Origin of the sequence: Pseudomonas sp. ANT_H4 (genome assembly GCF_008369295.1) — a bacterium.
In the GTDB taxonomy this organism is placed as follows: domain Bacteria; phylum Pseudomonadota; class Gammaproteobacteria; order Pseudomonadales; family Pseudomonadaceae; genus Aquipseudomonas.
Genome location: NZ_VOBG01000001.1, coordinates 228,382 through 285,425 on the forward strand (window position 1 = coordinate 228,382; position 57,044 = coordinate 285,425).

The 57,044-nt window shown below is 59.5% G+C and carries 52 protein-coding genes and 1 pseudogene (2 of these 53 only partly in view); 15 read left to right on the plus strand and 38 right to left on the minus strand.

Going from position 1 to position 57,044, the window contains the following annotated elements; genetic code table 11:
* Positions 1–454 carry the 3' portion of a DUF3482 domain-containing protein gene (locus FQ182_RS01095; protein ID WP_149412240.1) on the plus strand. It extends 920 nt beyond the left edge of the window, so 454 of the gene's 1,374 nt are visible here — the last part of the coding sequence; its start codon lies beyond the left edge, outside the window; its stop codon occupies positions 452–454.
* Here FQ182_RS01095 and FQ182_RS01100 read toward each other — a convergent pair.
* The 7 genes from FQ182_RS01100 to FQ182_RS01130 form a co-directional block, all read right to left on the minus strand.
* Complete coding sequence (locus FQ182_RS01100) at positions 451–1,005, minus strand: phosphonate degradation HD-domain oxygenase (RefSeq protein WP_149412241.1); 555 nt, start codon at positions 1,003–1,005, stop codon at positions 451–453. The two genes, FQ182_RS01095 and FQ182_RS01100, sit on opposite strands and share 4 nt — an antisense overlap.
* Positions 1,002–2,138 (minus strand): TIGR03364 family FAD-dependent oxidoreductase, encoded by a 1,137-nt coding sequence (locus FQ182_RS01105; protein ID WP_149412242.1) that lies wholly within the window; start codon positions 2,136–2,138, stop codon positions 1,002–1,004. Before FQ182_RS01105 ends, FQ182_RS01100 begins: the two co-directional genes overlap by 4 nt.
* Positions 2,139–2,257: 119 nt before the next feature.
* Positions 2,258–3,283, minus strand: a complete 1,026-nt coding sequence (locus FQ182_RS01110; protein ID WP_149412243.1) for a putative 2-aminoethylphosphonate ABC transporter substrate-binding protein — start codon at positions 3,281–3,283, stop codon at positions 2,258–2,260.
* A 49-nt stretch (positions 3,284–3,332) separates the two neighbouring features.
* Complete coding sequence (locus FQ182_RS01115; protein ID WP_149412244.1) at positions 3,333–5,057, minus strand: putative 2-aminoethylphosphonate ABC transporter permease subunit; 1,725 nt, start codon at positions 5,055–5,057, stop codon at positions 3,333–3,335.
* Between the two features lies 1 nt (position 5,058).
* Positions 5,059–6,123 carry a putative 2-aminoethylphosphonate ABC transporter ATP-binding protein gene (locus FQ182_RS01120; protein ID WP_149412245.1) on the minus strand — a complete coding sequence of 355 codons (1,065 nt, stop codon included), beginning with the start codon at positions 6,121–6,123 and terminating at the stop codon, positions 5,059–5,061.
* A 151-nt stretch (positions 6,124–6,274) separates the two neighbouring features.
* Positions 6,275–7,141 (minus strand): LysR family transcriptional regulator, encoded by an 867-nt coding sequence (locus tag FQ182_RS01125; protein WP_149412246.1) that lies wholly within the window; start codon positions 7,139–7,141, stop codon positions 6,275–6,277.
* 16 nt (positions 7,142–7,157) lie between these two features.
* Positions 7,158–9,407 (minus strand): heavy metal translocating P-type ATPase, encoded by a 2,250-nt coding sequence (locus FQ182_RS01130; protein WP_149412247.1) that lies wholly within the window; start codon positions 9,405–9,407, stop codon positions 7,158–7,160.
* 84 nt (positions 9,408–9,491) lie between these two features.
* On the opposite strand from FQ182_RS01130, the gene cadR reads away from it, so the two are divergent.
* Positions 9,492–9,941 (plus strand): Cd(II)/Pb(II)-responsive transcriptional regulator, encoded by a 450-nt coding sequence (gene cadR, locus FQ182_RS01135; protein ID WP_149412248.1) that lies wholly within the window; start codon positions 9,492–9,494, stop codon positions 9,939–9,941.
* Positions 9,942–10,106: 165 nt separating this feature from the next.
* Here the strand turns inward: cadR and FQ182_RS01140 are convergent, their stop codons facing one another.
* From FQ182_RS01140 to FQ182_RS01150, 3 genes are all read right to left on the minus strand, one after another.
* Positions 10,107–11,078 (minus strand): thymidylate synthase, encoded by a 972-nt coding sequence (locus tag FQ182_RS01140; protein WP_149412249.1) that lies wholly within the window; start codon positions 11,076–11,078, stop codon positions 10,107–10,109.
* 51 nt (positions 11,079–11,129) lie between these two features.
* The gene (gene lgt / locus FQ182_RS01145; RefSeq protein WP_149412250.1) at positions 11,130–11,942 is read right to left on the minus strand and encodes a prolipoprotein diacylglyceryl transferase; all 813 of its coding nucleotides are present in this window, start codon (positions 11,940–11,942) and stop codon (positions 11,130–11,132) included.
* 84 nt (positions 11,943–12,026) lie between these two features.
* A complete protein-coding gene (locus FQ182_RS01150) occupies positions 12,027–12,809 on the minus strand; it encodes a sulfite exporter TauE/SafE family protein (protein ID WP_149412251.1) in 783 nt (260 codons plus the stop codon).
* Positions 12,810–12,918: 109 nt separating this feature from the next.
* On the opposite strand from FQ182_RS01150, the gene FQ182_RS01155 reads away from it, so the two are divergent.
* Positions 12,919–13,665, plus strand: coding sequence for an NRDE family protein (locus FQ182_RS01155; protein ID WP_149412252.1), 747 nt, complete (start codon positions 12,919–12,921; stop codon positions 13,663–13,665).
* Between the two features lie 53 nt (positions 13,666–13,718).
* On the opposite strand, the gene ptsP is transcribed toward FQ182_RS01155, so the two are convergent.
* On the minus strand, positions 13,719–15,998 hold the full coding sequence (gene ptsP, locus FQ182_RS01160) for a phosphoenolpyruvate--protein phosphotransferase (protein WP_149412253.1): 2,280 nt from the start codon (positions 15,996–15,998) through the stop codon (positions 13,719–13,721).
* 22 nt (positions 15,999–16,020) lie between these two features.
* Positions 16,021–16,500 carry an RNA pyrophosphohydrolase gene (locus FQ182_RS01165; protein WP_133100907.1) on the minus strand — a complete coding sequence of 160 codons (480 nt, stop codon included), beginning with the start codon at positions 16,498–16,500 and terminating at the stop codon, positions 16,021–16,023.
* 143 nt (positions 16,501–16,643) lie between these two features.
* Here FQ182_RS01165 and FQ182_RS01170 point away from each other — a divergent pair, with 143 nt between their 5' ends.
* Positions 16,644–17,300, plus strand: a complete 657-nt coding sequence (locus FQ182_RS01170) for an HAD family phosphatase (RefSeq protein WP_149412254.1) — start codon at positions 16,644–16,646, stop codon at positions 17,298–17,300.
* 122 nt (positions 17,301–17,422) lie between these two features.
* Here FQ182_RS01170 and FQ182_RS01175 read toward each other — a convergent pair whose 3' ends face one another.
* The gene (locus FQ182_RS01175; protein ID WP_149412255.1) at positions 17,423–17,836 is read right to left on the minus strand and encodes a DUF2269 family protein; all 414 of its coding nucleotides are present in this window, start codon (positions 17,834–17,836) and stop codon (positions 17,423–17,425) included.
* Between the two features lie 40 nt (positions 17,837–17,876).
* On the minus strand, positions 17,877–19,391 hold the full coding sequence (gene ilvA / locus FQ182_RS01180) for a threonine ammonia-lyase, biosynthetic (RefSeq protein WP_149412256.1): 1,515 nt from the start codon (positions 19,389–19,391) through the stop codon (positions 17,877–17,879).
* A 136-nt stretch (positions 19,392–19,527) separates the two neighbouring features.
* Here ilvA and rpiA point away from each other — a divergent pair, with 136 nt between their 5' ends.
* Together rpiA and FQ182_RS01190 are read left to right on the plus strand one after the other, a co-directional pair.
* The gene (gene rpiA, locus FQ182_RS01185) at positions 19,528–20,199 is read left to right on the plus strand and encodes a ribose-5-phosphate isomerase RpiA (RefSeq protein ID WP_133100903.1); all 672 of its coding nucleotides are present in this window, start codon (positions 19,528–19,530) and stop codon (positions 20,197–20,199) included.
* 267 nt (positions 20,200–20,466) lie between these two features.
* On the plus strand, positions 20,467–22,413 hold the full coding sequence (locus FQ182_RS01190) for an autotransporter domain-containing protein (protein ID WP_149412257.1): 1,947 nt from the start codon (positions 20,467–20,469) through the stop codon (positions 22,411–22,413).
* Positions 22,414–22,453: 40 nt separating this feature from the next.
* Here FQ182_RS01190 and FQ182_RS01195 read toward each other — a convergent pair whose 3' ends face one another.
* From FQ182_RS01195 to FQ182_RS01210, 4 genes are all read right to left on the minus strand, one after another.
* Positions 22,454–23,368 carry an SdiA-regulated domain-containing protein gene (locus FQ182_RS01195; RefSeq protein ID WP_149412258.1) on the minus strand — a complete coding sequence of 305 codons (915 nt, stop codon included), beginning with the start codon at positions 23,366–23,368 and terminating at the stop codon, positions 22,454–22,456.
* Positions 23,369–23,489: 121 nt separating this feature from the next.
* On the minus strand, positions 23,490–24,416 hold the full coding sequence (locus FQ182_RS01200; RefSeq protein ID WP_149412259.1) for an SdiA-regulated domain-containing protein: 927 nt from the start codon (positions 24,414–24,416) through the stop codon (positions 23,490–23,492).
* Positions 24,417–24,588: 172 nt separating this feature from the next.
* Positions 24,589–25,254, minus strand: coding sequence for a fumarylacetoacetate hydrolase family protein (locus FQ182_RS01205; protein ID WP_149412260.1), 666 nt, complete (start codon positions 25,252–25,254; stop codon positions 24,589–24,591).
* A 24-nt stretch (positions 25,255–25,278) separates the two neighbouring features.
* The gene (locus FQ182_RS01210; RefSeq protein ID WP_149412261.1) at positions 25,279–26,673 is read right to left on the minus strand and encodes an FAD-binding oxidoreductase; all 1,395 of its coding nucleotides are present in this window, start codon (positions 26,671–26,673) and stop codon (positions 25,279–25,281) included.
* A gap of 204 nt (positions 26,674–26,877) precedes the next feature.
* On the opposite strand from FQ182_RS01210, the gene serA reads away from it, so the two are divergent.
* The gene (gene serA / locus FQ182_RS01220; protein ID WP_133100897.1) at positions 26,878–28,107 is read left to right on the plus strand and encodes a phosphoglycerate dehydrogenase; all 1,230 of its coding nucleotides are present in this window, start codon (positions 26,878–26,880) and stop codon (positions 28,105–28,107) included.
* A 61-nt stretch (positions 28,108–28,168) separates the two neighbouring features.
* Here serA and FQ182_RS01225 read toward each other — a convergent pair whose 3' ends face one another.
* Positions 28,169–28,609: a DUF4399 domain-containing protein gene (locus FQ182_RS01225; protein WP_133100896.1), complete on the minus strand. Its 441-nt coding sequence runs from the start codon at positions 28,607–28,609 to the stop codon at positions 28,169–28,171.
* A gap of 139 nt (positions 28,610–28,748) precedes the next feature.
* On the opposite strand from FQ182_RS01225, the gene FQ182_RS01230 reads away from it, so the two are divergent.
* The gene (locus FQ182_RS01230; protein WP_149412262.1) at positions 28,749–29,528 is read left to right on the plus strand and encodes a transporter substrate-binding domain-containing protein; all 780 of its coding nucleotides are present in this window, start codon (positions 28,749–28,751) and stop codon (positions 29,526–29,528) included.
* Between the two features lie 37 nt (positions 29,529–29,565).
* Here the strand turns inward: FQ182_RS01230 and FQ182_RS01235 are convergent, their stop codons facing one another.
* Together FQ182_RS01235 and FQ182_RS01240 are read right to left on the minus strand one after the other, a co-directional pair.
* Positions 29,566–30,060 carry a DUF523 domain-containing protein gene (locus FQ182_RS01235; RefSeq protein ID WP_149412263.1) on the minus strand — a complete coding sequence of 165 codons (495 nt, stop codon included), beginning with the start codon at positions 30,058–30,060 and terminating at the stop codon, positions 29,566–29,568.
* A 2-nt stretch (positions 30,061–30,062) separates the two neighbouring features.
* Positions 30,063–30,695, minus strand: coding sequence for a 2OG-Fe(II) oxygenase (locus FQ182_RS01240; protein ID WP_149412352.1), 633 nt, complete (start codon positions 30,693–30,695; stop codon positions 30,063–30,065).
* A gap of 131 nt (positions 30,696–30,826) precedes the next feature.
* On the opposite strand from FQ182_RS01240, the gene FQ182_RS01245 reads away from it, so the two are divergent.
* Positions 30,827–31,579, plus strand: coding sequence for a DUF2059 domain-containing protein (locus FQ182_RS01245; RefSeq protein WP_149412264.1), 753 nt, complete (start codon positions 30,827–30,829; stop codon positions 31,577–31,579).
* A gap of 43 nt (positions 31,580–31,622) precedes the next feature.
* Here the strand turns inward: FQ182_RS01245 and FQ182_RS01250 are convergent, their stop codons facing one another.
* Positions 31,623–32,564: an alpha/beta hydrolase gene (locus tag FQ182_RS01250; protein ID WP_149412265.1), complete on the minus strand. Its 942-nt coding sequence runs from the start codon at positions 32,562–32,564 to the stop codon at positions 31,623–31,625.
* 110 nt (positions 32,565–32,674) lie between these two features.
* On the opposite strand from FQ182_RS01250, the gene FQ182_RS01255 reads away from it, so the two are divergent.
* Together FQ182_RS01255 and FQ182_RS01260 are read left to right on the plus strand one after the other, a co-directional pair.
* Positions 32,675–33,250: a DUF6436 domain-containing protein gene (locus FQ182_RS01255; RefSeq protein ID WP_149412266.1), complete on the plus strand. Its 576-nt coding sequence runs from the start codon at positions 32,675–32,677 to the stop codon at positions 33,248–33,250.
* Positions 33,251–33,281: 31 nt separating this feature from the next.
* Entirely contained in the window at positions 33,282–35,666 is a 2,385-nt protein-coding gene (locus FQ182_RS01260) for a penicillin acylase family protein (protein ID WP_149412267.1), read from the plus strand.
* A 460-nt stretch (positions 35,667–36,126) separates the two neighbouring features.
* On the opposite strand, the gene FQ182_RS01265 is transcribed toward FQ182_RS01260, so the two are convergent.
* From FQ182_RS01265 to FQ182_RS01300, 8 genes are all read right to left on the minus strand, one after another.
* Entirely contained in the window at positions 36,127–37,011 is an 885-nt protein-coding gene (locus FQ182_RS01265; protein WP_149412268.1) for an ABC transporter permease subunit, read from the minus strand.
* Positions 37,008–37,928: an ABC transporter permease subunit gene (locus tag FQ182_RS01270; RefSeq protein ID WP_149412269.1), complete on the minus strand. Its 921-nt coding sequence runs from the start codon at positions 37,926–37,928 to the stop codon at positions 37,008–37,010. The genes FQ182_RS01265 and FQ182_RS01270 overlap by 4 nt, the downstream gene beginning before the upstream one ends.
* Positions 37,925–39,067, minus strand: coding sequence for an ABC transporter ATP-binding protein (locus tag FQ182_RS01275; protein ID WP_149412270.1), 1,143 nt, complete (start codon positions 39,065–39,067; stop codon positions 37,925–37,927). Before FQ182_RS01275 ends, FQ182_RS01270 begins: the two co-directional genes overlap by 4 nt.
* Positions 39,068–39,140: 73 nt before the next feature.
* Positions 39,141–40,235: a polyamine ABC transporter substrate-binding protein gene (locus FQ182_RS01280; RefSeq protein ID WP_149412271.1), complete on the minus strand. Its 1,095-nt coding sequence runs from the start codon at positions 40,233–40,235 to the stop codon at positions 39,141–39,143.
* Between the two features lie 184 nt (positions 40,236–40,419).
* Positions 40,420–41,532: a polyamine ABC transporter substrate-binding protein gene (locus tag FQ182_RS01285; protein ID WP_178114367.1), complete on the minus strand. Its 1,113-nt coding sequence runs from the start codon at positions 41,530–41,532 to the stop codon at positions 40,420–40,422.
* A 187-nt stretch (positions 41,533–41,719) separates the two neighbouring features.
* On the minus strand, positions 41,720–43,084 hold the full coding sequence (locus FQ182_RS01290; protein ID WP_149412272.1) for an aspartate aminotransferase family protein: 1,365 nt from the start codon (positions 43,082–43,084) through the stop codon (positions 41,720–41,722).
* Between the two features lie 57 nt (positions 43,085–43,141).
* Positions 43,142–44,500, minus strand: a complete 1,359-nt coding sequence (locus tag FQ182_RS01295; protein ID WP_133100882.1) for a glutamine synthetase family protein — start codon at positions 44,498–44,500, stop codon at positions 43,142–43,144.
* A 39-nt stretch (positions 44,501–44,539) separates the two neighbouring features.
* Positions 44,540–45,319 (minus strand): gamma-glutamyl-gamma-aminobutyrate hydrolase family protein, encoded by a 780-nt coding sequence (locus FQ182_RS01300; RefSeq protein WP_149412273.1) that lies wholly within the window; start codon positions 45,317–45,319, stop codon positions 44,540–44,542.
* A 278-nt stretch (positions 45,320–45,597) separates the two neighbouring features.
* Between FQ182_RS01300 and FQ182_RS01305 the strand changes: the two genes are divergently transcribed.
* The 3 genes from FQ182_RS01305 to FQ182_RS01315 all read left to right on the plus strand — a co-directional run bounded on the left by FQ182_RS01305 (position 45,598) and on the right by FQ182_RS01315 (position 48,615).
* Complete coding sequence (locus FQ182_RS01305; protein ID WP_133100880.1) at positions 45,598–46,974, plus strand: glutamine synthetase family protein; 1,377 nt, start codon at positions 45,598–45,600, stop codon at positions 46,972–46,974.
* A 241-nt stretch (positions 46,975–47,215) separates the two neighbouring features.
* The gene (locus FQ182_RS01310) at positions 47,216–47,848 is read left to right on the plus strand and encodes a TetR/AcrR family transcriptional regulator (RefSeq protein WP_149412274.1); all 633 of its coding nucleotides are present in this window, start codon (positions 47,216–47,218) and stop codon (positions 47,846–47,848) included.
* A 17-nt stretch (positions 47,849–47,865) separates the two neighbouring features.
* Positions 47,866–48,615 carry a hypothetical protein gene (locus FQ182_RS01315; protein ID WP_149412275.1) on the plus strand — a complete coding sequence of 250 codons (750 nt, stop codon included), beginning with the start codon at positions 47,866–47,868 and terminating at the stop codon, positions 48,613–48,615.
* A gap of 47 nt (positions 48,616–48,662) precedes the next feature.
* Here FQ182_RS01315 and FQ182_RS01320 read toward each other — a convergent pair whose 3' ends face one another.
* The 8 genes and pseudogenes from FQ182_RS01320 to FQ182_RS01360 all read right to left on the minus strand — a co-directional run.
* Complete coding sequence (locus tag FQ182_RS01320; protein WP_003213899.1) at positions 48,663–48,878, minus strand: molybdopterin-binding protein; 216 nt, start codon at positions 48,876–48,878, stop codon at positions 48,663–48,665.
* A 27-nt stretch (positions 48,879–48,905) separates the two neighbouring features.
* Positions 48,906–49,712 carry an aliphatic sulfonates ABC transporter ATP-binding protein gene (gene ssuB, locus FQ182_RS01325; RefSeq protein WP_149412276.1) on the minus strand — a complete coding sequence of 269 codons (807 nt, stop codon included), beginning with the start codon at positions 49,710–49,712 and terminating at the stop codon, positions 48,906–48,908.
* The gene (ssuC, locus tag FQ182_RS01330) at positions 49,709–50,497 is read right to left on the minus strand and encodes an aliphatic sulfonate ABC transporter permease SsuC (RefSeq protein ID WP_149412277.1); all 789 of its coding nucleotides are present in this window, start codon (positions 50,495–50,497) and stop codon (positions 49,709–49,711) included. The genes ssuB and ssuC overlap by 4 nt, the downstream gene beginning before the upstream one ends.
* 9 nt (positions 50,498–50,506) lie before the next feature.
* The gene (ssuD, locus tag FQ182_RS01335; protein WP_149412278.1) at positions 50,507–51,655 is read right to left on the minus strand and encodes an FMNH2-dependent alkanesulfonate monooxygenase; all 1,149 of its coding nucleotides are present in this window, start codon (positions 51,653–51,655) and stop codon (positions 50,507–50,509) included.
* A 25-nt stretch (positions 51,656–51,680) separates the two neighbouring features.
* On the minus strand, positions 51,681–52,649 hold the full coding sequence (locus tag FQ182_RS01340) for a sulfonate ABC transporter substrate-binding protein (RefSeq protein WP_149412279.1): 969 nt from the start codon (positions 52,647–52,649) through the stop codon (positions 51,681–51,683).
* A 94-nt stretch (positions 52,650–52,743) separates the two neighbouring features.
* On the minus strand, positions 52,744–53,337 hold the full coding sequence (ssuE, locus tag FQ182_RS01345; protein ID WP_149412280.1) for an NADPH-dependent FMN reductase: 594 nt from the start codon (positions 53,335–53,337) through the stop codon (positions 52,744–52,746).
* Between the two features lie 313 nt (positions 53,338–53,650).
* Positions 53,651–54,289, minus strand: a complete 639-nt coding sequence (locus tag FQ182_RS01355) for a peroxiredoxin (protein WP_149412281.1) — start codon at positions 54,287–54,289, stop codon at positions 53,651–53,653.
* A gap of 277 nt (positions 54,290–54,566) precedes the next feature.
* Positions 54,567–55,823, minus strand: a pseudogene (locus FQ182_RS01360) (OprD family porin); the annotation flags it as partial.
* 261 nt (positions 55,824–56,084) lie between these two features.
* Between FQ182_RS01360 and tauA the strand changes: the two are divergent.
* Positions 56,085–57,044, plus strand: partial view of a taurine ABC transporter substrate-binding protein gene (tauA, locus tag FQ182_RS01365; protein WP_149412282.1) — the 5' portion only. It continues 27 nt past the right edge of the window; only the first 960 of its 987 coding nucleotides appear in the window; it begins with the start codon at positions 56,085–56,087; the stop codon falls past the right edge of the window.

A 57,044-nucleotide genomic window follows, 5' to 3' on the forward strand; every position in this document is an offset into this window, starting at 1 on the left:
ACTGGGTGTGCGGGTTGGCGGCGGTATCGCGGCCGGCGCGGCGGCGGGTGCGGGTGTGGATTTATTGGTCGGCGGCCTGACCCTTGGCGCTGCCGCCCTGGCCGGGGCCATCGCCGGTGGCGCGCTGCAAACCGCCCGCAGTTATGGCAGCCGCCTGCTGGGCAAGATCAAGGGCCAGCGTGAACTGACCGTCGATGACAGCGTGTTACGCCTGTTGGCCCTGCGCCAGCGGCAACTGCTCAAGGCCTTGAACCTGCGAGGCCATGCGGCCATGCACAGCATCAAGGTCGATACCCCCCAGGACAAGACCTGGCGCGAAGGCAAGTTACCTGAATCGCTGAACAAGGCCCGGGCCCATCCACAATGGTCGTCCCTCAACCCTCACGCAAAACTGAGCCAGGCCGAGCGCCAGGAACAGATCGAAGCACTGGCCCTGCGTCTGGACGAAACCTAAGCAGCCAACAAACGCTGGGCCTTGGCCTTCAAGAGGCCCAGGTCCAGCACCGGCACATGCATTTCCTTGGCCTGCTCATCCCAGTGGCGCATACGCAGACTCACGGCGCATAACGGGTCCTGCTCAAACGCCCGCGCTTCATCTGCCGTCATGACGCCACCCTGATAACCCAGTGTGCGGCGGCTGGCTTCACTCAGGCGCGCGTAGTAATCCGGCTGGCTGAACGTCAGGTAGCGCTTGGCCTGGACGTGGTACTCCACCAGTTTCGCCATCCGCTCGCTGAAACCGGCCCGCCGCAAATAATCAGCCCCCAGCCGCTCATGACTGACCACGCCATAACCGCCCATGTTCTCGCCGCCATGGCCGCAAAGATGGCCGATGTCATGGAAAAACGCCGCCAACACCACCTCATCATCAAAACCTTCGGCCATGGCCAATTGCGCGGCCTGGGACATGTGCTCGATCTGCGACACCGGTTCGCCGATGTAATCGGCTGCGCCATGTTGCTCGTAAAGACCGAAGACTTCGGCGATGGCGTGTTCAAGCGTCATGCAGCGTCTCCCCACAGATCGGTGATATTGCCCTCGGCCATCGCCGGCCCCACGCTCATGCCCACGCCGGTGTGCATCAACGCCGCACTCACGCCCGGCGCCACCCGCAAGAACGAAAACGGCCCTGGCCCGCGGGAACCATAAACGCCCTGCCAGCGTTCCAGCACCTGAATCTCACAGCCTAGCGTGTGCTCGGCCAGTTCGATCATCCAGTTATCCACCTGTTCGGCGTTGAATGGTGATGGATCACTACCGTAATGGTGAGAATCGCCGATGATCAGTTCACCATAAGGCGTCGGGCTGATCAGCAGATGGATGCCGTTTTCGTGCAGGTGTGGCGTGTCACGAAGGATTTGTGCCTGCACCGCCGCCGCTTCCGGCAGGTCAGCGAAGGCACCGTAATGCACGCAGCTCAGGCCGGTCAGCAGTGCGTGCTGCAGATTCAAATCTACCTGAGGCTTGACGCGCAGCATTTGCAGGCGGCAGGTTTGCAGATTGAGTTCGGCCATTTGCTCGGCCAGCAGGGTTTGGTAGTCATGACCGGAGCAGACGATGATCTGCTCACCGCGAAAAGTCCCGGCGGTGGTATGCACCTGACCAGGCTCGACGTCGCGTACCAGCGTGGAAAAGTGAAACTCCACCTTGAGTTCGCGACTCAGGTAGTTGATCAACGCCGGGATAGCTTCGCGCGAATACAGCTGCTGATCGTCCTGGCCAAGGAGCGCAGCGCGGTGATGGCGGAACTGGCCGCCATACAGATCACTCATCGCAGCGCCCTGTAGCAGCTCGACGCGGTAGCCATGCTCCCGGGCGCGGCCGGCGCAAAAAGCTTCCAGCAAATCTTCTTCCGCTTCGGTGCGGGCAAACAAGTAGGAGCCGTTGCGCTTGAGCTGGATGCCGGCCAACTGCGCCCATTGACCCCAGATGTCACGGCTTTCCAGAGCCAGGTCGAGCATCGGCCCTGGCGGCTGGCCGGTGACCAGGGCCTGGCCGAAGTTGCGTACCGAGGCGCCCAAGGGCGTGGCGCTGCGCTCGAACACCTTGACCTTGAGGCCGCGTTTGGCTGCGGCGTAAGCGTGGGAAAGGCCGAGGATGCCGGCGCCGATGATCAGTAGATCGCTGTGGTGTGTCATGAAGTGCTGTCCTGAATGTGAGACCGTCATCGCGGGCAAGCCCGGCTCCCACATTGGAATGCATTCCCCTGTGGGAGCCGGGCTTGCCCGCGATGGGGCCATCAGCTCAAACCGAAAAATTACTGCCCCGCCACCTTCTCCGACTTGCCGTCATAGCGCTTGCGCCACTCGGTCAGGATGTTGTCGCGGTTTTTCGAAGCCCAGGCGAAGTCGTTCTTGATCAGCCGCTGCTCATAGTCAGCCGGCAATTCGGTCTGCGGCTTGGCAATACCCGGCTGGGCGAGCACGGCGAAGTTCTCTTTATACAGGTCCATCGCGGCAGTGCTGGCAGAGAAGTCGGCGAGCTTCTTCGCCGCGTCCTCATGAGCGGTGCCCTTGATTACGGCGGTGGCTTCGATGTCCCAACCCAGGCCCTCTTTGGGCAGCACGATGTCCAGCGGCGCGCCTTGGCGTTTCAACTGAACGGCTGGGTATTCGAAGGAAATCCCGATCGGGAACTCACCGGAAGCCGCCAGCTTGCACGGTTTGGAACCGGAGTGAACATACTGGCCGATGTTCTGGTGCAGGTCGTCCATGTACTGCCAACCCTGCTTCTCGCCGAAAGTCTGCAGCCAGGCGCTGACATCCAGGAAGCCCGTGCCGGACGACGCCGGGTTGGGCATGACAATCTTGCCCTTGTACTCGGGCTTGGTCAGGTCTTGCCAACTGATCGGCTTGGTCAGGCCCTGCTTTTCAGCTTCGACAGTGTTGAAACAGATAGTCGCGGCCCACACGTCCATGCCGACCCAGGCCGGAGGGTTGGCGGCGTCACGGTAGTTCGCGCCGATCTTGCCCAGGTCTTTCGGGGCGTAGCTTTGCAGCATGCCTTGTTGGTCAAGAATGGCCAGGCTGGACGCCGCCAAGCCCCAGACTGCGTCAGCCTGCGGGCGGGCTTTTTCAGCCAGCAGCTTGGCGGTGATGATCCCGGTGGAGTCGCGCACCCATTTTATTTCAATGTCTGGGTTGGCGGCTTCGAAGGCTTTTTTGTAGGTCTTCAGCTGCTCGGCTTCGAGGGCCGTGTAGACGGTCAACTCGGTTTTCGCAGCGAAGGCATTCAGACTGAACGCAGCGAGCACAGCAGCGGCTAACGCCAGGGGCTTGAACATGGTGCAGTTCCTTTTTAATGGGGACGTTTTTTAATGGGGACGGATTTATTTATTGACCAGGCGCGGTTTGGCGCCAGGCCTGGGAGCGGCGCAACAAACCGCGTGAGGCCCACGCCAGCAGCAGCGATACGCCCGCCGAGGTGAACAGAATGAGCGTGGACATGGCCGCCGCACCGCCAACATTGCCGGCGTCGTCCATGTTCAGAACCGCCACCGCCGCGAGGATGGTGTTGGGGCTGTAGAGGAAGATCGCCGCCGAGACAGTGGTCATCGCCGAGACGAACAGGTAGCGCACGATGTCCAGTAACGCCGGCAGGCAAATCGGCACGGTGACCCGTAGGTAGTGGCGGTAAAGCGGCGCCTTGAGGGACAACGCGGCGGCTTCAAATTCCGCGTCTAGTTGGCGCAGGGCCGTGGTGGCGGTCATTTGTGCGGTGGTCAAGTAGTGAGCAATGGTGCACACCACCAGCAGGGTCATGGTCCCGTAGAACACATGCAGCGGGTTGCCGGGGAGGTTGAAAAAGAACACGTAGCCCAGGCCCAGCACCAGGCCCGGTACCGCCATCGGTACGAAACTGAGCATGCGCAATGCCAGGTTCAGGCCGCGTTGGCCGTGGGTCTTTTCCATCAGGTAGGCGCCGGTGAAGATCAGCACGCTGCCGATCAATGCCGTGCACAGGGCCATGGTCAAACTGTTGCGATAGGCCAGCCAGCCGCCGCCCGCCGTGTCGTTGAACTGGTAATGGTTCAGCGACAGCGACAGGTTATAGGGCCAGAACTTCACCAGCGATGAATAGACCGCCATGCCGAACACCAGCAGCAACACCGTACAGATCAGCAGGACGATGGCCAGGTAACAGCCGTCCCGCAGCCGCGATGGCGCAGGTTGAAAGACCTGGGCGCGACCGCTCATGGAGTCACCATGACGACGGCGCAGCCAGGCATCAACGCCAAAGCTGAACAACGCTGGCAGCAGCAGCACCATGCCGATCAAGGCGCCACGGCCAAATTGTTGTTGGCCGACTACCGCTTTGTAAGCTTCCAACGCCAGCACTTGGTAGTCGCCGCCCACCACCACAGGCACGCCGAAGTCGGTGATGGTCAGGGTGAACACCAGGCAGAACGCGGCGAATACCGCCTGGCGCGTTGCCGGCCAAGTGATGCTACGAAAAGCTCGGGCGGGGCTTGCGCCCATGCTCGACGCGGCGTCGAACAGCCGCGCATCCGCCAGGGACAGCGCCGACAACAGGATCATCAGCGCATGGGGAAAGGTGTAGATGACCTCACCAATGACAATACCCCAGAAGCCGTAGATGTTGTCCGACAGCAACCCGCGCAACATTCCTTGGTTGCCGAATAGATAGACCAGTGCGATACCCGGCAGCATCGAAGGCGCCATCAGCGGCAGCAATGACATGCCTCGCCAGATGACCTTGCCGGGGATCAGTGTGCGTTGCAGCGCGTAGGCAAACAGGTAGGCCAGCGGTACGACGATGGCCGAGACACTGAGGGAAACCTTCAGGCTATTGCCCAGCAGCCAGTGGAAATTGTCACTGGTGAGCAACTCGCGCGCAGCCACCAGGCCACCGCCCTGCCCATCTTCAGCGCTGAAACCACGCCAAAAGATCGCCAGCAGCGGTAGCAACACCGCCACGCCCAGCAGGAGCAACAGCAGCAGCTTGCCGCCCAGTACGAAAATGCGGTCGCCGAGTTCGGCACGGGAAGCCTGACGAGCCACGTTGTCGGGTACCGGCAAGGTCATGTCGGCAGCCATCTCAGGCAAACACCTGCAGGCTGCGCGGCGGCAGCGCAACCCAGATGTCCTGGGAGCCAAGGCGCGGCATGGCTTCCGGGGCCAGTTCGGCCAACAGTGAATGGCCGGGCAATTGGTCCAGCTCAAAGCTCATGCGGCAACGGTTCCCGAGGAAGGTGATCTCACGGACCTTGGCCGGGAACAGGTTTTCCTCATGCACTGGCGGGTTGACGCTGATGGCTTCGGGGCGGCAGAACAAACGACCCGATGCCGCTTTGCCGGAGTTCTCGGCCAACCGCACATTCATCCCGCCGACCTGGGCATGGCTGGCGCTGTTGCGGCTGAACGGCAGCCAGTTGCCTTGGCCGACAAATTCGGCGACGAAAGGCGTGGCCGGGCGATCGTAAATTTCCTGGGGAGTGGCGTATTGCTCAACCTTGCCGTTATTCATCACGGCGATGCGGTCGGCCATCAGCATGGCCTCGTCCTGATTGTGGGTGACCATCAGGGTGGTGATGCCCAGGCGCTGTTGCAATTGGCGCAGTTCGGTACACAGATGCTCGCGCACGCGGGCGTCGAGGGCGGACATCGGCTCATCAAGCAACAACAGCGAAGGTGCGGGCGCCAGGGCACGGGCCAGGGCCACGCGTTGTTGTTGGCCGCCGGAGAGTTGGCCGGGGTATTTCTTTTCGCTGCCCAGCAGGCCCACCAGTTCCAGCATCTGCCCGACGCGCTTGCGCACTTCATCGCGGCCGCTGCCGGCCAGGCCGTAGCCGATGTTCGCTGCGACGGTGAGGTTGGGAAACAGCGCGTAGGACTGGAACAGAATGCCGTAGTCCCGCGCCTGAGGGGCCAGTAGGGAAACGTCGCGCTCACCCAGGTACAACTCGCCACTGTCCTGGCGCTCCAGCCCTGCGATACAACGCAACAAGGTGGTCTTGCCGCAGCCGGACGGGCCGAGCAGGCACACCAGTTCACCGGCGGCGACATCCAGGGACACGTTGTCCAGAGCGGTAAAGGCGCCGAAACGCTTCTGGATACCGCGCACCTTCATCGGCGCGCCGGGGTTGGTCATGGCTGTGTTCATGGAGGCACCTCATCAAACTGATGAAGGCCATCCTAGGGAGCAAATGCGTAGCTCGTGTGGCAGGAAGGCAAAAGTGAGCGATAGTGGTATTGGTAGATTTGGGCAGGGCTGAACAATTATGTGTGGCGAGCGGGCTTGCCACAGAAAGTAGTCAGCCCGCTGGCGACATTTCCTGCGCCAACCCCAGAAAGGCCGCCGGCAACCGCGCGCCCTTTCGCTCCTTGAGGCAGTACAGGTATTCGGCAATCTGCGGCGCATTCTCGATGGTCAGTACCCGCAACTGCGGATCATGGGGCACTTCCTGGCGAGCAATGATGCTGATGCCAATATTGCGCAGCACCGCCTCGCGAATCGATTCCCGGCTGCCAATCTCCAGCAGCGGGCCGTAACTCACCCCCGCGCCCTGCAACATTTCTTCGGTCAGCCGCCGAGTGGTGGAACCTGCTTCGCGCATCAACAAAGTGTGCCCGGCCAGGGCGCTCAACGGCACAGGGTCCAGCACCGCCAGAGGATGATTGCGATGCACCGCCAGCACCAGCGGATCAGTGCCCAACACCCGACGAATCAGGCGCGGGTCCTCCAGCAATTGCGATGACGCGGCGATATCCACCCGGTAGTCTTCCAGCGCTTCCAGCACCTGCTGGGAGTTGCCGATCTCCACCGAGACTTCCACCCGGGGCAGCCTTTCGCGAAAGGTTTTTACCAAATCGAGGATGTAGTACGGAGCGGTCGCGGCAATTCTCAGCGTGCCCTGGACCTGGCCGCTGTTGCGCAGGAAAAACTCGATATCGCTTTCCTGCTGCAACAACGCCTTGACCATCGGTAGCAGCCGCGCACCTTCGTCACTGACCGTCAGGCGGCGCCCGCCCCGGTAGAACAGCTCAACCGAATACTGGCTTTCCAGATGGCGAACCTGGGTGGTCACCGTGGGCTGGCTCAGGCCTAGCTTTTTCGCCGCCTGGGTAATGCTACCCAGACGGGCGACCATATAAAACGCCTTCAGCTCAGCACTCAGCACACCACCCTCACATCGACTATTTGCGCAACAAGCGCAGACCATTGAACACCACCAGCAGGCTCACGCCCATGTCGGCGAACACCGCCATCCACATGGTGGCCATCCCGAAGAAGGTCACCGCGAGGAAGATCGCCTTGACCACCAGCGCCAGGGCGATGTTCTGCTTGAGGATACTCGACGTTTGCCGCGACAGCCGTATGAATGCCGGAATCTTGCGCAGGTCATCGTCCATCAGCGCCACGTCGGCGGTCTCGATGGCGGTGTCTGTACCGGCGGCGGCCATGGCAAAACCGATCTCGGCACGGGCCAGCGCCGGGGCGTCGTTTATACCGTCGCCAACCATGCCGACCCGATAGCCCTTGCCGTAGAGGGCTTCAATCGCTTGCAGTTTTTCGGTGGGCAACAGGTCGCCCCGGGCCTGATCGATGCCGACCTGGGCGGCAATCGCCTGGGCGGTGTGGGTATTATCGCCGGTGAGCATCAGGGTTTTGATACCCAGGTCATGCAATTGCTGGATCGCTTCGCGGCTGCTGTCCTTGACGGTATCAGCCACGGCGAACAGTGCCAGCGGGCCGGATTTGTCCAGCAGCAGGACCACGGACTTGCCTTGCTTTTCCAGGGCGAAGAGTTTTTCTTCCAGGGCCGGTGAACATAGGCCCAGTTCTTCCACAAGGCGGTGGTTGCCCAGGTGATAGACCTCGCCGTTGATCTCACCGCGTACACCACGACCGGTCAGGGCTTCGAAGTTATCCACAGCATGCACGGGCAGATTTTTATCCACCGCCGCGTTGGCGATGGCCAGGGACACCGGGTGATCGGAACGACCGGCAAGGCTCGCCGCCAGTGCCGGCGCGCGGCCTTCAAAATTGGGGAGCAGCGCCAGGTAATCGGTTTGCACCGGCTTGCCGTGGGTGATGGTGCCGGTCTTGTCCAGGGCCAGGTAGTCGAGTTTGTAACCGCCCTCCAGGTACACGCCGCCCTTGATCAGGATGCCTTTGCGGGCGGCTGCAGCCAGGCCGCTGACGATGGTCACCGGGGTGGAAATCACCAGCGCACACGGGCAAGCCACTACCAGCAACACCAGCGCGCGGTAGATCCAGTCGAACCAGATGCCGCCCATGAACAGCGGTGGAATCACGGCCACGCCCAAGGCAAAGAGGAACACTACCGGGGTGTAGATTTTGGAAAAGCTGTCGACAAAGCGCTGGGTCGGCGCCCGCGCGCCCTGGGCCTGTTCCACGGCGTGGATGATCCGCGCCAGGGTGGAATTGTTGGCGGCCGCGGTGACTTTGTATTCCAGGGAACCGGCCTGGTTGATGGTGCCGGCGAAAACCTTGTCGCCGACGGTTTTCTCGATGGGCAGGCTTTCACCGGTGATGGGCGCCTGGTCGATGGTCGACTGGCCGGACACCACCTCGCCGTCCAGGCCAATGCGCTCGCCGGGACGAACCCGCACGATAGCGTCCAGTTCAATGGTTTTAACGTCTTTTTCAATCCAGCTTCCGTCAGCTTGACGAACCGTGGCCTGCTCCGGAGTCATCTGCATCAAGCCGCTGATGGCGTTACGCGCGCGGTCCAGGGACTTGGCCTCGATCAACTCGGCCACAGTGAACAAGAACATCACCATGGCCGCTTCCGGCCACTGGCCGATGAGGACCGCGCCAGTCACGGCGATGCTCATCAGGGCGTTGATGTTCAGGTTGAGGTTTTTCAGGGCTATCCAGCCCTTTTTATAGGTGGTGAGGCCGCCGCTGAGGATCGACACCAGCGCCACCAAGGCAATCACCCAAGTTGGCGCGGCATTGGTGAAGTGCAGCACTTCGGCGCCCAAGGCACCGAGGCCGGACAGCGCCAATGGCCACCAGTGTTTCTTGGCCGGAGGCGCGGCGGCGGCGATGCCTTCTTCGATCGGATCGGCCTGCATCCCCAGAGATTTGATGGCCTCGATGATCGGTGCCGTTGTCGGCAAGTCATGGGTCACACCGAGGACGCGGTTGATCAGGTTGAATTCCAGTTGTTGCACGCCAGCGAGCTTGCCCAGTTTGTTCTGGATCAGCGTCTGCTCGGTGGGGCAGTCCATGGCTTCGATGCGGAAGGTGCTCAGCCTGGAGCCTGCGGTGGGCGCTTCGCTCAATTGCACCAGGGACGGTGCCGCGGCGCCGGAGCAGCAAGAGCTGCCATGATTGTGCTTTTGCACAGGCTGAAGCTTTTCGCCGTGATCATGATCATGGTCGTGCTTGTGCGGGGCGTGGATAGAGTCGTTCATTAGTCGGGTCCGGAAAGGTGCCTGTTGCCAAGTAAAGACCCTGTAGCCACTATAGGGTCAAGCACCCTTTTGGAGATTGCTGCGATGAAGATCGGTGAGTTGGCAAAACTGACGGATTGTCAGGTGGAAACCATCCGTTATTACGAGAAGGAAGGCCTGCTGCCGCCGCCCGCGCGCAGCGAGGGCAATTACCGCTTGTACACCCAGGCCCACACCGAGCGGCTGACCTTTATCCGCAACTGCCGCAGCCTGGACATGACCCTTGAGGAAATTCGCAGCCTGTTGGGTTTGCGAGATAGCCCGCAGGACCAGTGCGAAAACGTTAATGCGCTGATCGACGAGCACATCCACCACGTCAAGGCGCGGATCGATGGGTTGTTGGCGTTACAGGAACAGTTACTCGACCTGCGCCAGCGTTGTGGCGAAGGGCCGGATATTGATCAATGTGGGATTTTGAAGCGACTGGAGGTCAGCGGAGGTGTGGCGGCGAGTGAGTCGGAGCATTCCCATGTGGGCAGGAGCCACGGGCATTGATGATCGTAATGGCCTGTGTGGCGAGCGGGCTTGCCCGCGTTGGGCGGCGCAGCAGCCCCAATAGGATCACCGCGCTCCGTCAGATAGATCGCGGTAGCCGATTTTAGGGCCGCTTCGCAGCCCAACGCGGGCAAGCCCGCTCGCCACCATAAGCCGGCCCGAGTGTCAGACCGCCATCGGCGCTGTCATCGGCGCATGGTGCTCGTAACCTTCCAGCGAGAAATCGCTCGGTTCGATCTGCTCCAGCCACTCCGGCTGGTACACACCCGTCTTGGCAAACTCCGGCACACGGTCACTGATCACCAGCTTGGGCGCCGCGAACGGCTCGCGCTTGAGCTGTTCGTTGAGCATGTCCAGATGGTTTTCGTAGACGTGGGCGTCACCGATGAAATAGGTGAACCAGCGCGGCGTGTAACCCGTCAGACGGCCGATCAGGCTCAGCAGCGCGGCGCCCTCGGTGAGGTTGAACGGCGTGCCCAGGCCCAAATCGTTGGAGCGAATATAGAGCGTCAAGGATATTTCCCTGGTCTCAACGTTGGGATGGAACTGGTACAGCAGGTGGCACGGCGGCAAGGCCATTTCATCGAGCTGGGCGCAGTTCCAACCATGGAACAGGATACGCCGGCTGCCCGGGTCCTTGATGATGGTGTCGACGCACTGGCGAATCTGGTCAATGGCCTTGTACAGCACCACATAGGCCTGACCGTCTTCCTCGCCTTCGGCGATTTGGCGGTAACCCTGGCTTAGGGTCTGCTCGATGGCAGCCTGGTTGCTGACCGGAATCTGCTTGTACGCCGGCCATTTGCGCCATTGCACGCCGTAGATCTCGCCGAGGTCGTCATTGCCCTGGCGGAACGGGTTGGCCAGCCATTGGGCGTTTTCGTTGGCGTTCTGGTCCCAGACCTTGCAACCCAGGGCGCGGAATTCGGCAGCGTTGTTCACCCCACGCAGGAAGCCGACCATCTCGCCAATCGCCGATTTGAAGGCCATTTTTCGGGTGGTGATCGCCGGAAAACCTTCCTGCAGGTCAAAGCGCAGCATCGCACCGGGAAAGCTGATGGTGTTCACGCCGGTACGGTTGGCCTGCTTGGTGCCGTTCTTGATGACGTGGGACACCAGATCGAGATATTGCTTCATGTCATTACCTGCATCGTTGAAGCCGAAGCCCTCAGGCCTCGGCGTTCGAATTTAAAGCGCGGTGTTCTTGATCGGTTGCGGGCGATTGTAAGCCCACCACAGCAGACCCAGGCCGGCGAGGATCATCGGGATGCTGAGAACCTGACCCATGGTCACCCAGCCAAACGCCAGGTAGCCCAGTTGCGCATCTGGCACCCGCACAAACTCGACGATAAAGCGGAAAATCCCGTAGAACAGCGCGAACATCCCCGATACCGCCATGGTAGGCCGCGGTTTACGAGAGTAAATATAGAGAATCAGGAACAGCGCCACACCTTCCAGGGCGAACTGATACAACTGCGACGGATGGCGCGGCAGTTGCGAAGGGTCGCTGAACGCCGGGAACACCATGGCCCACGGCACATCGGTCGGCTTGCCCCATAATTCGGCGTTGATGAAGTTGCCGATACGCCCGGCGCCCAGGCCAATCGGCACCATCGGTGCAACAAAATCCATCAGTTGGAAGAACGACTTGCCGTTGCGTCGGCCGAACCACCAGGCCGCGAGCATCACACCGATAAAACCACCGTGGAACGCCATGCCGCCTTTCCACACTTCGAAAATCAGCGTCGGGTTGGCGATGTAGGCACTCAGGTCGTAGAACAACACATACCCCAGGCGCCCGCCGACGATCACGCCCATCGACATCCAGAACACCATGTCGGAGAGCTTCTCCTTGGTCCAGGTCGGATCGAAACGGTTCAGACGCCGGGAAGCCAGCAGCCATGCACCGCCGATGCCAATCAGGTACATCAACCCGTACCAGTGGATTTTCAGCGGACCAATGGCCAGGGCCACCGGGTCGATATGCGGGTAAGGCAGCATTGCGACTCCTCGTTAAATCATTCGTTATTGCGCACGGACCATGCCGGGACGCGATTAAGCCTGCGTTACATAAAATAAGCTTCGTTACAGCAGAAAACTCAAACCGACACAAAACAACAGGCCGGCAAACAGCCGCTTGAGCAAGCGCGGCGACAATCGGTGAGCCAGGCGCGCGCCGAAACGGGCGGCTAGCATACTGGTCAGGGCGATACCCAGCAGCGCTGGCAAATACACGAACCCGAGACTATGAGCGGGCAACAGCGGATCGTGCCAGCCCAAAATCATGAAACTTAATGCACTGGCCAGGGCAATCGGCAAGCCGCAGGCCGATGAGGTAGCCACAGCCTGGCGCATCGGCACGCTGCGCCAGGTCAGGAACGGCACGGTCAGCGAGCCACCGCCAATGCCGAAAATCGCTGAAGCCCAGCCGATCACCGTGCCCGCCAGGGTCAGCCCGACCTTGCCCGGAACCGTTCGACTGGCCTTGGGTTTGACCTCCAGGGCCAATTGCACGGCGACGATCAGCGCGAATACGCCGATGATCTTCTGCAAGTGAGGCCCTGAGATGGCTTCAGCCGTCAACGCGCCAAAACCTGCGCCGATCAAAATACCGACGGTCATCCACACAAAAATCGGCCAACGCACCGCGCCAACCCGATGGTGCTCACGCACAGCATTGACTGAAGTGAAAATAATGCTCGCCAGCGACGTGCCTACCGCCAGGTGAGTCAATACCTGCGGATCAAAACCCTGCAAAGTGAAACTGAACACCAGCACCGGAACAATAATGATCCCGCCGCCCACGCCAAACAGCCCAGCGAGCACGCCTGCACAGGCGCCCAGCAGCAAATACAGTAGAAATTCCATGGGCACCCTCAAAATCAGACCGGCATGTTAACGGATGCGGGGCGCAAGGCGGAACTGGATGCGATGGATAGCTATGGGTACAGTGGGAAAAACACAAAGGGATCGCCTTATGTGCCTGATTGTTTTTGCCTGGCGGCCGGGCCATGTCCAGCCGCTGATCGTCGCGGCCAACCGTGATGAGTTCTATGCCCGACCCAGCCTGCCGCTGGCCCAGTGGCTCGATGCACCGCAGGTTTACGCCGGGCGTGATCAGGAAGCAGGGGGCACATGGCTGGGGGTTGGCGCGGATGGACGCTTTGCCGCGCTGACCAATATTCGCGACCCGCACCAGCCGCCGGCGCGTAAGTCCCGTGGAGAACTGGTAGCGCGATTTCTCAGCGGTTCGCTATCGCTGGACGCCTATTTGGCCGACGTTAACGGTAGATCGATTGAATATGCCGGGTTTAACCTGCTGATTGGGACGCGGGATGAGTTGTGGCATTACAACGCCAATGATTCTGCGCCCACTCAGTTGGCGGCCGGGATATATGGGTTATCCAATGCCGGGCTGGATACGCCGTGGCCCAAATTGCTCAAGGCCAAGGCGGCGCTGACTGAAGTGCTGGACGACCCGCGACCTGAAGCCTTGCTGGGCATTTTGAGCGACCCGCAGACCGCGCCTTTCGCCGACTTGCCGGATACCGGCGTAGGTTTGGCGACTGAGAGTTTGTTATCTAGCGTGTTTATTGCCAGCCCCAGTTATGGGACGCGGGCGAGTACGGCGCTGATCGTGAATGCCGATGGGTCGCGGCACATCGTCGAGCGCAGCTTCGGGCCCTATGGTGGGCAACTGGGAGAAGTCGAGCTGAAGCTTTAGACAGGCATTTGTGGCAAGCGGGCTTGCCACAAAAAAACCACTCGCTGCCAGGTTTAGAGGGTCTTCGCCGAAGCCGGATTGATCATCCGCGCCAACCCAAGGTTCTTCAGCGCCAGTTGCAGCGAGCTGTGGATAACTTGCGGGTTGTCGATGGTCATCAGCTCAGCCAGCAGCTCCTTGGCCTTGCTCAGGTTGATCTGGCGCAGCATCCATTTCACTTTCGGCAGGTTGGTGGCGTTCATCGACAGGCTGTCAAAGCCCATCGCCATCAACAACACTGCCGCCGCCGGATCGCCGGCCATTTCGCCGCAGATACTCACCGGCTTGCCTTCGGCATGGGCGTCGCGCACCACGTTCTGCAAGGCTTGCAGCACTGCCGGGTGCAGATAGTCGTAAAGATCGGCCACCCGTGGGTTGTTGCGGTCCACCGCCAGCAAGTACTGGGTCAGGTCGTTGGAGCCCACCGAAAGGAAGTCCACCTGCCGCGCTAGCTCCTTGGCCTGGTACACCGCTGCCGGAATTTCGATCATCACGCCAATGGGCGGCATCGGCACGTCGGTGCCTTCATCGCGTACTTCGCCCCAGGCCCGGTGGATCAGGTGCAGCGCTTCTTCCAACTCGTGGGTGCCAGAGATCATGGGCAGCAGAATGCGCAGGTTGTTCAGGCCTTCGCTGGCCTTGAGCATGGCGCGGGTCTGGACGAGGAAGATTTCAGGATGGTCGAGGGTGACGCGAATGCCACGCCAGCCGAGGAAGGGGTTGTCTTCTTTGATCGGGAAATACGACAGTGACTTGTCGCCGCCAATGTCCAGGCTGCGCATGGTCACTGGCAACGGATGGAAGGCGGAAAGTTGCTCGCGATAAATCGCCAGCTGCTCCTTTTCGCTGGGGAACCGCTGATTGATCATGAACGGCACTTCAGTGCGGTACAAGCCTACCCCTTCGGCGCCACGCTGCTGCGCTCGGGCTACGTCCGCCAGCAAGCCGGTGTTAACCAGCAGCGGCATGCGGTGGCCGTCGAGGGTTATGCACGGCAGTTCCCGCAGGGCATCGAGCCCCTGGGACAGCTGGCGCTCTTCTTCCACCACTTCGGCGTATTGCTTGCGCAGCACTTCGCTGGGGTTGGTGTAGACCTCGCCGTGGTAGCCGTCGACGATCATCTGAATGCCGTCGACCTTGGAATACGGCAGGTCCACCAGGCCCATCACCGTGGGGATGCCCATGGCCCGTGCCAGGATCGCCACGTGGGAGTTGCCCGAACCCAATACCGAAACCAGGCCCACCAGCTTGCCCTCCGGCACTTCGCCGAGCATGGTGGCGGTCAGTTCCTCACTGATGAGAATGGTGTTGTCGGGGTAGACCAGCGTCGTGGAACGTTCTTCCTGCAGGTAAGCCAACAGACGGCGACCGAGGTCCTTCACGTCCGAGGCTCGCTCGCGCAGATAGGCGTCGTCCATCAATTCGAAACGGTTGACGTGATCGGTGACCACCTGGCGCAGTGCGCCCTGAGCCCACTGGCCAGTCTTGATCACGTCCTTGACTTCGCTGCCCAGGGACGCGTCGTCGAGCATCATCAGGTAAACGTCGAACAGTGCCCGCTCTTCGGGCCGCAGTTGGGTAGCCAGCTTGGTCGACAGGGTGCGCATGTCATTGCGCACGCCTTCGAGGGCGGTCTTGAACAGGCCGATCTCAGCCTCGATATCGGTAACCGTCTTGTCCGGTACCACGTCGAGGTCGGCCGGTGGCAACATGACCACGGCGGTGCCGACAGCAGCGCCTGGCGAACCGGGCACGCCGACGAACTTTGCTTCCTGGATGCCTTTGCCCTGACGGCCCAGGCCGCGGATCGAGCCGGTGGCCTCGGCGTGGGCAATAACCCCGGCCAATTGCGCGCTCATGGTCACGAGGAAGGCTTCTTCACCTTCGTCGAACTGGCGACGCTCTTTCTGCTGAATGACCAACACGCCAACAACGCGGCGGTGGTGAATGATCGGTGCACCGAGGAACGAGGCGTAACGCTCTTCGCCAGTTTCGGCAAAGTAGCGATAGCGCGGGTGATCGGCGGCATGTTCGAGGTTCAGGGGTTCTTCACGCGTCCCCACCAGGCCCACCAGGCCTTCATTGGGCGCCATGCTAACCTTGCCGATGGAGCGCTTGTTCAAGCCCTCGGTGGCCATCAGGACAAAACGGTTGGTCTCGGGGTCCAGCAGGTAAACCGAGCAGACCTGGCTGCCCATGGCTTCCTTGACGCGCAACACAATAATCCCCAACGCCGCCTTGAGATCCTTGGCGGAGTTAACTTCCTGGACGATCTTGCGCAGCGTATTGAGCATGGCTCGGGGTCGAACTCCGTCGTCAGTCGCGCGCTAAAAGGCGCGGGGCAAGCTCTTTGAGAGCGCGACGATAAACCTCGCGCTTGAATGTCACCACCTGGCCCAACGGATACCAATAACTGACCCAGCGCCAGCCATCGAACTCCGGTTTACCGGTCAAATCCATCCGCACCCGCTGCTCGTTGGAGACCAGGCGCAGGAGAAACCATTTCTGTTTCTGGCCGATGCACAGCGGTTGGCTGTGAGTCCTGACCAGACGTTGCGGCAAACGATAGCGCAACCAGCCCCGGGTACAGGCGAGTATTTGCACATCTTCTCGCTCAAGGCCTACTTCTTCGTTCAACTCACGGTACAAGGCGTCTTCAGGGGTTTCGTCGGGGTTGATTCCGCCTTGAGGAAACTGCCAGGCATCTTGGTTGATACGGCGAGCCCATAGCACCTGTCCGGAATCATTCGTAAGAATAATCCCGACATTAGGACGGAAACCATCGGGGTCGATCACGGCAACAACCTCGCAAACGCATGTCGCCGCATTGTTCCACAAAGGTTGATCCAGCGGCAACGAGGCTGCTTACCTTATGTGCACTCTTGTGAAAAGACCGTATTCTGGACGCCTTTTTACAGACTTTTCAGCGAGTAACCGCAATGCGCCTGGCTTTATTCGACTTGGACAACACGCTTTTGGGCGGCGACAGTGACCACGCCTGGGGTGATTACCTATGTGAACGGGGCATCCTCGATGCCGTCGCCTATAAGGCCCGTAACGACGATTTCTACCAGGATTACCTGGCCGGCAAGCTCGACAACGCCGCCTACCTCAACTTCTGCCTGGAAATTCTCGGCCGCACCGAGATGGCCCAACTGGACGAATGGCACCGTGATTATATGCGCGACTGCATCGAGCCGATCATGTTGCCCCTTGCCGTTGAATTACTGGCCAAACACCATGCTGCTGGCGATAAGTTGGTAATCATTACCGCCACCAACCGTTTTGTCACCGCGCCGATTGCCGCACGCTTGGGCGTTGAAACGCTGATCGCGACGGAATGCGAGATGGTGGATGGCCGTTATACCGGGCGCAGTACCGATATCCCATGCTTTCGCGAGGGCAAGGTGACGCGCTTGAATCGGTGGCTGGAAGAGACCGGGTACAGTCTGGAAAACAGCTATTTCTACAGTGATTCGATGAATGACTTGCCGTTGCTGGAGCAGGTGACACACCCGGTGGCGGTGGACCCGGACCCAAACTTGCGGGCCGAAGCCGAGAAACGCGGCTGGCCCGTGATTAGCCTGCGTAGCTGATGACCCACTGTAGGAGCGAGCTTGCTCGCGAAGAACGTCAACGATGACGCTGGCATTCTGAGTGAACGCGGCGCCCTCGGGCTTTTCGCGAGCAAGCTCGCTCCTACGGGGGTTGATAAGCCTTAAACCGGCTTGGCACCCATCAACCCAGCAATGGCAACAAAGCCCACCAGACTGACAACTGCCAGCGCCAAGGTGAAACTCAGGCTGCCTGCCCCGCCCAGTCGCAGTCGATTAAGCCGCGCCACCAACCAGAACCAGCTCAACGCCGCCACGGTGTAGATCACGCTGGAACCCAGTATCCAGGTCTGCCCCAGCGGCCAGCCGATCAGATGCGCCAGCCACCAACCGGTGAACGGCATGCTAACCAGGCAAATCCCCATCAACAACCAGACGAACACCCACGGCCGTTGCACGGTATAGGCAGGCCCTGCGCTGCGTTTGCGCCAGGCCAGCACGGCCAGCCCGATACCACTGAGTAGCAGCAATACGGTGGCTGCTATGTGGATAACTTTGAGGGTAGTCAGCGTTTCCATGTTCTCAATTCCTTAAAGGCCGCCCAATCAGCGTAGTCGTTCAACCGAGGAACAGTTGGTAGGCCGGGTTATCACTTTCATCCCAATACGGGTATCCGATGGCTTCCAGCGCCGCCGGCACCAGGTGACGCTCGCTCGCCGGCACTTGTAAGCCGGCGACCACACGTCCATCGGCCGCGCCGTGGTTGCGATAGTGGAACATCGAGATGTTCCAGCGCCCGCCCAACTTGTTAAGAAAGTTGAACAACGCCCCAGGACGCTCCGGGAACTCGAAGCGAAACACCACTTCATCGCTGACCTTCGCCGCATGGCCGCCGACCATATGGCGGATATGCAGCTTGGCCAGTTCGTTTTCCGTCAGGTCCAGCACCGGGAAACCCTGGCTGGTCAGGCTGGAGATCAGGGCGCTGCGCGGGTCGTTTTCCGGGTGGGTCTGCACGCCGACGAAAATGTGCGCTTCGCTGCCGGAATGGTAGCGGTAGTTGAATTCGGTGATCTGGCGCTTGCCCACGGCTTCACAGAAGGCTTTGAAGCTGCCCGGTTTCTCGGGGATGGTCACGGCAATAATGGCTTCGCGACCTTCACCCAACTCGGCACGCTCGGCCACATGGCGCAAGCGATCGAAGTTGACGTTGGCCCCGGAATCAATGGCGACAAAGGTCTGACCAGTGACGCCACGGGTCTCGACATACTTCTTGATCCCCGCCACGCCCAGGGCGCCGGCAGGCTCGGTGATGGAGCGGGTGTCGTCGTAGATGTCCTTGATCGCCGCGCAGATTTCATCGGTGCTGACGGTGATCACTTCATCCACATAGTCTTTGCAGATATCGAAGGTGTGCTGGCCGATCTGCGCCACTGCAACGCCGTCGGCGAAGATGCCCACGGTCGGCAGCACCACACGTTCACCCGCCGCCATGGCGGCTTGCAGGCAGTTGGAGTCGTCAGGCTCGACGCCGATGATCTTGATTTCCGGGCGCAGGTATTTCACGTAGGCCGCGATGCCAGCGATCAGGCCACCACCGCCCACCGGTACAAAAATCGCGTCCAACGGACCTGGATGCTGGCGCAAAATCTCCATCGCCACGGTGCCCTGCCCGGCAATGGTGTGCGGATCATCGTAAGGGTGAATGTAGACGAAGCCTTTTTCGTCGACCAGTTTCAGCGAGTACGCCAACGCTTCCGGAAAGGAATCACCGTGCAGCACTACTTTGCCGCCACGGGAGCGCACGCCTTCAACCTTGATCTCCGGGGTGGTCTTGGGCATCACGATAGTGGCCTTGACCCCCAGCACCTTGGCCGCCAGGGCCAGGCCCTGGGCATGGTTGCCGGCAGATGCGGTGACAACGCCGCGGGCGCGCTCTTCAGCCGTCAGTTGCGTGAGCTTGTTGTAAGCGCCGCGAATCTTGAAGGAAAACACCGGCTGCAAGTCTTCACGCTTGAGCCAGACCTTGTTACCCAGTCGCTCGGAGAGCTGGCGGGCGGTCTGCAACGGGGTTTCTACGGCAACGTCATAAACGCGCGAGGTGAGGATCTTCTTGACGTACTGTTCGAGCATCGGAAAGCATCACTGAGCGGTTTGGGCAGGGCCAAGGAGTCTAACCCAGCGTTTGGCCGGGCGACCACACGAATACAAAGGTTTTGTTGGGTTATACTCGCGCCCCTCTTTACTCCCCGCCCGTTCCGGAGCCCGCATGACCCAGGATCAACTCAAACAGGCAGTGGCCCAGGCCGCCGTCGATTTAATCCTTCCCAAGCTCGACGATAAAAGCATCGTCGGTGTCGGCACCGGCTCCACTGCCAACTGCTTTATCGATGCGCTGGCCCTGCACAAGGGCGCGTTCGACGGCGCCGTCGCCAGTTCCGAAGCCACCGCCGCACGCCTCAAGGGCCACGGAATTCCGGTGTACGAACTCAACACCGTCAGCGACCTGGAGTTCTACGTGGACGGCGCCGATGAAAGCGACGAACACCTGAACCTGATCAAAGGCGGCGGCGCAGCCCTGACCCGCGAGAAGATCGTCGCAGCCGTGGCCAAGACCTTCATCTGCATCGCCGACGCCAGCAAGCTGGTACCGGTCCTCGGCGCGTTCCCGCTGCCAGTGGAAGTGATCCCCATGGCCCGCAGCCACGTGGCCCGCGAGCTGGTGAAGCTGGGCGGCGACCCGGTGTACCGTGAAGGTGTGCTGACGGATAACGGCAACATCATCATCGACGTGTTCAATATGCAGATCACCAACCCGGTGGAGCTGGAGCGTCAGATCAATGCCATCGTTGGCGTGGTCACCAATGGCTTGTTTGCAGCGCGTCCTGCGGATGTGTTGCTGCTGGGCACTTCTGAAGGCGTGAAAACCCTTAAGGCTTGACCCTCCCCACTGATGGTTCCCACGCGTGGGAACCATCAGCGCTTGTAACAAAAACGCTACTTTCCGCAGCATTTCCGCCCAGCCCCTTCCAAAACTGCGCACCCCATCACGGCATCCCACGCCGTATCAGGTATCAAATCCGTTACAAATTACACCGAGGCGACCCACGCTTTTAACAATGCGCCAATTCGCGACCCTCCATGGAATGAGGCGCACATTGTGCAAAGGGTCTCGGCTCACGAATCCCAATCACCTCAAGGAAGACCTGTGATCAAGCCTCTAGCCCTCGCTATCAGCGTTGCCAGTGCCCTGCTGTCGACCCACTCCCTGGCCTACGATTACGGCCAACACGCCAACACCACCCTGGAAAAGCTGATCAACGACTACCCCGGTCGTTATCGCGGCACGGCCAATTTCGCCGGGGCGGCCGACTGGATGCAGAGCCAGATGGGCAGCGCCTACAACATCAGCCGTCAGGATTTTTCCTGGAGCGGTGGCAGCCGCGCCTCGCAAAACGTGGTCGCTTATGCCGCCGGCACAAAACCGCAGTACGTGGTGATCGGCGCGCACTTCGACACCTATTTCGGCCGCCCAACCTTGCAAGGCCTGGACGATAACGGCTCCGGCGCCAGCGTGCTGACGGAAGTGGCGAAGAACCTTGGCGGCCTGCAACTGGAAAACGGCCTGAAAATCGTCGGCTTTGGCGCCGAGGAAGAGGGTTTGCGCGGCTCAAAGGCGTTCGTCGACTCGCTGAGCGCCAGCCAACGGGCCAACATGTTGGCGATGATCAACCTCGACAGCCTGATAACCGGCGACATGATGTATGCCCACGCAGGCCAGAACAGCACCGCCAACCCGGCCCTGGCTTCACTGCGCGAACACACCTTACAGATCGCCAAGGAGTTGAACATCAACCTGTTCACCAACCCCGGCCTCGACCCGCAATACCCCGCTGGCACCGGCTGTTGCAGCGACGGGGAAGCCTTTGAGGGGCTGAATATCCCGATCCTTTATATCGAAGCCACCAACTGGGAGCTGGGGGACCTGGACGGCTACACCCAGACCGACAACCCGGCGATTCCCGGTGGCTCGACCTGGCACGACCCCAACGAAGACAACAAGGCCGTGCTGACCAACGCCTTCGGCCAGGAGCGCATCGACCAGCGTTTGCGGGACTATTCACGCCTGCTCAGCCGCCTGGTACTGGAGTTGACCAACGCCGACTTGATGGCATCCACCGCTTCGGGCGGCGCGGTTGCGCGCAATATGCAGGACAATCTGCAACGCCAGCACCAGTCCATGGTGCGTCTGCATGATCGCCGCTGGCTGACACTGCAATCGGCCAGCCGCGAGGTGGGCAGCTTCGATGGCGAGATTGGCGTCGACGGCGAGTACAACCCGGACAGCGGTTTCGACACTGCGCCCAACCCCGAAGCCCGGCGCTTGGGGCTGCACGCCTTGGGCGACTACCAGTTGAGTTCAACTCTGAATATCGGCGCCAGCCTCAGCTATCTCAACGGGCGCGACAAGCTGGAACATCGCGGAAAACTGGAAAGCGACACGTGGCAAGCAGCGGTCTACGCCCTGCTGAACGATGGCGGCCCGACCTGGCTGGCGGGCGACCTGAGCATCGGCCACAGCAGCTTCGATTCCCAGCGCAACCTGGTGATCCAGGCCAATGGTGGGCCAGTACTGCTCAATCAGCACCTGACCGGCGAAACCGATGCCTTGTCCCTGGGCGCGCGGGTGCTCGGCGGCTACGACTTCGACTTCGGCGCCATCAAGAGCGGGCCGTTTGCCGGGCTGGACTACAGCCACTACCGCATAGATAAATTCCACGAGAAGCAGAACCTGCGAACTGCCCTTGAGTATCAGGAACAGTCCTTCGAATCCCTGGAAGCCAGCCTTGGCTGGCGCGTGCGTGGCGCCGTCGCCCTGCCCTATGGCTTGAGCCTGATGCCTTATGGCGATATCGCCTGGGTCAAGGAGCTGGCGGATGGTCGACTGGACGATCTTGACTTGATCGCCCGCGCCGATGGCCAGGCACGTACAGCCAAACTCGGTTCAGTGGACAAGACCTTTGGCCGGGCGCAAGTCGGCAGCCAACTGGCAATCACTCCGCAGCTTGGGGTGTACGCCGAAGTAAATGGCCGCCTGGGCCACTCCGAGGGCAGCCAGACCGGCTACTCATTGGGCGTGCAATGGATGTTTTGATTGAGGTGGCCCCTGCAGGAGCGAGGTGGGTTCGTTGGGTTCAGGGTGCCGGCTTCTTGAACACATAGAACAGGTTCGGCTCACTGACCATATAGAGCGTGCCGTGGTCGTCCATGGCAATCCCTTCGGCTTGGGGTACGCGTTTTTTCAAACCATGGCGTCCCTTGAGCAGCGACAAACTGCTCAAGGGACGACCGTCGATATCCAGCTCCAGCACCAGAAACGACTCATCGGACAGCGCCAGCAAATGGCCGCTGCGCTCATCGTATTGCAGGCTGGACAGGTCGCGCACAAACAGCCCTGCATCGCGCTTGGGGTTGTTGATGACGTGTACCGAGTAGGTTTTTTCTGGTTTGAAATGGGGGAAACCGTGCACTTCGTAGATCAGCATCGGGTCCTTTTCCTTGGCGACAAACAGCCGTTTGCCCACCGAGTCGTAGGCCAGGCCTTCAAAGCCCTTGTTGCTACCCAGGTGCAAACCCAAGGTCATTTGTTCGGCATCGGCGGCATCGAGAAACTGGGTGTCGTCCTTCAGGTGAACCTTGATCAACCGTTGCTGGTATTCGTCGCTGATGACGTAGGTGTTCTCGCTGATAAATTCCACCGCCTCGGCATCGCCAAAGCCCACCAAATGAATACGCCGCACAATTTTGCCACCCAGGGACAGCTCGATCAGTTCGGCGTTTTTATTGGTGACAGTGAACAGACTGTTGCGCACCGGATCGTAGGTCAGCGCCGAGACGTCATTGTCCAGGCCGTCGATGACCTGGGCCTCCACAGCGACTTGGTAGCCCGCCAGGCCAATGGAGCGCTCGTCGGCAGGCTGGCGCCAGGACTGCCAGTTGAACCAGGCACGTTCAAACAGGCGGAACTGCTGAGCGAGCACCCCCACGGCAACGAGGGCGATCAGCAACAGGATAAAAAAAGCGGGCTTGGGGCGGGCAAGTCGACGCATGGGAGCGGGCTCAAAGTAAAAACTGGCGAATGAATATCACGGCCGCCTGAATTTAAGCTTAAACGCACCTGACAGTCTGGTGAATGCCGCTGACAGAGAAGAGTCCGACGTAATCAGTCTGCTATTTCTGCTTCTCGAAACGATAGAACAGATTTGGCTCACTGACCATGTACAGGGTGCCGTTCTCGTCCATGGTCACACCTTCAGCACGGGGAATGGTGTTCTTCAAGCCGTTGAAGCCGCCGAGCAAGGTCATGAAGCTGACTTGCTCGCCTGTTCCATCCAACTCCAGCAGCAGGTGGGAATCGGCCGACAGCGCCAACATATGGCCGGTGCGCGGGTCGATGCTCAGGGCCGAAAGGTTGCGCATGTCCAATTCGGTGCTGGGGTGCTTCTGTTTGTCGCCAACCAGGGCCTGGCTGCCGTCGCTTTTCCAGGTGAACAAGGCCGGTGGGCGTTCCTCACCCAGTACGAGTTGCTGGTTGCGTTTGTCCCAGGTGATGGCTTCGAACGCTTTGTTCTGGTCCTTGGACGGGCCAAGGTCATAGGTCGGGAAGTCGGCGAAGGTCAGTTGGCGGGTGCCTGCATCGACCTTGACCAGGGTCAGGGTGTGCATGCGCTCATCGACAATGGCCAGCACGCCGTTCTCCATCACGGTCACACCTTCCGGGTTGTTCCAGCCAAGCAGCGGCATCTTGCGCAGCACATCGCCTTGCAGGCTCAGCTCGACCAGGAACGGGTTCTTGCCCATGACCGAGAACAGCGTTTTGGTTTGCGGGTTGTAGGCCAGGTCCGAAGCTTCGTCCTTTTCCATCCCCGGCAGTAGCTTGGCGTCGATCACCGCGTGATAGTCCGGAAGCCAGACGCTTTCCTGGCGCTCTACCGGGCTTTCGAAGCGCTCCAGCACCCATAACACGCCACGGTCGTCCCAGTGCATCGCCCAGGAGACGCCATAGATGATCGACCCGGCCAGGAACAGCCAGGAATACCAGCGCATGACGAAGCGTGAACGGCGAGAGGGTTTTACTGACGGAAGAGGCACGGCCATTGAGAACTTTCCAAAAAGTCAGCTATAGGTGATAGCACAGGATCGACAGGCCCGCGTGCCGCAGTCTAGGGATTATCCAGATGAGCTGTGAAAAAAATGCAACAAGCCAACGCTGGGCAACCTGGGAACGGGCTTGTCGTGGCGAGCGGACTTGCCCGCTCGCCACAAAGTTTTAGCGAACGCTGCTTTCGAAGCGACTGACACCCGGTAATTCCAGCACCAGTTCATCACCGGCATTCAACGGCCCCACGCCGGCAGGCGTACCGGTGAGGATCACATCACCCGCCTGCAGCGAAAAGCAGCCAGCCATGTGCTGGATCATCGGGATAATTGGATTGAGCATGCTGGCGCTATTACCATCCTGGCGCACCTCACCATTGATGGTCAGGCGAATGCCAATGTCGGCGATGTCCGCAAAACTGCTGCCCACTACAAACGGTGCAATCACCGCCGCGCCGTCGAAGGACTTGGCGATTTCCCACGGCAGCCCCTTGGCTTTCAGTTCGGCCTGTTTGTCGCGCAGGGTCAGATCCAGGGCCGGAGCGAAGCCAGAGATGGCGTCCAGCACTTCTTCGCGGCTGGGCTTGGTCGACAAGGGCTTGCCGATCAGTACCGCAATTTCCGCTTCGTAATGCACCGAACCACGCTCGGCAGGAATGGTGAAACCGCCTTCCAGCGCCACGACGCAACTGCCCGGCTTGATAAACAGCAGGGGCTCGGTGGGTACCGGGTTATCCAGTTCCTTGGCGTGTTCGGCGTAGTTGCGCCCGATGCACACCACTTTCCCCAGGGGAAAGTGGATATTGGTCCCGTCGACGTACTTATGCTGATAGCTCATTGACCCACTCCTGGTTCGTGACTGTTAAACAGCGAAAATCTTGCCTGGGTTCATGATCCCGTTCGGGTCGAACACTGCCTTCACTGCCTTCATGTATTCAATTTCTACTGGCGAACGGGTATAGCTCAGATAATCGCGCTTGGTCATCCCAACGCCGTGTTCGGCGGAGATCGAACCGTTGTACTTCTCGACGGTTTCGAACACCCACTTGTTGACGGTGGCGCACTTGGCGAAGAACTCGTCCTTGCTCAGGTTTTCCGGCTTGAGGATGTTCAAGTGCAGGTTGCCGTCGCCGATGTGGCCGAACCAGACAATTTCGAAGTCTGGGTAGTGTTCGCCGACGATCGCGTCAATTTCCTTCAGGAAAGCCGGGACTTTCGATACGGTGACCGAGATGTCGTTCTTGTACGGCGTCCAGTGAGAAATAGTCTCAGAGATGTACTCGCGCAGCTTCCACAGGTTGTGCAGCTGGGTTTCGCTCTGGCTCATCACGCCGTCCAGTACCCAGCCCTGCTCGACGCAGTGCTCGAAGGTTTCCAGGGCATCGTTGGCCACTTCTTCAGTGGTCGCTTCAAATTCCAGCAGCGCGTAGAACGGGCAGTCGGATTCGAACGGCGCCAGCACGTCGCCACGGGCGAGGACCTTGGCCAGGGCTTTGTCGGAGAAGAATTCGAAGGCGGTCAGGTCCAGCTTGCTCTGGAAGGCGTGCAACACGGGCATGATCGAGTCGAAATCGGCGGTACCGAGAACCATGGCGGTGAGGTTTTTCGGCGCACGGTCCAGGCGCATGGTCGCTTCAACCACAAAGCCCAAAGTGCCCTCGGCGCCGATAAACAGCTGGCGCATGTCGTAGCCGGTGGCGTTCTTGATCAGGTCTTTGTTCAGTTCCAGCAGGTCGCCTTTGCCGGTGACCACTTTCATGCCCGCGACCCAGTTGCGGGTCATGCCGTAGCGAATCACCTTGATCCCGCCGGCATTGGTGCCGATATTGCCGCCAATCTGGCTGGAGCCGGACGACGCGAAGTCCACCGGATAGTACAGGCCCTTTTCTTCGGCGGTGTTCTGCAACTGCTTGGTGACCACGCCCGGTTGGCACACGGCGGTGCGATCGGTGAGGTTCACGTCGAGGATCTGGTTCATATAGTCGAACGACACCACCACTTCGCCATTGGCGGCTACCGCTGCGGCCGAAAGGCCAGTGCGGCCACCAGATGGCACCAGCGCGACCTTGTGTTCATTGGCCCAGCGAACAATGGCCTGCACCTGCTCAGTGGTCTTCGGGAAGACAATGGCGGTAGGGGCCGGGGCGAAATGCTTGGTCCAATCCTTGCCGTAAGCATTCAGGGAGTCGGCATCGGTCAGGACCTTGCCAGGCTCAACCAGGGTCTTTAGCTCATCAATCAGGGCAGGATGGGTCATCGACAGAACTCTCGAACAATTCATGGTCATCCTGAGAACGCTTCACGTCGCAGGAATGGGTGTTTAGCGGGGCACGTATGCTAGCATACCGCCCCCGCAGGATAGTGCCCAAGGGCGTTCTGCGGTGACGGCTTTCCTGCCGTCCGGGTCAGCTTGCGCTGCTCGACTCCCTGCCAATTTTCTCCGGGATACAGGTTTACGCAGATGAGCAAGACTTCTCTCGATAAGAGCAAGATCAAGTTCCTTCTTCTGGAAGGCGTCCACCAATCGGCCGTCGACGTCCTGAAGGCCTCCGGGTACACCAGCATTGAGTACATCACCAGTTCTCTGCCGGAATCCCAGCTCAAGGAAAAGATCGCCGACGCGCATTTTATCGGCATCCGCTCCCGCACCCAGTTGACCGAAGAAATCTTCGACCATGCCAAGAAACTTGTGGCTGTAGGGTGTTTCTGCATCGGCACCAACCAGGTCGACCTCAACGCGGCGCGCGAGCGCGGCATCGCGGTGTTCAACGCACCGTATTCCAACACCCGTTCCGTTGCTGAACTGGTGCTGGCCGAGGCCATCCTGCTGCTGCGCGGTATCCCTGAGAAGAACGCTTCCTGCCACCGTGGCGGCTGGATCAAAAGCGCGGCCAACTCCTTCGAAATCCGCGGCAAGAAGCTGGGTATCGTCGGTTACGGCTCGATCGGCACGCAATTGTCGGTCCTGGCCGAAGGCCTGGGCATGCAGGTGTACTTCTACGACACCCTGACCAAATTGCCGCTGGGCAACGCCACTCAGGTCTCCAGCCTGACTGAGCTGCTGGGCATGTCGGACATCGTCACCCTGCACGTTCCGGAAACCGCTGAAACCCAGTGGATGATGGGCGAGAAAGAAATCCGCGCCATCAAGAAGGGCGGAATCTTGATCAACGCTGCTCGCGGCACCGTGGTCGAACTGGACGCCCTGGCCGACGCGATCAAGGACAAGCACCTGATCGGCGCCGCCATCGACGTGTTCCCGGTAGAGCCTCGCTCCAACGACGACATCTTCGAAAGCCCGCTGCGTGGCCTGGACAATGTGATCCTGACCCCGCACATCGGCGGTTCCACCGCTGAAGCCCAGGCCAACATTGGCCTGGAAGTGGCGGAGAAGCTGGTCAAGTACAGCGACAACGGTACATCGGTGTCCTCGGTCAACTTCCCGGAAGTGGCTCTGCCGGCTCACCCTGGCAAGCACCGCCTGCTGCACATCCACAAGAACATTCCGGGTGTGATGAGCGAGATCAACAAGGTCTTCGCGGAAAACGGCATCAACATTTCCGGTCAGTTCCTGCAGACCAACGAGAAAGTCGGCTACGTCGTCATCGACGTCGACGCCGAGTACTCGGACCTGGCGCAAGAGAAGCTGCAGCACATCAACGGCACGATTCGTAGCCGCGTGTTGTTCTAGGTTTCAAGCGTCCACGAAAAAGGGAGACCCTCGGGTCTCCCTTTTTTTGTCTGAACAAATCTTACTTAACGTTAACCGTAATGACTTTAGACGCTACAGTCGGGTTGAACTGCATGTGCAGCTTGTCGCCGGCCACCAGTTGCAAGGTGTGCTTACCTGGAGTGAGGGTCAGTTCGGTTTCGGTCTGGGCCTTGCCGTAGTGGATCACGGTGTCGGTAGCCGGAATCGGCACGCTGGCGTCAGGCAGTGCTTTCTGGTCGACCAGCAGGTGGTGGTGACCGGTGCCTGGGGTCTGGTCGGTGGCTGGGGCCAGTTTCAGGCCTCCCATGCCGAACTTGACGGTGAAGGTCTTATCGACAGTGGCGCCGTCTTTGGGCGAGACGATGAAGACTTTGGCATCAGCCGGTGGTTCGCTACGAGGGATACCGTCTGCGGCAGTCGCCAGCATCGAAGCACCCAGCAATAGGCTGGCCAGGGTTGCACGGGACAAAAAGGCTTTCATTAACTTCTCCAGTTTTTTTGTGAAATCTGTAGGGTTATGACAACTTAGCGACAAATCGTTGTCCAAGGCACTCAACACCATAGCAAAGCAAAGCGAGTCTGAACGACGCCTCGCACATTCGAATTCTTTAGGAGTGACCATGCATTTTTTGCCTGGCCTGTTACTTTTGCTACCCCTGATAAGCCCCTTGGCTCATGCCGAAATGTTCGATGATGTGTTTGATCGCGGCGAATTGCGCATTGCCCAGGAGGCCAACACACCGCCCTTCAACTTCAAGGAAGGCGACAAGCTCACCGGCTTTGAAGTGGAACTGGGTGAGTTGCTGGCCAAAGAGATGGACGTACGCGCCTCCTTTATCACCACCGATGCCACGGACATGCTGCCCGGCGTGGAAAGCGGTAAGTACGACGTGGCGATCAACCATATCGCTGTGACTCCTGAACTGCAGGATCGTTTCGATTTCAGCGAACCCTATAGTTATTCCAGTGCCCAGTTGATTGTGCGCAAGCAGGAAAACCGCCCATTGGGCAGCCTTGACGCGTTCAAGGGCAAGGCGCTGGGCGTGGCCCAAGGCAGTCAGTTTGTGGAGCAGGCGCGCACCGCCGAAGGTGTCGACCTGCGCAGTTACGCCGACGCCAAACAACCGATCAAGGACGTGGCCGACCAGCAGATCGATGCGGCCATCAGTGATCGGCTGCTGATTCCCTACGCGATTCGCGACAGTCAGTTACCGGTTAAGGAAGGTGCAACCGTCGGCCCGACCTTGAGCCTGGCGATTCCCTTCCAGAAGGGCAACCCCGCGTTCAAGTCGAGCCTGGACAAGGCGCTGCAACGAATCAAGGCGGATGGCCGGCTGACGGCGTTGTCAGAGAAATGGTTCGGGATGGATGCGAGCAAGCCGATGGCGAAGGCTGACTAAACTCGATCAATGTGGGAGCTGTCGAGCCCATATTAGGTCAGTGCGGATTTGAGAGGTGCGCCAGCGCCTGTGCCGCCTCGGGCAGCTCCAGCTCACTGAACACCAACACCCCATGGCGCTTGAGCAACGCCGCTGTCACTCCTTCGCCGCTCACCTTCACGCCGGTGAAGGTGCCGTCATAGGTCAGCAGATTGCCGCATGACGGGCTATTGGCCTTGAGCACCGCAATACGAATACCGTGGCGCTGCACCAACGCCAACGCCTGACGCGCGCCGTCGAGAAAGGCTTCGCTGAAGTCTTCACCTTCAGCCGTCAGCACCTTAGCGCGGCCTTCCCAGACATCAACGCCCTGCCCGCCCGCAATCTCGGCAGACGGACGTGGCGTCGGCAAGCCACCGGCCACTTCTGGGCACACTGCAACCACGCGGCCTTCGGCCTGCCAAGCGGCCAGTTGATCAAAGGGCCCGCTGGCCCCGCCGTCGTATCGCACGCGATGCCCGAGCAGGCAGCGGCTGATCAAGATTTTTTCCATGATTAAAACGGCTCGTTGCCCCGCCGGCGAAACCAGCCCGTCAAGGACAGGCGCTCGCGGGTGGCGGGCAGGACTTCATGGGGCACTTCACCCGACAGGAACACCACGAGGCAACCGCCGATTGGCACCACATCGTGCTCCAGACCCTCGTCAAGGTACATGCGTAACTGGCCGCCATGCTCAGGCAGCCAGGCATTGTTCAAGTAGATCACCGCAGAGACCATACGCCGGTCGTCGTCGCGAAAGCGGTCAATATGCCTGAGGTAAAACGCTCCCGGTGGGTACAGGGCGAAATGGCTTTCAAAATCTTCCAGACCGAGGAACAGGCCTCGATTCATCGCCACCCGCAGGCTGTCCATCAGGTCGAGGTAATTATCGCAGGCAGCGACCTGGCCGGCTTCCAGCCATTGAATGTGATCACCACGAATACCCTCGCGAATCTCCTGAAACGGCCCGCGCCCAACGGCTGCTGGTGCCAATTCACCTTCAGCGGCACGTTTATGGCACTCAGCCGCCAGTTCCAGGGTCAGAGCCTCTGGCAGGAAGATGTTCTGCTGCGACCAGCCTTTCACAGCCAAGTCGTCGACGATGCGTAACAACAGCGGGTGATCAGAGGGTATTTGCATGGCGCGCATAGTATCCATACCCCTGTGAATCCGACAGCGCCGCTGAGCGTCTGAATACACTTTAGTCAGGTGACTGATAGGACTTCTCGACAAATCCTACGCCCGACACGGACAATAGTGGCCGACTGACAGGAGTCCATATGCGTCGTTTGTTTTTTTCCTTGCTGATGTTCTGCGTTTTACCCGCTTGGGCAGACAGCCATGACCAGTTGTACACGGTCGCCGGCTGGCCAGAACAACGCGCGCATTTTAATGACGCCTTGAGTGCCGCTCAGCAACGCTATCGCAACAGCTTGCCGCCCGCCGTATACCAAGCGCTGGTGGACAACAGCAATAAGCGCTTCAACCCCAAGGCCATGGATCAGCGGGCCGAGGCGCAGTTGCGCAAAAATCTGGTGGACCCAAAACCTGCACTGGCCTTCTTCCAGTCGCCCTTGGGCAGCAAGATCGTCGCCGCCGAATTGCTCGCGACCCGTCGGGATCAGTTGGCGAAAAACGCCCAGGGCCTGCCGCAAATCCAGGCCGATGCCACCCGTAGCCTGATCATCGGCCACCTGGCCCAGGCGCTACCCGCCCGAGAGGCCGGCGCGGAGGTTAGCCTGGCGATTGCCGGTGTGGCGGCCGACAGCTTGAGCCAGATGATTCCCGGCCTACTGGGCGGCGGTCAGGCCCAAGGTATGTTGAACGGCCAGCGCGAGCGGTTAATGCAGCAGATTGGCAATGACTTGAACAACACGCTGTTGTACGTCTATCGCGATTTGTCCGACCCGGAGTTGGAAGAATTCGCTACGTTTGCCGAGTCGCCGGAAGGCAAGGCTTACTATCAAGCGGCCTTGGCCGCGATCCGCGCCGGCCTGGCCGTCGGCCAAAGTACATCGAGCCTGGCTCCGTAATAAATGTGGAGCGGGCAAGCCCGCTCCCACCTGTAGATTTCGGTCAGCTCAGGTGGTCGGTGAGGAACTTGAAATACTCTTGGCGAATCTGTGGAATCTCATTGGCCAAATGATGCCTGCCACGCGGCAACATCAAAATCTCAGGCTGATCAAACTTCCCCTGCAGCACTTGTAAGTTGTGCTGCCAATCCACCGTCATATCTTCTTCACCCTGCACAATCAGCGGCCGCCGACTGCTGCGCGGTGCGGCTTCGATACGCTTGATCCAGCGTGCCAGCGCACCCACCCAGGCGGTGGGCAGTTGCCGCGGCTGCAACGGGTCTGCTTCCAGGAACGGCCTGAACGCAGGGTCGTTGGTGTTATCGCTGAAGCGTCGGGCAATGCCTTTGACGAACGGTTTGAGCAAGTAATAGCTGAGCTGCGACCAACCCCAGGCTCGAGGCCGGACCAGCGGTGACAACAGGAACGTCTTGCCTTGCGCCGGGCTGTCGACGCCGTGGTTGAGCAGGTGGTCCACTACAATCGCCCCGCCGGTGCTTTGCCCGAACAGGTGCCACGGCTGAGGCAGTTGCAACGCCTTGGCCTGCTCGAACAGCGCCTGCACCACGCTCTGGTACACCGCGAAGTCGTCGATGCTGGCCCGCTCGCCACTGGACAGCCCGTGGCCCGGCAGGTCGCAGGCGATCACCACGAAACCCTGGTCCAGGCCCCAGTCCACCACGTTGCGATACAGGCCCATGTGATCGTAGAAACCGTGAAACAGGAACATCGTTGCCACAGGTTGCCGTGGCCACCAGACCTGGCTGACCACCTCGAATCCGTCGACCTCAAAACGCCCCAGGCGGCTGACAACCGGCTCCTTGCGGGCCGCCAGGTCCAGACCATAGAAGCGCTGATAGACCCGGGCCTCGGCTGAGAGCGGCTGCGCATCCACCAACGGCCGCAAGCTTTCGCGAAGGTGATCGGGGTCAAAGGTCACGGGCATAAGAGGTTCCAGACTAGAGGCTTGGTGCGCTGCACAGGTTTTATCGAGCTGCGATATTCATCTGTCAGGGCAAGCATGGCAAGCTACGCGTCCTTCGAGGATTGATCTGAATGCGAAAGCCTTACCGCACGGCCCTGTTCGCCAGCCTGATCGTACTGATCTGCGCGGTGGGGTTGTGGGCGGCGTATGACTGGTTCCAGGATCGCTACCTGCGAGCCTTCAGCGAACACACGGCGGTGTTTTCCGGGGACATGCTCAAGCTGCCCAACGACCTCGCCGGGCCCGGCCCGATTCGCCTGGTGCATTTCTGGGACCCTGCGTGCCCGTGCAACGTCGGCAATCAACAGCACCTCAGCGAATTGATCGAGCAATACGCGCCCCAGGGCGTGGAGTTCTACGCCCTGCAAAAAGCCGGCAGCCACGGCCAGTTGCCCACGACCCTCGGCGCAATGAAAGTCCTCACGGCCCTGCCCGGCGCCGAACACGTGCCCGCCAGCCCCGCCATGGGGATTTGGGATCGCACGGGCAAGCTGGCCTATTTCGGGCCTTACAGCGAAGGGCTGACCTGTAATTCCAGTAACAGCTTTATCGAACCTATCCTGCAGGCACTCAAGGGTGGACGCGACGTGAACGCAACCCACACCCTGGCGGTGGGCTGCTATTGTTCCTGGCCGGAAGGTTTGTAGTCTGCTGCCCCATTCTCACTAAGGAATTTCCATGAAGCGCGTGTTGTCGGTCCTCACAGCCCTACTGGTGCTGATCGCCCTCAGCGCCGGCTGGTACGTCTACAGCAAGCAGCCGACCCGCCAGGGCACGGTAGAGATAGCCAACCTGCAAGGCTCGGTGACTGTTCGCTATGACGACCGTGGCGTACCCCATATCCGCGCCGAGAACGAAGCCGACCTGTACCGCGCCCTTGGCTATGTGCATGCCCAGGACCGGCTGTTCCAGATGGAAATCATGCGTCGCCTGGCCCGTGGCGAACTGGCCGAAGTGCTCGGCCCCAAGTTGCTGGACACCGACAAACTGTTTCGCAGCCTGCGCATCCGTGACCGCGCCACCACTTATGCAGCGCAGATGGACCGCCAGTCGCCCCACTGGAAAGCCCTGCAAGCCTACCTGGACGGTATCAACCAGTATCAGGACAGCCACGCCAAACCCATGGAGTTCGACGTACTGGGCATCCCCAAGCGCCCGTTTACCGCCGAAGACACCATCAGCATCGCCGGCTACCTGGCCTACAGCTTTGCCGCCGCCTTTCGTACCGAGCCCTTGCTGACTTACGTACGCGATCAACTCGGCAGCGACTACCTGAAAACTTTCGACCTTGACTGGAAACCCAGGGGCGATCTTGGCCTGGCCGCCGGCGACTGGAAAGACCTTGGCGCCATCGCCCGCCTGAGCGAGCAGGCTTTGGCCGATAACGGCCTGCCGCAGTTCGAGGGCAGCAACGCCTGGGCCATCAGCGGCGCACGCACCAAGAGCGGCAAGCCGTTGCTGGCTGGCGACCCACATATCCGCTTCTCGGTGCCGTCGGTGTGGTACGAGGCGCAGTTGTCGGCACCGGGCTTTGAACTCTACGGTTATCACAACGCGCTGGTGCCGGTAGCGTTCCTGGGGCACAACAAGGATTTCGGCTGGAGCCTGACCATGTTCCAGAACGATGATCTGGACCTGATCGCCGAACAGGTCAACCCGGACAACCCCAATCAGGTCCGCTACCACGACCAGTGGGTCGACATTACCAGCAGCGAGCAGCAGATCGCCATCAAGGGCCAGGCCCCGGTGACGCTGACCCTGCGTCAATCGCCCCACGGCCCGATCATCAATGACGTGCTCGGCGCAAACGCTGGCAAGACGCCGATCGCCATGTGGTGGGCGTTCCTCGAAACCGAGAATCCGATCCTCGACGGCTTCTACCAGCTCAATCGTGCCAACACCCTGGCCAAGGCTCGCAGCGCCGTGGCCAAGGTCCACGCACCGGGACTGAATATTGTCTGGGCCAATGCCAAGGGCGATATCGGCTGGTGGGCGTCGGCGCAGTTGCCGATCCGCCCGGCCGACGCCAAGCCCGGTTTTATCCTCGATGGCAGCACCACCCAGGCCGACAAGCTCGGCTTCTACCCGTTTAGCGCCAACCCACAGGAAGAAAATCCGGCGCGTGGCTACGTGGTCTCCGCCAACGCACAGCCCGTGTCGCCCACCGGCATGGAGATTCCTGGCTATTACAACCTGGCGGATCGCGGCCAACAGTTGAACGCGCAATTGAGCGACAACCGTGTGAAATGGGATCTGGAAAACAGCCAGGCCTTGCAGCTCGGCACCACCACCGCCTACGGGCCAAGGCTGCTGGCGCCGCTGTTGCCAGTGCTGCGTGATGTGGTCAAGGACCCGGTAGAGTTGAAACTGGTGGAGCAACTGGCCGCGTGGAAAGGTGATTACCCGCTCGACTCCACCAGCGCCACGCTGTTCAACCAGTTGCTGTTTGATCTTGCTGATGCCGCGATGCGTGACGAGCTGGGCGACGCCATGTTCCAGACCCTGCTCTCGACCCGGGTCATCGACTCCGCCCTGCCGCGCCTCACAGCTGCCACCGACTCGCCGTGGTGGGACAACCGCACCACCCCACTCAAGGAGACCCGCACCGACACCGTCCGGCTCGCCTGGCAAGCTAGCCTTGCGCACCTCAAGGCCACCTTCGGCGATAACCCGACGCAGTGGCAGTGGGGCAAGGCGCATACCCTGACTCATGGCCATCCGCTGGGATCGCAGAAGCCGTTGGACCAGATCGTCAATGTCGGCCCCTTCGCGGCCCCCGGCACCCACGAAGTGCCAAATAACCTGTCTGCCGCCATCGGCCCGGCGCCCTGGCCGGTGACTTATGGGCCGTCAACCCGGCGCCTGATCGACTTCGCCGACGCCGCGCACGCCCTGACCATCAACCCGGTAGGGCAAAGCGGCGTGCCGTTCGACAAGCACTACGCCGACCAGGCAGAAACGTATATCGAGGGTGGGTATGAGCAGGCGCACCTCAATGATGAGGAAGTGACGGCCAATACCCGAGGTACGCTCAAACTGTTGCCGGCCAGAGCCGCGCAATAGCGCTCAAACTGGCGCCGCGAAATTCAGCCTGAATTGTTGCGGCGTCACTCCAAGCCTGCGATTGAACACGCTGCGCATGTGCTGGGCTTGTGACAAGCGGGCTTTGTGGCGAGCGGGCTTGCCCGCGTTGGGCTGCGCAGCAGCCCCAGTAAGGCCGCCGCATTCTTACAGACAAAGTCGCAGCGCCAGGTTTGGGGCCGCTTCGCGACCCAACGCGGGCAAGCCCGCTCGCCACAAAAACCCGCGAGGGGATCAGATGTCTGGGTTCAGGCCGATGAACTTTGTCGAGGTGATTCGCCAGTCGCCCTGGACTGCATAACCGACTTGCAATGCAATCAAATGTGGGAGCTGGCTTGCCTGCGATGGCGGGGTATCAGTCAACCAATCAGTCGACTGACAGGGCCTCATCGCAGGCAAGCCAGCTCCCACATTTTGATCCAGTTTCTTCAGGTAGACCTGATTAAACTGGCGCAGGCGCCCGACGCACATCTGGCTGCTTCCAACCGTCCGCTGCCGCTTCTTCAATCGCCTGCTGGATCGCCTTCTTGCGGCGCTCTTCGGCACGGCGGCTGAAGAACCACACCAGGAAGGTCACCAGCGACACCGCCAACAGAATCAGGCTGGCCACGGCGTTGATCTCGGGTTTAACCCCCAGACGCACCGCCGAGAACACTTCCATCGGCAACGTGGTGGAACCCGGCCCCGAGACAAAGCTGGCTAATACCAGGTCATCCAGGGACAGCGCGAAGGACATCATCCCACCCGCCGCCAACGACGGCGCGATCATCGGGATGGTGATCAGGAAGAACACCTTCCACGGCCGCGCACCCAGGTCCATCGCCGCTTCTTCGATCGACAGGTCCAGCTCACGCAAACGCGCCGACACCACCACCGCCACATACGCCGAACAGAACGTGGTGTGAGCGATCCAGATGGTGACGATGCCACGTTCCTGGGGCCAGCCGATCATCTGCGCCATGGCTACAAACAGCAGCAACAGCGACAGACCGGTGATCACTTCTGGCATCACCAGCGGCGCCGTAACCAGGCCGCCGAACAGCGTGCGGCCCTTGAACTGGCTGATGCGCGTCAGCACAAATGCCGCCAACGTGCCCAACGCCACTGCCGCCACCGCCGTGTAGCAGGCGATTTCCAGGGAGCGTGCTACCGAGCCCATCAGTTGGGTGTTATCCAGCAGGCCGATATACCACTTGATCGACCAACCGCCCCACACCGTCACCAGTTTCGACTCGTTGAACGAATAGATCACCAGAATCAGCATCGGCAGGTAGATAAACAGCAGCCCGACGACCAGCATAAAGCTGGAGAAACTGAAGCGCTTCATATCTTGCCCTCCATCTCTTTGGCTTGGCTGCGGTTGAACAGGATGATCGGCACGATCAGGATCGCCAGCATCACCACCGCCAGGGCAGAAGCCACCGGCCAGTCACGGTTGTTGAAAAATTCTTGCCACAACACTTTACCGATCATCAGGGTTTCCGGACCGCCCAGCAGTTCAGGGATCACGAACTCGCCCACCACCGGGATAAACACCAGCATGCAGCCGGCGATGATGCCGTTTTTGGACAGTGGCACGGTGATTTTCCAGAAACTGTTGAAGGTACTCGAACCCAGGTCCGACGCGGCTTCCAGCAGACTCTGGTCATGTTTGACCAAGTTGGCGTAGAGCGGCAGGATCATGAACGGCAGGTAGGAATAGACCACGCCGATATACACCGCGATGTTGGTATTGAGTATCTGAAACGGCTCGTTGATCAGTCCGATGGACATCAGGAAGCCATTGAGCAAGCCGTTGTTGCTGAGGATACCCATCCACGCATAGACGCGGATCAGGATCGCCGTCCAGGTCGGCATCATGATCAGCAGCACCAGCACGGTCTGCATTTCCTTGCGGGCGCTGGCGATGGCATAGGCCATCGGATAACCGATCAGCAGGCACAACACTGTGCTGAAAAACGCCATCTTCAGCGAGCCAAGATAGGCTGCGATGTACAACTCGTCATCGCCCAGCATCGCGTAGTTGGCCAGGTTGAGCACCAACTGCAGCTTCTGTTCAACGAAGGTGTAGATCTCAGTGTACGGAGGGATCGCTACGTCGGCTTCGGCAAAGCTGATCTTCAGGACGATGAAGAACGGCAGCATGAAGAACAGGAACAGCCAGAGGAAAGGTATCCCGATGACCACATGCCGGCCACCGGGGGTTATTCGTTGCAACTGGCGCTTGAGTTTCTTCATGTTCATGAACGAAGTACCACGCCGCTGTCGTCTTCCCACCACACGTAGACCTGGTCACCCCAGGTCGGCCGCGCGCCACGGCGTTCAGCGTTGGCGACGAAGGACTGCACCAGCTTGCCGCTGGGCAGCTCGACGTAAAACACCGAGTGCCCTCCCAGGTAGGCGATATCGTGGACCTTACCGCTGGACCAGTTGTGCTCGCAGGTCGGCATTTCGGAGGTCACCAGCAGTTTTTCCGGGCGGATGGCGTAGGTCACCGACTTGTCTTCTAGCGAGGTGGCGATGCCGTAGCCGACATAGATGTCGCGGTCCAGGTCAGGGCACTTGAGCAGCGCGTGGCCTTCGGCGTCGTCCACAACCTGGGTTTCGAAGATATTGACGTTGCCGATGAACTCGCACACCAGGCGGCTGGTTGGCGTCTCGTAGATGTCGATGGGGCTGCCGATCTGCGCGATCCAGCCCAGGTGCATGATCGCAATGCGCTCGGCCATGGTCATGGCCTCTTCCTGGTCGTGGGTCACCATCACGCAGGTCACACCCACGCGCTCGATGATTTCCACCAGCTCCAGTTGCATTTGCGAACGCAGCTTCTTGTCCAGGGCGCCCATCGGCTCATCGAGCAACAGCAACTTCGGCCGCTTGGCCAGGGAGCGGGCCAGGGCCACGCGCTGACGCTGGCCGCCAGACAGTTGGTGCGGCTTGCGCTTGGCGAACTGGCTCATCTGTACCAGCTTGAGCATTTCCGCGACGCGGGCATCCACCTCGGCCCTGGGGATCTTGTCCTGTTGCAGGCCGAAAGCGATGTTCTGCGCCACCGTCATGTGCGGGAACAAGGCGTAGGACTGGAACATCATGTTGATCGGCCGCTCGTAGGGCGGCATGTCGGTGATGTCCACACCGTCGAGGAAAATCCGGCCCTCGGTCGGGCGCTCGAAACCTGCGAGCATACGCAGCAGGGTGGACTTGCCTGAACCCGAACCGCCGAGCAAGGCGAAGATCTCGCCTTTCTTGATTTCCAGGGACACATCGTCCACGGCAATCGTCTCGTCGAATTTCTTCGTGACCCGGTCGATTTTGACCAGCACCTTTTTCGGTGTCTGGTCGCCCTCGAGGGCTTTCTTATAGGCGCCGGAGGCAACTGCCATTTACGAAACTCCCAACAAAAAGAGTGCAGTTCGCCCGAGGCGGGCGAACCTTGGATAGTTTGAGCTTTGAGCCTTACTTGCCCGACTTGACCTTGGTCCAGCTGCGGGTCATTAAGCGTTGCACCTTCGGGGGTAGCTCGCCGTTGACAAAGGTCCGGTCGAGAACCGCCTGCGGTGGGTAAACCGCTTCGTCGGTGCGTATCGATTGCTCCATCAGTGTGTCCGCCCCTGGGTTAGGGTTGGCGTAACCGACGTAATCACTGACCTGAGCGATCACTTCAGGTTTCAGCAAATAGTTGATGAAAGCGAGGGCTTCCTTGACGTTGGTGGAATCCTTGGGGATCGCCAGCACGTCGAACCAGAGGTTGCCGCCTTCTTTCGGGATGACGTAGGCGATGTTCACGCCCTTGCCCGCTTCGGCCGCACGAGCCTTGGCCTGGAAGACGTCGCCGGAGAAGCCGGCGGCGACACAGATCTCGCCATTGGCCAGATCGGAAATGTACTTGGAGGAGTTGAAGTAAGTCACGTACGGACGCACCGCCATCAGCTTGGCTTCAGCCTTTTTATAGTCTTCGGGGTTCTGGCTGTTGGGGTCCAGGCCCATGTAATTGAGCACCGCCGGCAACATTTCATCGGCCGAATCAAGGAACGCCACGCCGCACTTGGAGAGCTTCTTGATGTTTTCTGGCTCGAACAGCACCGCCCAGGAGTCGATCTTGTCGACGCCCAGCGCCGCTTTGACTTTCTCGACGTTGTAGCCAATGCCGTTGGTGCCCCACAGATAGGGCACTGCGTACTGGTTGCCTGGATCGTTCTTTTCCAGCCGCTTGAGCAGCGCCGGGTCCAGGTTGGCGTAGTTACTCAGCTGGGACTTGTCTAGCTTCTGGAATGCGCCGGCCTTGATTTGCTTGCCTAGGAAGTGGTTGGACGGCACTACCACGTCATAGCCGGTACGACCGGCCAGCAACTTGCCTTCCAGGGTTTCGTTGGAATCGAACACGTCGTAGACGGGCTTGATGCCGGTGGCCTTTTCAAAGTTGGCCAGGGTGTCGGGGCCGATATAGTCCGACCAGTTATAAACATGCACGGTTGAAGCGGCCTGCACGCTGACTGCCAACGTGACGCCCGCACCGACCAGCAAGGCTTTGCGAAATAAAGAAATTGGCAAGTGGAGGTCCTCTCAACTAGTTGGGCCAAGTTACCCGAGCGGCATGGCAGCAACACTGCGCGGCAACAAAACCGGCGCGCAACTTACCCTCGATAAACCGATCCGGCAAAACTTTCTGTCATTTAATTGTTTCGTTAACCACCGCGCGCATCGCGGCGGTTAACGAAGACCTCATCAAACCAGCTTATTTGCCCGATTTGATCTTGGTCCAGCTGCGGGTCAGCAAGCGCTGAGTGGCGGCCGGCAAGTCAGCAATTGCATACAGCTTGGCCATGACGTCCGCTGGTGGATAAACACCTGGGTCGCTGGTGATTTCCTTGTCGACCAGTGGAGTCGCCGCCGCGTTACCGTTGGGGAAACGCACCGCGTCGGTGATCTCGGCCATGATTTCCGGTTTCATCAGGAAGGTCATGAACTTGTAGGCGCCGTCGACGTTTTCGGCATCTTTAGGGATGGCGACCATGTCGAAGAAGCTGCCAGCGCCTTCCTTGGGAATGTTGTAGCTGACTTTGACCTTGTCACCCGCTTCGGCGGCACGGGCCTTGGCCTGGTAGATATCACCCGAGTAACCGACTGCCACGCAGATGTTGCCGTTGGCCAGGTCCGAGATGTACTTGGAGGAGTGGAAGTAACCGACCGAAGGACGGATCTTCAGGAACAGTGCTTCGGCTTCGGCCAGCTGTTTCTTGTCCTGGCTGTCGGTCGGGTAACCGAGGTAATGCAGGGCAATCGGCAACATTTCGGTTGGCGAGTCGAGGAAGCTGATACCGCAGGATTTCAGCTTGGCCGCGTTTTCCGGCTTGAACAGCAAATCCCAGGAATTGGTCGGTGCGTCGGCACCCAGTGCGGCCTTGACCTTATCGGCGTTGAAGCCAATACCGATCGAGCCCCACATGTAAGGGAACGCGTGTTCGTTGCCCGGGTCGCTGATCGAAACAGCCTTGAGCAATTCAGGATTGAGGTTTTTCCAGTTTGGCAGCTTGGATCTGTCCAGCTTCTGGTAAACACCGGCCTTGATCTGCTTGGCCAGGAAGTTGTTGGAAGGCACGACGATGTCATACCCGGATTTGCCCGCCAGCAGCTTGGCTTCCAGGGTTTCGTTGCTGTCGAATACGTCGTAGACCACCTTGATGCCCGACTCCGCTTCGAACTTCTTCACGGTGTCCGGTGCAATGTAATCGGACCAGTTGTAGACGTGCAGCACTTTGTCGTCTGCCTGGGCCGCGCCCGCCATCACGCCCATCAGGGACAAGGCCAGGAGGGTCTTGCCAGCGTTCTTCAAACCTAATGCCTTCATTCGGTCATGCTCCAATTTTTCTTTTTGGGCCACATTCTTTATCTATAAACAGCTGCAAAGTGTTGAGTGGCCCCTCGAAGGGCAACAAAACAGGGCGACAGTCTGGCAAGTTCAAGGGCCGGCTTTCAACCAAAGCCCCACATTTATAACGGAGCGGCCAAAGGCCACTCCGTCCTGAGCCTAACACTTAGCCCTGCAATGCCGCCAAAGTCAGGTCCAGGCACTTGCGCGCCTTGGTCACCAACTCGTCAATCTCGGCCTTGCTGATCACCAGCGGCGGCGAAATGATCATGGTGTCGCCGACAGCGCGCATGATCAGGCCATTCTCAAAACAGAAGGTGCGGCAGATCATGCCAACGCCTTTCCCTTCGTAACGCTTGCGCGTCGCTTTGTCCTGCACCAGCTCAATGGCACCCAACAGGCCGACACCGCGTACTTCACCCACCAGGGGATGATCACTCAGCTCTCGTAGGCGTCGCTGCAAATAGGGTGCCGTTTCGCTGTGGACGCGCTCGACAATTTTTTCATCGCGCAGGATGCGGATGTTTTCCAGGGCCACTGCGGCGGCCACCGGATGACCGGAGTAGGTGAAACCGTGGTTAAAGTCGCCACCTTCATTGAGCACAGCAACCACTTCGTCGCGCACGATTAGACCGCCCATGGGGATATAACCCGAGGTCAGGCCCTTGGCGATGGTCATCATGTCCGGCTTGAGGTTGTAGAAATCGCTACCGAACCACTCACCGGTACGGCCGAAACCACAGATCACCTCATCGGCGACAAACAGGATATCGTACTTGGCGAGGATTTCCTTGATGCGCGGCCAGTAGCTGTCGGGCGGTATGATCACGCCACCGGCACCCTGGATCGGCTCGGCAATAAAGGCGCCGACGTTGTCCACGCCCAGTTCCAGAATCTTCTCTTCCAGTTGGTTGGCGGCCCAGATGCCGAACGCTTCGGGGCTCATGTCGCCGCCTTCGCCGAACCAGTACGGCTGGGCGATGTGGACGATGCCCGGGATCGGCAAGTCGCCCTGTTCGTGCATGTAGGTCATGCCGCCCAGGCTCGCGCCGGCAACGGTGGAACCGTGGTAGCCGTTCTTGCGGCTGATGATGATTTTCTTGTTCGGCTGGCCCTTGATCGCCCAGTAGTGACGAACCATGCGCAGCATGGTGTCGTTGCCTTCGGAGCCGGAGCCGGTGAAGAACACGTGGTTCATGCCTTGAGGGGCAACGTCAGAGATGGCCTTGGCCAATTCCAGTACCGGCGGGTGGGCGGTCTGGAAGAACAGGTTGTAGTACGGCAGCTCTTTCATCTGCTTGGCGGCGGCGTCAGCCAGTTCATCGCGGCCATAACCGATGGCCACGCACCACAGGCCGGCCATGCCGTCGAGAATCTTGTTGCCTTCGCTGTCCCACAGGTAGACACCGTGAGCTTTGGTGATGATTCGCGGGCCTTTCTCTTTCAACTGTTTGAAGTCGCTGAACGGCGCCAGGTGGTGATCGCTGCTCAAGGCTTGCCATTTACGGGTTTGCGGGTTGCTGCTGGTCATACCAATCTCCAAAAGTAGCAGGTGAAGGTGCGGCGTGTAACGGCCGCACCCGGCGCATCAGACGGCAAAGAGCAGGAATTCCCGCTCCCACGAACTGATCACGCGCTTGAAGTTTTCATGCTCGGCCCGCTTGACCGCGACATAGCCTGTGATGAATTTGTGACCCAGGTATTTCTCGATGGTCTTGCTGTTTTCCATCCGCTCCAGGGCGTCTTCGATGGTCAACGGCAGGCGCAGGTTGCGACGCTCGTAACCGCGACCGACCACCGGTGCACTTGGGTTGATGCCTTCGACCATACCGATGTAGCCGCACAACAAGCTGGCGGCAATCGCCAGGTACGGGTTGGCATCGGCGCCCGGCAGGCGGTTTTCCACCCGACGGTTCTGTGGGCCGGCATCCGGCACCCGCAGGCCGACGGTGCGGTTTTCTTCGCCCCATTCCACGTTAACCGGTGCCGAGGTGTCCGGCAGGAAGCGGCGGAACGAGTTGACGTTGGGCGCAAACAGCGGCAACAGCTCGGGGATGAATTTTTGCAGACCGCCGATGTGGTAAAGGAACAGTTCGCTCTTGGACCCGTCTTCGTTGGAGAAGACGTTTTTGCCGGTGGCAATGTCGATGATGCTCTGGTGCAGGTGCATGGCGCTGCCGGGCTCGCCGGTCATCGGCTTGGCCATGAACGTGGCGGCCACATTGTGCTTGAGCGCGGCCTCACGCATGGTGCGCTTGAACACCAGGATCTGGTCGGCCAAAGACAGGGCATCGCCGTGACGGAAGTTGATTTCCATCTGCGCCGTGCCGTCCTCGTGGATCAGGGTGTCGAGGTCCAGCTCCTGCAGTTCGCACCAGTCGTAGACGTCTTCGAACAACGGGTCGAATTCGTTGGCCGCTTCTATAGAGAAGGACTGGCGACCGGTTTCCGGGCGGCCAGAGCGGCCAATCGGCGGTTGCAGCGGAAAGTCCGGGTCTTCGCAGCGCTTGGTCAGGTAGAACTCCATCTCCGGCGCCACGATGGGCTGCCAGCCTTTGTCGGCGTAGAGTTTGAGGACTTTTTTGAGCACGTTGCGCGGCGACAACTCGATAGGGTTGCCTTGCTTGTCGTAGGTGTCGTGGATCACCTGGGCCGTGGGCTCTATGGCCCAAGGCACAAGGAATACCGCGTTCTCGTCCGGGCGGCAGATCATGTCAATGTCGGCAGGGTCGAGCAGTTCGTAATAGATGTCGTCTTCGACATAGTCGCCGGTCACGGTCTGTAACAGAACGCTCTCGGGCAGGCGCATGCCTTTTTCGGCGATGAACTTGTTGGTCGGCGAGATCTTGCCCCGGGTGATCCCGGTGAGGTCGCCAATCATGCATTCGACTTCTGTGATCTTGTGGTCTTTCAACCAATCGGTGAGCTGGTCGAGGTTGTTACTCATAAATGCCTCTGGGCTGAGTTTCCTGACATCCATTAAAGGTCAGGCGTTGGTTGACGCATCATCCGCGTCGCGTTGTGTCGCCCGCTTTCGACAGGCATTGCCAAATGCCTGGAAGATCGCGAGATAGTGCGGGTTAGAGCTTACCTGCCATTCGGGGTGCCATTGCACTCCCAAAGCAAAAGCCTTGCCGTCTGTCACCGAAAAGGCTTCGACCAAGCCATCGGGAGCTGTTGCTTCAACGTGTAGCCCAGGCGCCAGACGATCAACGCCCTGCCCGTGAATCGAGTTGACTTGGATCGTTTCTGGCAAACCCAGGCTTGCCAATACACCACCTGCAGAGATCGTCACCGGGTGAGCCGGGCCGTACTGGACGTCCAGCGGCTGGGTGTCGTCTTCGCGATGATCCATCATGCCCGGCACCTCATGAACCTTCTGATGCAGGCTGCCGCCAAACGCCACGTTCATTTCCTGGAAGCCACGGCAAATCCCCAGCACCGGAACGCCTGCGACAATCGCGGCGCGAATCAACGGCAAGGTGGTTTGGTCCCGTGCAGGGTCATGAGCAGTCCCGGGCGCGCTGGCCGGACCGTCGTAATAAAAAGGTTCGATATTGGAGGGTGAGCCGGTAAAGAGAATGCCGTCCAGACCGTCAAGAATATTGGCCGGGTCGAGCAAATCCGCCAGAGACGGAATAATCAATGGCAAGCCCTTGGCAGCGGTGGCCACTGCACGGACGTATTTGTCGCCACTGATGTGATAAGCATGCAGACCGACCTGTTTGGAACAGGCGGCGACGCCGATTAACGGCAGGCGAGACATGAAGCACCCCGATATTATTGCTGTTATGGGTTTGAATCGAGCTTAGCCTTGTTCATTTTTTTACACAACACCCCCGTAAAAAATACAACACGGCCCGCTCAAACGTGCTGGTTCCAAGAGACTCAAATACAAAAAATCGCCCCAAAAAGCCTCGAAAATGCCCTCAGGGCGCTTTTTTAGGGCAAAAAAGGCCTCGCTTGACTTCGGCATGCCGTTCGGGTTGACTGAAACCCGAAGATTTCAATGATTGATATTTTTAACAACAAAGGTGTTGCATCATGTCGGTACCCCCGCGTGCCGTTCAGCTTAACGAAGCGAACGCGTTCCTTAAGGATCATCCTGAGGTTCTGTACGTAGACCTTCTAATTGCGGATATGAATGGTGTGGTGCGCGGCAAGCGCATCGAACGCACCAGCCTCCACAAGGTTTACGAGAAAGGCATCAATTTGCCGGCCTCTTTATTTGCCCTGGATATCAATGGCTCGACGGTGGAAAGCACCGGCCTGGGTCTGGACATCGGTGATGCTGACCGAATCTGTTATCCAATCCCTGACACCCTGTGCAATGAACCCTGGCAAAAGCGCCCAACCGCGCAACTGCTGATGACCATGCACGAAATCGAAGGTGAACCTTTCTTCGCCGATCCTCGCGAAGTGCTCCGCCAAGTTGTGAGCAAGTTTGATGACCTCGGTCTGACCATCTGCGCCGCATTCGAGCTGGAGTTCTACCTGATCGACCAGGAGAACGTGAATGGCCGGCCACAGCCGCCCCGCTCGCCGATCTCCGGCAAACGCCCGCACTCGACACAGGTCTACCTGATCGACGACCTCGACGAATACGTCGACTGCCTCCAGGACATTCTGGAAGGTGCAAAAGAGCAAGGCATCCCTGCCGACGCCATCGTCAAGGAAAGTGCCCCGGCGCAGTTCGAAGTGAACCTGCACCACGTTGCCGACCCGATAAAGGCCTGCGACTACGCGGTACTGCTCAAGCGTTTGATCAAGAACATCGCCTACGACCATGAGATGGACACCACCTTCATGGCCAAGCCTTACCCAGGCCAGGCAGGCAACGGTTTGCACGTACACATTTCGATCCTGGACAAGGAAGGCAAGAACATCTTTGCCTGCGAGGATCCCGAGCAGAACGCCGCACTGCGACATGCGATCGGCGGTGTGCTGGAGACCCTACCCGCCCAAATGGCGTTCCTGTGCCCCAACGTCAACTCCTACCGTCGTTTCGGCGCACAGTTCTACGTGCCGAACGCGCCGTGCTGGGGGCTGGATAACCGCACTGTTGCGGTACGCGTACCCACCGGTTCCGCCGACGCGGTCCGCCTGGAACACCGCGTGGCCGGCGCCGATGCCAACCCGTACCTGCTGATGGCTTCGGTCCTGGCGGGCGTGCACCACGGCCTGACCAACAAGATCGAACCGGGCGCTCCGGTGGAAGGCAACAGTTACGAGCAGAACGAGCAAAGCCTGCCGAACAACCTGCGCGATGCATTGCGCGAGCTGGACGACAGCGAAGTGATGGCCAAGTACATCGATCCGAAATACATCGATATCTTCGTCGCCTGTAAGGAAAGTGAGCTGGAAGAGTTTGAACACTCCATCTCCGACCTTGAGTACAACTGGTACCTGCATACCGTGTAAGCGGTTGCGACAGTAAAAGGAACGCCGCAGGCTTTTGCTGTGGCGAGCGGGCTTGCCCGCGTTGGGCCGCGAAGCGGCCCCAACTCCTTTGATCTGACTCCATCAAGATTACGGCGATACCCCGGGGGCTGCTGCGCAGCCCAACGCGGGCAAGCCCGCTCGCCACAAAAGCCCACTCGCCACAGGTATGGATCATCTTCAGGCTCTGCGTACAATGCCCACTGCCCTGTAGGAGACTTCCATGACCCGCCCCGCAGCCCCTCGCAAACCCCGCGCCCGCAGCCAGGCCCGGATCGACGCGATCCTCGATGCCGCCCGCACCTTGCTGGCCGCCGAAGGCGTGGCCAGTTTGTCGATCTACAGTGTGGCCGAACGGGCGCAGATTCCGCCGTCGTCGGTCTACCACTTCTTCGCCAGCGTCCCGGCGCTGCTGCAAGCGCTGACGGCTGATGTTCACGCCGCCTTCCGCGCCGCCCTGCAAGCGCCTATCGATCATGAAAAACTCAACCATTGGCGCGATCTGTCACGCCTGGTGGAACTGCGCATGCTGAGCATCTACAGCAAGGATGCCGCCGCCCGCCAGTTGATTCTCGCCCAGCATGGGCTGACCGAAGTGACCCAGGCTGACCGTCAGCATGACCTGGAGTTGGGGGACTTGATGCTCACCGTGTTCGACCAGCACTTCCAACTGCCGGCCCTGCCCACAGACGTCGACGTGTTCGCCCTGGCCATGGAGCTGAGCGACCGGGTCTACGCCCGCTCGGTGCAACAAAATGACCACATTACGCCGCGTATGGCCGAGGAAGGGATGCGCGTATTTGATGCGTATTTAGGGCTTTACCTGCCGCCCTACCTGCCCAAGCGCAGCCACTGAAATTCCAGGATGGGCTCATGCAGCAAGTCCCCGAACACTATCTGGGCGTGTGGAAACGACGCCTGATCAGCTATCAGAACGGCGAAATCGATCAACACACCTCGGTGTACTGGCTGCAAACACCGCGCCTGTTCGCCGACCTGCGCATCCCGACAGACATGCCTGCTCACTCCATCAGTCATGCCGACCGCCTGGCCCTGTGCGAACAAAAAGGCTTTGCCGGCGTGACCCAGGTCGACGGCGATATCTGCCAATGGCATCGACACATCGACTTTCAGCCCGCCAGCAATGAGGCCGATATCGGCCGGATGCATTTTGAAACCCGCGACCGCCTGATCGAAACCGCCCTGGACGATGATTATTACGAAATATGGGAGCGGCTTGCCGACTCTAAAGGTCTGTGTCGCAGCCAATGCCTACAAGCCAACGACAACCCGACCCGCAGCGCGTGCCTGGTACTCGCGGGCGACTATTTTTTGTTCGCCGCCGACCGGCATGCACCACTGGCACCCAACGGCCACTTGCGTGAACGTATCGACAGTGAAAACCGGCAGGCACTGCTGGCCTGTGAACTGTCCTTCGGCCAACATCGTGCTGGCGCCATGCCCTGGCACATCGACTACTCCACCCTGCCCGCGCAGATCGGCCAGCGACTACTGCCGGCCAGCGTGGAACCGTTGGCCGACGATCTGTTCAGCCATGCCATGGGTTATTTCGCCCCAACCAACGGCTGGAAACTCGCTTCAGATCCCTCCCCAAAACGCTGAAAACCCCGAAGGGCTCATGCCGTCCGGGGTCGTCTGTCGCACATCGATCACAACTTGGCGATCGACACCTCGGTGGACTTAACGAACGCAATCACTTCACTGCCAATCACCAACTCCAGCTCTTTTACCGAGCGGGTGGTGATCACCGAAGTGACGATGCCCGAAGCGGTCTGCACGTCGATTTCCGACAGTACGTCGCCTTCGACGATTTCCTTGATGGTGCCTTTGAACTGGTTACGCACGTTAATGGCTTTAATAGTCATGTTGTTCTTCCTTCATGGGCAAGTGAGTTATTGCGCCCAACGCAATTGCGTAGGCAACGGTGAAACAGGTTCGGGTTCCGGCGCAGTACCAGGCAATGACAGCACGCGGTTGAGCACTTCGGCTTCCAGTGCTGCCAGGCGGTGCGAACCACGGGCCCGTGGGCGTGGCAGGTCGACGAGCAGGTCGAGGCCGATTTCGCCGTCTTCAATCAGGATCACCCGGTCGGCAATGGCCACGGCTTCGCTGACGTCGTGGGTCACCAGCAACACGGTAAAACCGTGTTGCTGCCAAAGGTTCTCGATCAGTTGCTGCATCTCGATCCGGGTCAGGGCATCCAGCGCACCCAGCGGCTCATCGAGCAGCAGCAAGCGCGGCTGATGAATCAAGGCACGAGCCAGGGCGACGCGCTGCTTCTGGCCACCGGACAAGGCCGCCGGCCATTCATCGGCGCGTTCGGCCAGGCCGACGGCTTCCAGCGCTTCCAGTGCCTTGGCGCGCCAGTTGCCCTTGAGTCCAAGACCGACGTTGTCGATGACTTTTTTCCACGGCAACAGACGCGCTTCCTGGAACATCAACCGCGTGTCTTCAATGGCTTCGCTCAGCGGCGCAGAACCTGCCAGCAATTCACCACTGCTGGCTTTATCCAGACCGGCAAGCAGGCGTAGCAAGGTGCTTTTACCGCAACCACTACGGCCGACCACTGCGACGAATTGGCCTGCCGGAATGTGCAGGTCAATCTCACGCAGTACTTCCCGAGCGCCAAAGGATTTACGTAGCTTGCGCACTGCCAGCGGAATACCGCGCAGCAGGCGTGGGGGTTGTTGAGCGGTCATGCTGCACCTCCCTTGGCCACTTGATAAGCCGGATGCCAACGCAACCAGACACGTTCCAGGCCGCGAGCCGCCAGGTCGGCGAGCTTGCCGAGCACGGCGTACAGCACAATCGCCAGCACCACGACGTCGGTTTGCAGGAACTCGCGGGCATTCATTGCCAGGTACCCAATACCGGAACTGGCGGAGATGGTTTCCGCAACAATTAAGGTCAGCCACATAAAGCCCAGGGCAAAACGCACACCCACCAAAATCGAAGGCAAGGCACCCGGCAGAATCACCTGGCGAAACAGGCTGAAACCGGACAGGCCATAACTGCGGGCCATTTCCACCAGCGCCGGGTCGACGTTACGGATGCCGTGGTAGGTGTTGAGGTAGATCGGGAACAACGTGCCGAGGGCGACCAGGAAAATCTTTGCCGTCTCATCAATGCCGAACCACAGGATCACCAGTGGGATCAGCGCCAGGTGCGGCACGTTTCGGATCATCTGCACCGAACTGTCCAGCAGGCGTTCACCCCACGCCGACAGGCCGGTGATAAAGCCCAGGGCCAGGCCGATACCGCCGCCAATGATAAAACCAAGGCCCGCACGCCAACCGCTGATGGCCAGGTGCGTCCAGATTTCGCCGCTGCGCACCAGGTTGATGCCGGCTTCGATTACCGCGCTGGGCGCTGGCAGAATTCGAGTGGACAACCAGCCCGCCGAGACCGACAACTGCCACACCGCCAGCAAGAAAATCGGTAGCGCCCAAGGCGCCAGTCGATGGCTTAACTTTTCAATATTCATGGTAGCGCCTCAGCTCTTGGACGCAGCTTTGGGGAGGATATCGTTGGCCACCATCTCGCCAAACGGGCTGACGTAACCGGCGCTTTTAGGCAGCTGCGGACGCTCGATGTCCAGGTGCGGGAACAACAGTTCGGCGACCCGGTACGACTCTTCCAAGTGTGGATAACCGGAGAAGATAAAAGTGTCGATGCCCAAGTCCGCGTATTCCTTGACCCGCGCCGCAACGGTCGGCCCGTCGCCCACCAGCGCCGTGCCCGCACCGCCACGCACCAGGCCGACACCTGCCCACAGGTTGGGGCTGACTTCCAGGTTGTCACGGCTGCCACCGTGCAAGGCGGCCATGCGTTGCTGGCCCACCGAATCGAAGCGCGACAGGGACGCCTGGGCGCGGGCGATGGTGTCGTCGTCCACATGGGAAATCAGTTTGTCGGCCGCTTGCCAGGCTTCGGCGTTGGTTTCACGCACAATCACATGCAGGCGAATGCCGAAGCGTACGGTGCGCCCCAGCTTCGCGGCCTTGGCCCGTACCTGTTCGATTTTTTCCGCCACGGCTGCCGGCGGCTCACCCCAGGTCAAAACCATTTCCACTTGTTCGGCTGCCAAATCCTGCGCGGCTTCCGAAGAGCCGCCGAAGTACAACGGCGGACGTGGTTGCTGGATCGGTGGATAAAGCAATTTGGCGCCTTTGACACTGATGTGCTGACCGTCGTAATCAACGGTTTCGCCTTCCAGTACCCGACGCCAGATGCGGGTGAATTCCACCGAGGCTTGATAACGCTCTTCATGGCTGAGGAACAAACCGTCACCGGCCAATTCTTCCGGGTCACCGCCAGTCACCAGGTTGAACAACGCCCGCCCGCCCGACAGGCGATCCAGCGTTGCTGCCTGACGTGCTGCCACCGTCGGGGAAATGATCCCGGGGCGCAGGGCGACCAAAAACTTAAGGCGCTGCGTTACCGGAATCAACGAGGCCGCCACCAGCCAGGAATCTTCGCAGGAGCGCCCGGTGGGGATCAGTACCCCGCCAAAACCAAGGCGATCCGCCGCCTGGGCCACTTGTTGCAAATACCCGTGATCAACGGCGCGAGCGCCTTCAGCGGTGCCAAGGTAATGGCCATCGCCGTGGGTAGGCAGGAACCAGAAAATATTGAGGCCCATGGAGTTGTCTCCTGAAGAAGTCGGATTACGGTGCTTTGGCAACGGTCGCAGGCGGCGTCCAGATCACGTCCTTGATGTTCAAGGGTTTGGGGATCAGTTTGAGTTGGTAGAAGGTGTCGGCGATTTTCTGTTGGGCACCGACCACTTCCGGCGTCAGGAACAGCGCGCCGTAGCCCTGGCGTTTCACTGAGGTCAGGGTGATGTCGGCGGGCAGGCCGAGCAGCGGCGCGACTTGGGTGGTGACTTCTTCAGGGTTGGCCTTGGACCACTCGCCCACGGCACGTACTTCTTCCACCAACGCCTTGATCACTTCAGGGTGTTTTTCGGCGTAAGGCTTGGTCGCCAGGTAGAACTGATGGTTGTCGGCGATGCCGGTGCCGTCACGCAGGGTGCGGGTTTGCAGTTGTTTCTCGGCGGCGGCCTGATACGGGTCCCAGATCACCCAGGCGTCGACACTGCCACGCTCAAATGCGGCGCGGGCGTCGGCGGGCGGCAGGAATACGGTCTGCACGTCGGTGTATTTCAAGCCAGCATCTTCCAGGGCACGCACCAGCAGGTAGTGCACGTTGGAGCCTTTGTTGAGTACGATTTTCTTGCCCTTGAGGTCCTGCACCGATTTGATCGGTGAGTCCTTAGGCACCAGGATCGCTTCACTGGTGGGGGCCGGTGGTTCGTAGGCGACGTAGAGCAAATCAGCACCGGCGGCCTGGGCGAACACTGGTGGGGTTTCACCGGTGACGCCGAAGTCGATGGAACCAACGTTCAGCCCTTCAAGAAGCTGCGGGCCACCGGGGAATTCCGTCCATTGCACCTGCACGCCCTGCTCAGCCAGGCGCTTTTCCAGCGAGCCCTTGGCCTTGAGCACTACCAGGGTGCCGTATTTTTGATAGCCGATACGCAAGGTTTCGGCCGCTTGAGCTTGAACAATGGCGCCGAAGGACACAGCCGCAGCAAACAGTGCGACCAGACCACGACGCAAGATGACAGTGCGCATGGCGCTCTCTCCAATTATGCGATTAGGATTTTGGCTGCACCTGCTTGGCCGTTGGCGGCTGAGTAAGGTGAGTGTTTCTAGATCAGGGTGAAGCTCAGATGCTCCAGCGAGCACTCAACAAACGTTCATTCAACACATGGGGGTCAAGGGGCTTGGGGCGGCGGGCCATGGCGCTGTAAAACTGATCCAAGGCCTCGCTTAAGCGTTGTTCAAGAATCGGCACCAATTGCGCCTGGGCACTGCCTTCGCCGTACGCGATCTGGCTGTCTTCGGCGAAGATCCCGTGGAGCAACTCCTGGGCTTTCAGGGCTGACAGCACCGGTTTCAAGGCGTAGTCCACCGCGAGCATGTGGGCGATGCTGCCGCCGGTAGCCATCGGCAATACCACTTTGTGGGCCAGGGCGCGCTCGGGCAGCAGGTCAAGAATGGTTTTCAACGCGCCCGAAAACGAAGCCTTGTACACCGGCGTGGCGATCACCAGGCCATCCGCGTTTGCCACTTGCGCCAGCAGGTCGATGACCTTGGGGCTGTCGAAGCGCGCATGCAGCAAGTCTTCGGCCGGGAAGTCCCGTACCTGATAACTCACCACTTCCACGCCTTGCTGCTGCAACCAGCGCCGGGAATGATCCAGCAAGACCCCGGAGCGGGAGCGCTGGCTGGGACTGCCACCAAGTGTTACGACCAGCATCTAGAGAATTCCTTGAGCAAGTGTCGGCGGTTCGCTGTGCGGCGATGGCGCCAAGATGGGACAGACCTTATCAGCAGATTTATATATCTATAAATCTCATTTTTTCATTTGTTTATTCTTTAAATGCATATACGGATACTCAATCGCCAAACGAAAAAAAGGCCGTAAAAACGGCCTGAAAACCCCTGCTTTCCTGTAGGAGCGAGCTTGTTGCTCGCGAAGAACGCACAGGCACCGCGGGCAACCCGACACGCTGCGTTATCGTTGACGTTCTTCGCGAGCAAGCTCGCTCCTACAGTTGATTCGGTTGATCTTAACGGTTGGGTTGAGGTGTCAGTCGCAGGTACGGCTTCACCGCACGATAACCCTTGGGAAAGCGCTTCTTGATCTCTTCCTCATCCTTGAGCGAAGGCACGATCACCACTTCATCACCGTCCTGCCAATTGGCCGGGGTGGCGACTTTGTAGTTGTCGGTCAGCTGCAACGAGTCGATAACCCGCAGGATTTCGTGGAAATTACGGCCAGTGCTGGCCGGGTAGGTGATGGTCAGGCGAATCTTTTTATTCGGGTCGATCACGAACAATGAACGCACAGTGAGGGTGTCGTTGGCGTTCGGGTGGATCAGGTCATACAGGTCGCTGACCTTACGGTCGGCGTCGGCCAGGATCGGGAAGTTGACGACAGTGTTCTGGGTTTCGTTGATGTCTTCGATCCACTTGTGGTGCGAGTCCACCGGGTCTACCGACAGAGCAATGGCCTTGACACCGCGCTTGGCGAATTCGTCCTTGAGCTTGGCGGTGAAACCCAACTCGGTGGTGCATACCGGGGTGAAGTCTGCCGGGTGGGAAAAGAGCACGCCCCAGCTATCGCCCAACCACTCGTGGAAACGAATCTTGCCGGCGCTGGAGTCCTGTTCGAAGTCGGGGGCGATATCGCCCAGTCTGAGGCTCATGGTGTGGCTCCTGATGAGTGCTTATGGAGTTCACTGTGCCTGTGCTTGCGATAATTTAAAAAGAATAAATATCGATTTATTTAGACGATATAGGAATATTAAAAATCTGTTCACTGGACCGTGGAAAAGGCGCAGGCCAACATGCCCGTCAAGGTTCGAGAAGGCCTTGAGACGCTGTAAACAGAGGGGTTCAGGAAGGGCTTGCGGGGGTTGAGCCCGACTTGAAAGCAAGAACACCTTGCCCGGCATTGCGCCGGGCAAGGTTTTACAACCGGTCTTACAACAACGGGATCGAGTAGCTCAGAATCAGACGGTTCTCGTCCTGGTTACGCGTGCTCGCGATATCAGAGCGCCACATGGCGTTCTTCCAGGTCACACCGAGGTTTTTCAGTGGGCCTTCTGGAATCACGTAGGCAACGGTGATGTCACGCTCCCACTCGGACTGACCGGTGAACTCAGCACGACCACCCGAAACAGTGTCGATATCGTCACCCTTCAGGTAGATAACACCAGCGGTCAGGCCAACCAGGCCCACCTTGGCGAAATCGTAGGAGTAACGAGCTTGCCAGGTACGCTCGCCAGCGCGGGCGAACTTCTGGATTTGCATATCAGTAGTCAGGTAAGCCGACGAACCGTCGCCCTGGTTCAACCAAGGGAAGTCGCTGCTGCCATTGCTGACCTGGTAACCACCTCCGAAGGTGTGACCGGCAACGGAGTACAGGAACAGGCCGCTGTACAGGTTGTTATCAACCTTGCCGCGACCGGAGTTGACACCGTTGTAGTTGCCCGACGAGAAGTAGGCAGACTGGTTACCGTTGTTACCGTCATCAGAACTGTTGAAGTAGCGCAGGTCAGACTTCAGTACGCCTGGACCGATGGACCAGTTGTGGGTCAGACCCAGGAAGTGTTGCTTGTAGAAATCTTCCAGGTTGCCGTAGTAGTACTGGGCAGTCAGGTCCTTGGTGAGCTTGTAGTCACCACCGGCGTAGATGAACTTGTTGCTGTCGCGCCAGGCAGCACCACGGCTGTTCGCGCCGGAGATGGACAGGTTTTCGTTGTTGCTGGAGTTACGGCCCTTGGCTTTTTCGATCTGACCGCCAACCAGCGTCAGGTCTTTGATGTCGTTAGTGGTGATCTGACCACCTTGGAAAGTCTGCGGCAGTAAGCGACCATCGTTGGTGACGATAACCGGCAGCTTGGGCTGCAAAGTACCCAGTTTCAGCTCGGTCTGGGAGATCTTGGCTTTGGCTGTCAGACCCAGGCTTGAGTAGTCGTTAACAGCTTTGCCGTTGGACTCGCTTGGGAAGATGGTGCCACCGTAAGCGGCACCACTGTTGCCGTTGGTGCCGCCGCCCGAGTCAAGACGGACGCCCAACAGGCCGATAGCGTCGACGCCAAAGCCGACAGTACCTTGGGTGTAGCCGGAGATGAAGCGCAGATCGAAGCCTTGGCCCCATTCTTCGTTCTTGTTCGCGCCGGTACCTTCACGGTTGTCGCTGTTGATGTAAAAGTTACGCAGACCCAGTGTGGCCTTACATTGTGTGTCTACGACCTTGGTCTAACCGCAGTTATTTGGTCCCTGCAGGGTAATGAGTTTTCCATACACCCAAAAAGAATTATTTCATCATTTTTCATACGATCCAGGAATAAGGCTTTCCATGGGGCGATAGACCCGACAACGAGGACACCGCTCCATAAGCTAATTCCTAAAGGGTATTTGTTGGCCATTTTTTAGATCGCTTAGTGTGAACGTACAGTTGCATACGTCACTCACGATCAAAAAGGCGACGCCATCATGGCCAAACGGACATCCTCTCGTCAATTTGTTACAGTTTTTGTATTGCTAGCGCTTTCTTTTAGCGTGCAGGCGGCCAACCTCACCATTGGTTATCAAACCGGCATCGACCCCAGCAAAGTGCCCCAGGCAGACGGCTTGTACGAAAAAGCCATCGGCGAAAAGATCGACTGGCGTCGCTTCAACAGCGGCCCGGACGTAATCACCGCGATTGCCTCCGGCGATGTGCAGATCGGCAACCTCGGCTCAAGCCCATTGGCAGCAGCCACTTCGCGCAATCTACCCATCGTGGCGTTCATCGTATCGGCCCAGATCAATAGTTCTGAAGCCTTAGTAGTGCGTAACGGCAGCGGCATTGACGCACCCCAGGACCTGATCGGCAAAACCATTGCCACGCCGTTCGTCTCAACCTCCCATTACAGCCTGCTTGGCGCCTTGAAGCATTGGGGGCTGGACACCTCGAAAGTCAAAGTGGTGAACCTGCAACCGGCCGAGATTGCTGCCGCGTGGAAACGTGGAGATATCGACGGCGCATTTGTCTGGTCGCCGGCGCTGGGGGAGATCCGCAAGACCGGGAAAACCCTGACAGATGCGGCGCAGGTGGGTCAGTGGGGCGCGCCGACGTTCGAGGTGTGGGTGGCGCGCAAGGATTTCGCCGAAAAGCATCCTGACGTCGTGGCCAAGTTTGCCAAGGTCACCCTGGATTCATTTGCCGACTATGCGGCCCATAAATCCGAGTGGACGGTCGACTCCGCACCCGTGCAAAAAATAGCCAAATTGACAGGTGCTAATGCTGCTGACATCCCTGAGTTGCTGACCGGCTCGACGTTCCCCGATGCCAGGGCGCAGCAAACCGACGCCTTGCTTAACGGCGGAACGGCCAAGGCGATTGAGGAAACCGCGAAGTTTCTCAAGGAACAAGGAAAGGTGGAGACGGTGCTGCCGGATTATTCGGCGTTT

Bases quoted from the DNA above. Each gene is read 5' to 3' on its own strand.
- FQ182_RS01100 (WP_149412241.1), bottom strand. From the start codon at position 1,005: ATGACGCTTGAACACGCCATCGCCGAAGTCTTCGGTCTTTACGAGCAA.
- FQ182_RS01105 (WP_149412242.1), bottom strand. From the start codon at position 2,138: ATGACACACCACAGCGATCTACTGATCATCGGCGCCGGCATCCTCGGC.
- FQ182_RS01110 (WP_149412243.1), bottom strand. From the start codon at position 3,283: ATGTTCAAGCCCCTGGCGTTAGCCGCTGCTGTGCTCGCTGCGTTCAGT.
- FQ182_RS01115 (WP_149412244.1), bottom strand. From the start codon at position 5,057: ATGGCTGCCGACATGACCTTGCCGGTACCCGACAACGTGGCTCGTCAG.
- FQ182_RS01120 (WP_149412245.1), bottom strand. From the start codon at position 6,123: ATGAACACAGCCATGACCAACCCCGGCGCGCCGATGAAGGTGCGCGGT.
- FQ182_RS01130 (WP_149412247.1), bottom strand. From the start codon at position 9,407: ATGAACGACTCTATCCACGCCCCGCACAAGCACGACCATGATCATGAT.
- cadR (WP_149412248.1), top strand. From the start codon at position 9,492: ATGAAGATCGGTGAGTTGGCAAAACTGACGGATTGTCAGGTGGAAACC.
- FQ182_RS01140 (WP_149412249.1), bottom strand. From the start codon at position 11,078: ATGAAGCAATATCTCGATCTGGTGTCCCACGTCATCAAGAACGGCACC.
- lgt (WP_149412250.1), bottom strand. From the start codon at position 11,942: ATGCTGCCTTACCCGCATATCGACCCGGTGGCCCTGGCCATTGGTCCG.
- FQ182_RS01150 (WP_149412251.1), bottom strand. From the start codon at position 12,809: ATGGAATTTCTACTGTATTTGCTGCTGGGCGCCTGTGCAGGCGTGCTC.
- FQ182_RS01155 (WP_149412252.1), top strand. From the start codon at position 12,919: ATGTGCCTGATTGTTTTTGCCTGGCGGCCGGGCCATGTCCAGCCGCTG.
- ptsP (WP_149412253.1), bottom strand. From the start codon at position 15,998: ATGCTCAATACGCTGCGCAAGATCGTCCAGGAAGTTAACTCCGCCAAG.
- FQ182_RS01170 (WP_149412254.1), top strand. From the start codon at position 16,644: ATGCGCCTGGCTTTATTCGACTTGGACAACACGCTTTTGGGCGGCGAC.
- FQ182_RS01175 (WP_149412255.1), bottom strand. From the start codon at position 17,836: ATGGAAACGCTGACTACCCTCAAAGTTATCCACATAGCAGCCACCGTA.
- ilvA (WP_149412256.1), bottom strand. From the start codon at position 19,391: ATGCTCGAACAGTACGTCAAGAAGATCCTCACCTCGCGCGTTTATGAC.
- rpiA (WP_133100903.1), top strand. From the start codon at position 19,528: ATGACCCAGGATCAACTCAAACAGGCAGTGGCCCAGGCCGCCGTCGAT.
- FQ182_RS01195 (WP_149412258.1), bottom strand. From the start codon at position 23,368: ATGCGTCGACTTGCCCGCCCCAAGCCCGCTTTTTTTATCCTGTTGCTG.
- FQ182_RS01200 (WP_149412259.1), bottom strand. From the start codon at position 24,416: ATGGCCGTGCCTCTTCCGTCAGTAAAACCCTCTCGCCGTTCACGCTTC.
- FQ182_RS01205 (WP_149412260.1), bottom strand. From the start codon at position 25,254: ATGAGCTATCAGCATAAGTACGTCGACGGGACCAATATCCACTTTCCC.
- FQ182_RS01210 (WP_149412261.1), bottom strand. From the start codon at position 26,673: ATGACCCATCCTGCCCTGATTGATGAGCTAAAGACCCTGGTTGAGCCT.
- serA (WP_133100897.1), top strand. From the start codon at position 26,878: ATGAGCAAGACTTCTCTCGATAAGAGCAAGATCAAGTTCCTTCTTCTG.
- FQ182_RS01225 (WP_133100896.1), bottom strand. From the start codon at position 28,609: ATGAAAGCCTTTTTGTCCCGTGCAACCCTGGCCAGCCTATTGCTGGGT.
- FQ182_RS01230 (WP_149412262.1), top strand. From the start codon at position 28,749: ATGCATTTTTTGCCTGGCCTGTTACTTTTGCTACCCCTGATAAGCCCC.
- FQ182_RS01235 (WP_149412263.1), bottom strand. From the start codon at position 30,060: ATGGAAAAAATCTTGATCAGCCGCTGCCTGCTCGGGCATCGCGTGCGA.
- FQ182_RS01240 (WP_149412352.1), bottom strand. From the start codon at position 30,695: ATGCGCGCCATGCAAATACCCTCTGATCACCCGCTGTTGTTACGCATC.
- FQ182_RS01245 (WP_149412264.1), top strand. From the start codon at position 30,827: ATGCGTCGTTTGTTTTTTTCCTTGCTGATGTTCTGCGTTTTACCCGCT.
- FQ182_RS01250 (WP_149412265.1), bottom strand. From the start codon at position 32,564: ATGCCCGTGACCTTTGACCCCGATCACCTTCGCGAAAGCTTGCGGCCG.
- FQ182_RS01255 (WP_149412266.1), top strand. From the start codon at position 32,675: ATGCGAAAGCCTTACCGCACGGCCCTGTTCGCCAGCCTGATCGTACTG.
- FQ182_RS01260 (WP_149412267.1), top strand. From the start codon at position 33,282: ATGAAGCGCGTGTTGTCGGTCCTCACAGCCCTACTGGTGCTGATCGCC.
- FQ182_RS01265 (WP_149412268.1), bottom strand. From the start codon at position 37,011: ATGAAGCGCTTCAGTTTCTCCAGCTTTATGCTGGTCGTCGGGCTGCTG.
- FQ182_RS01270 (WP_149412269.1), bottom strand. From the start codon at position 37,928: ATGAACATGAAGAAACTCAAGCGCCAGTTGCAACGAATAACCCCCGGT.
- FQ182_RS01275 (WP_149412270.1), bottom strand. From the start codon at position 39,067: ATGGCAGTTGCCTCCGGCGCCTATAAGAAAGCCCTCGAGGGCGACCAG.
- FQ182_RS01285 (WP_178114367.1), bottom strand. From the start codon at position 41,532: ATGAAGGCATTAGGTTTGAAGAACGCTGGCAAGACCCTCCTGGCCTTG.
- FQ182_RS01290 (WP_149412272.1), bottom strand. From the start codon at position 43,084: ATGACCAGCAGCAACCCGCAAACCCGTAAATGGCAAGCCTTGAGCAGC.
- FQ182_RS01295 (WP_133100882.1), bottom strand. From the start codon at position 44,500: ATGAGTAACAACCTCGACCAGCTCACCGATTGGTTGAAAGACCACAAG.
- FQ182_RS01300 (WP_149412273.1), bottom strand. From the start codon at position 45,319: ATGTCTCGCCTGCCGTTAATCGGCGTCGCCGCCTGTTCCAAACAGGTC.
- FQ182_RS01305 (WP_133100880.1), top strand. From the start codon at position 45,598: ATGTCGGTACCCCCGCGTGCCGTTCAGCTTAACGAAGCGAACGCGTTC.
- FQ182_RS01310 (WP_149412274.1), top strand. From the start codon at position 47,216: ATGACCCGCCCCGCAGCCCCTCGCAAACCCCGCGCCCGCAGCCAGGCC.
- FQ182_RS01315 (WP_149412275.1), top strand. From the start codon at position 47,866: ATGCAGCAAGTCCCCGAACACTATCTGGGCGTGTGGAAACGACGCCTG.
- FQ182_RS01320 (WP_003213899.1), bottom strand. From the start codon at position 48,878: ATGACTATTAAAGCCATTAACGTGCGTAACCAGTTCAAAGGCACCATC.
- ssuB (WP_149412276.1), bottom strand. From the start codon at position 49,712: ATGACCGCTCAACAACCCCCACGCCTGCTGCGCGGTATTCCGCTGGCA.
- ssuC (WP_149412277.1), bottom strand. From the start codon at position 50,497: ATGAATATTGAAAAGTTAAGCCATCGACTGGCGCCTTGGGCGCTACCG.
- ssuD (WP_149412278.1), bottom strand. From the start codon at position 51,655: ATGGGCCTCAATATTTTCTGGTTCCTGCCTACCCACGGCGATGGCCAT.
- FQ182_RS01340 (WP_149412279.1), bottom strand. From the start codon at position 52,649: ATGCGCACTGTCATCTTGCGTCGTGGTCTGGTCGCACTGTTTGCTGCG.
- ssuE (WP_149412280.1), bottom strand. From the start codon at position 53,337: ATGCTGGTCGTAACACTTGGTGGCAGTCCCAGCCAGCGCTCCCGCTCC.
- FQ182_RS01355 (WP_149412281.1), bottom strand. From the start codon at position 54,289: ATGAGCCTCAGACTGGGCGATATCGCCCCCGACTTCGAACAGGACTCC.